Source organism: Ruegeria sp. BH8, from assembly GCF_056538065.1.
Window position 1 is genome coordinate 282,461 of sequence record NZ_JBQFSP010000001.1, and the last position, 56,590, is coordinate 339,050.

53 protein-coding genes, 1 tRNA gene and 2 pseudogenes (1 of these 56 only partly in view) are annotated in these 56,590 nt (G+C 57.0%); 36 read left to right on the forward strand and 20 right to left on the reverse strand.

Going from position 1 to position 56,590, the window contains the following annotated elements; translation table 11 throughout:
• Window positions 1-112: 112 nt before the first annotated feature.
• Window positions 113-202: transfer RNA gene (locus tag ACR0AD_RS01405), tRNA-Ser, on the forward strand.
• A 375-nt stretch (window positions 203-577) separates the two neighbouring features.
• Here the strand turns inward: ACR0AD_RS01405 and ACR0AD_RS01410 are convergent.
• From ACR0AD_RS01410 to ACR0AD_RS01420, 3 genes are read right to left on the reverse strand one after another with little or no spacing between them, the layout of a single operon-like run.
• Window positions 578-2,257, reverse strand: coding sequence for a recombinase family protein (locus tag ACR0AD_RS01410; RefSeq protein WP_480486173.1), 1,680 nt, complete (start codon window positions 2,255-2,257; stop codon window positions 578-580).
• Window positions 2,254-2,670, reverse strand: coding sequence for a DUF2924 domain-containing protein (locus ACR0AD_RS01415; RefSeq protein ID WP_480486172.1), 417 nt, complete (start codon window positions 2,668-2,670; stop codon window positions 2,254-2,256). Before ACR0AD_RS01415 ends, ACR0AD_RS01410 begins: the two co-directional genes overlap by 4 nt.
• Complete coding sequence (locus ACR0AD_RS01420; RefSeq protein WP_480556305.1) at window positions 2,667-3,242, reverse strand: DUF3489 domain-containing protein; 576 nt, start codon at window positions 3,240-3,242, stop codon at window positions 2,667-2,669. Before ACR0AD_RS01420 ends, ACR0AD_RS01415 begins: the two co-directional genes overlap by 4 nt.
• A 119-nt stretch (window positions 3,243-3,361) precedes the next feature.
• Between ACR0AD_RS01420 and ACR0AD_RS01425 the strand changes: the two genes are divergently transcribed.
• The 4 genes and pseudogenes from ACR0AD_RS01425 to ACR0AD_RS01440 form a co-directional block, all read left to right on the forward strand.
• Window positions 3,362-4,756 carry a site-specific DNA-methyltransferase gene (locus ACR0AD_RS01425; protein WP_480486171.1) on the forward strand — a complete coding sequence of 465 codons (1,395 nt, stop codon included), beginning with the start codon at window positions 3,362-3,364 and terminating at the stop codon, window positions 4,754-4,756.
• Window positions 4,749-5,180: a DUF5681 domain-containing protein gene (locus ACR0AD_RS01430; protein ID WP_480486170.1), complete on the forward strand. Its 432-nt coding sequence runs from the start codon at window positions 4,749-4,751 to the stop codon at window positions 5,178-5,180. The genes ACR0AD_RS01425 and ACR0AD_RS01430 overlap by 8 nt, the downstream gene beginning before the upstream one ends.
• Window positions 5,167-6,645 carry a phage terminase large subunit gene (gene terL, locus ACR0AD_RS01435; RefSeq protein ID WP_480486168.1) on the forward strand — a complete coding sequence of 493 codons (1,479 nt, stop codon included), beginning with the start codon at window positions 5,167-5,169 and terminating at the stop codon, window positions 6,643-6,645. The genes ACR0AD_RS01430 and terL overlap by 14 nt, the downstream gene beginning before the upstream one ends.
• A gap of 153 nt (window positions 6,646-6,798) precedes the next feature.
• A pseudogene (locus tag ACR0AD_RS01440) lies at window positions 6,799-7,614 on the forward strand (transposase); the annotation flags it as partial.
• Here the strand turns inward: ACR0AD_RS01440 and ACR0AD_RS01445 are convergent.
• From ACR0AD_RS01445 to ACR0AD_RS01455, 3 genes are read right to left on the reverse strand one after another with little or no spacing between them, the layout of a single operon-like run.
• A complete protein-coding gene (locus ACR0AD_RS01445) occupies window positions 7,552-8,205 on the reverse strand; it encodes a dihydrodipicolinate synthase family protein (protein ID WP_480556307.1) in 654 nt (217 codons plus the stop codon). The pseudogene ACR0AD_RS01440 and the gene ACR0AD_RS01445 overlap by 63 nt on opposite strands.
• A gap of 10 nt (window positions 8,206-8,215) precedes the next feature.
• Entirely contained in the window at window positions 8,216-9,466 is a 1,251-nt protein-coding gene (locus tag ACR0AD_RS01450) for an NAD(P)/FAD-dependent oxidoreductase (protein ID WP_480481752.1), read from the reverse strand.
• A gap of 28 nt (window positions 9,467-9,494) precedes the next feature.
• Window positions 9,495-10,202, reverse strand: a complete 708-nt coding sequence (locus tag ACR0AD_RS01455; RefSeq protein WP_480476254.1) for an SDR family oxidoreductase — start codon at window positions 10,200-10,202, stop codon at window positions 9,495-9,497.
• Between the two features lie 122 nt (window positions 10,203-10,324).
• Between ACR0AD_RS01455 and gcvA the strand changes: the two genes are divergently transcribed.
• The gene (gene gcvA / locus ACR0AD_RS01460) at window positions 10,325-11,197 is read left to right on the forward strand and encodes a transcriptional regulator GcvA (protein ID WP_480476256.1); all 873 of its coding nucleotides are present in this window, start codon (window positions 10,325-10,327) and stop codon (window positions 11,195-11,197) included.
• Window positions 11,198-11,861: 664 nt separating this feature from the next.
• On the opposite strand, the gene ureG is transcribed toward gcvA, so the two are convergent.
• Genes ureG through ACR0AD_RS01500 form a run of 8 tightly spaced genes read right to left on the reverse strand, consistent with a single transcriptional unit; the run spans window position 11,862 to window position 17,045 of the window.
• Complete coding sequence (gene ureG / locus ACR0AD_RS01465) at window positions 11,862-12,512, reverse strand: urease accessory protein UreG (protein ID WP_480481751.1); 651 nt, start codon at window positions 12,510-12,512, stop codon at window positions 11,862-11,864.
• Entirely contained in the window at window positions 12,509-13,180 is a 672-nt protein-coding gene (locus ACR0AD_RS01470; protein WP_245220424.1) for an urease accessory protein UreF, read from the reverse strand. Before ACR0AD_RS01470 ends, ureG begins: the two co-directional genes overlap by 4 nt.
• On the reverse strand, window positions 13,146-13,598 hold the full coding sequence (gene ureE / locus ACR0AD_RS01475) for an urease accessory protein UreE (protein WP_209504410.1): 453 nt from the start codon (window positions 13,596-13,598) through the stop codon (window positions 13,146-13,148). Before ureE ends, ACR0AD_RS01470 begins: the two co-directional genes overlap by 35 nt.
• An 18-nt stretch (window positions 13,599-13,616) precedes the next feature.
• On the reverse strand, window positions 13,617-15,326 hold the full coding sequence (gene ureC, locus ACR0AD_RS01480; protein ID WP_209504409.1) for an urease subunit alpha: 1,710 nt from the start codon (window positions 15,324-15,326) through the stop codon (window positions 13,617-13,619).
• Entirely contained in the window at window positions 15,326-15,631 is a 306-nt protein-coding gene (locus ACR0AD_RS01485) for an urease subunit beta (protein ID WP_209597619.1), read from the reverse strand. The genes ureC and ACR0AD_RS01485 overlap by 1 nt, the downstream gene beginning before the upstream one ends.
• On the reverse strand, window positions 15,628-15,789 hold the full coding sequence (locus ACR0AD_RS01490) for a peptidase M23 (protein ID WP_209504407.1): 162 nt from the start codon (window positions 15,787-15,789) through the stop codon (window positions 15,628-15,630). The genes ACR0AD_RS01485 and ACR0AD_RS01490 overlap by 4 nt, the downstream gene beginning before the upstream one ends.
• A gap of 16 nt (window positions 15,790-15,805) precedes the next feature.
• Complete coding sequence (locus ACR0AD_RS01495; protein ID WP_209504406.1) at window positions 15,806-16,108, reverse strand: urease subunit gamma; 303 nt, start codon at window positions 16,106-16,108, stop codon at window positions 15,806-15,808.
• 1 nt (window position 16,109) lies between these two features.
• Entirely contained in the window at window positions 16,110-17,045 is a 936-nt protein-coding gene (locus tag ACR0AD_RS01500; RefSeq protein ID WP_480486166.1) for an urease accessory protein UreD, read from the reverse strand.
• A 281-nt stretch (window positions 17,046-17,326) separates the two neighbouring features.
• On the opposite strand from ACR0AD_RS01500, the gene urtA reads away from it, so the two are divergent.
• The 5 genes from urtA to urtE are packed head-to-tail and all read left to right on the forward strand — an operon-like array spanning window position 17,327 to window position 23,289.
• Complete coding sequence (gene urtA, locus ACR0AD_RS01505; RefSeq protein WP_209504405.1) at window positions 17,327-18,607, forward strand: urea ABC transporter substrate-binding protein; 1,281 nt, start codon at window positions 17,327-17,329, stop codon at window positions 18,605-18,607.
• A gap of 60 nt (window positions 18,608-18,667) precedes the next feature.
• Window positions 18,668-20,620: an urea ABC transporter permease subunit UrtB gene (urtB, locus tag ACR0AD_RS01510; protein ID WP_480486164.1), complete on the forward strand. Its 1,953-nt coding sequence runs from the start codon at window positions 18,668-18,670 to the stop codon at window positions 20,618-20,620.
• A 3-nt stretch (window positions 20,621-20,623) separates the two neighbouring features.
• Complete coding sequence (gene urtC / locus ACR0AD_RS01515) at window positions 20,624-21,853, forward strand: urea ABC transporter permease subunit UrtC (RefSeq protein ID WP_480486163.1); 1,230 nt, start codon at window positions 20,624-20,626, stop codon at window positions 21,851-21,853.
• Window positions 21,850-22,590 carry an urea ABC transporter ATP-binding protein UrtD gene (urtD, locus tag ACR0AD_RS01520; protein WP_209504402.1) on the forward strand — a complete coding sequence of 247 codons (741 nt, stop codon included), beginning with the start codon at window positions 21,850-21,852 and terminating at the stop codon, window positions 22,588-22,590. Before urtC ends, urtD begins: the two co-directional genes overlap by 4 nt.
• A 3-nt stretch (window positions 22,591-22,593) precedes the next feature.
• Window positions 22,594-23,289 (forward strand): urea ABC transporter ATP-binding subunit UrtE, encoded by a 696-nt coding sequence (urtE, locus tag ACR0AD_RS01525; protein WP_480481745.1) that lies wholly within the window; start codon window positions 22,594-22,596, stop codon window positions 23,287-23,289.
• A 129-nt stretch (window positions 23,290-23,418) separates the two neighbouring features.
• Here urtE and ACR0AD_RS01530 read toward each other — a convergent pair.
• A pseudogene (locus tag ACR0AD_RS01530) lies at window positions 23,419-24,354 on the reverse strand (IS5 family transposase).
• 219 nt (window positions 24,355-24,573) lie between these two features.
• Between ACR0AD_RS01530 and ACR0AD_RS01535 the strand changes: the two are divergent.
• From ACR0AD_RS01535 to ACR0AD_RS01615, 17 genes are all read left to right on the forward strand, one after another.
• On the forward strand, window positions 24,574-25,893 hold the full coding sequence (locus ACR0AD_RS01535; protein WP_209504400.1) for an ABC transporter substrate-binding protein: 1,320 nt from the start codon (window positions 24,574-24,576) through the stop codon (window positions 25,891-25,893).
• Window positions 25,894-25,972: 79 nt separating this feature from the next.
• Window positions 25,973-26,920: a carbohydrate ABC transporter permease gene (locus ACR0AD_RS01540; RefSeq protein WP_170332156.1), complete on the forward strand. Its 948-nt coding sequence runs from the start codon at window positions 25,973-25,975 to the stop codon at window positions 26,918-26,920.
• Entirely contained in the window at window positions 26,917-27,855 is a 939-nt protein-coding gene (locus ACR0AD_RS01545; protein ID WP_010442361.1) for a carbohydrate ABC transporter permease, read from the forward strand. The genes ACR0AD_RS01540 and ACR0AD_RS01545 overlap by 4 nt, the downstream gene beginning before the upstream one ends.
• Window positions 27,852-28,040, forward strand: a complete 189-nt coding sequence (locus ACR0AD_RS01550; protein ID WP_209504399.1) for a hypothetical protein — start codon at window positions 27,852-27,854, stop codon at window positions 28,038-28,040. The genes ACR0AD_RS01545 and ACR0AD_RS01550 overlap by 4 nt, the downstream gene beginning before the upstream one ends.
• 2 nt (window positions 28,041-28,042) lie before the next feature.
• Window positions 28,043-29,140 carry an ABC transporter ATP-binding protein gene (locus tag ACR0AD_RS01555; RefSeq protein ID WP_209597607.1) on the forward strand — a complete coding sequence of 366 codons (1,098 nt, stop codon included), beginning with the start codon at window positions 28,043-28,045 and terminating at the stop codon, window positions 29,138-29,140.
• Complete coding sequence (locus ACR0AD_RS01560; RefSeq protein ID WP_480486161.1) at window positions 29,133-30,125, forward strand: ABC transporter ATP-binding protein; 993 nt, start codon at window positions 29,133-29,135, stop codon at window positions 30,123-30,125. Before ACR0AD_RS01555 ends, ACR0AD_RS01560 begins: the two co-directional genes overlap by 8 nt.
• An 11-nt stretch (window positions 30,126-30,136) precedes the next feature.
• The gene (locus tag ACR0AD_RS01565; RefSeq protein ID WP_480486159.1) at window positions 30,137-31,759 is read left to right on the forward strand and encodes a dihydroxyacetone kinase subunit DhaK; all 1,623 of its coding nucleotides are present in this window, start codon (window positions 30,137-30,139) and stop codon (window positions 31,757-31,759) included.
• 7 nt (window positions 31,760-31,766) lie between these two features.
• Window positions 31,767-32,825, forward strand: coding sequence for a LacI family DNA-binding transcriptional regulator (locus ACR0AD_RS01570; protein ID WP_480486158.1), 1,059 nt, complete (start codon window positions 31,767-31,769; stop codon window positions 32,823-32,825).
• A 27-nt stretch (window positions 32,826-32,852) separates the two neighbouring features.
• On the forward strand, window positions 32,853-33,908 hold the full coding sequence (locus tag ACR0AD_RS01575; protein ID WP_480481740.1) for a sugar phosphate isomerase/epimerase family protein: 1,056 nt from the start codon (window positions 32,853-32,855) through the stop codon (window positions 33,906-33,908).
• Entirely contained in the window at window positions 33,908-35,062 is a 1,155-nt protein-coding gene (locus ACR0AD_RS01580; RefSeq protein WP_209504393.1) for a Gfo/Idh/MocA family protein, read from the forward strand. The genes ACR0AD_RS01575 and ACR0AD_RS01580 overlap by 1 nt, the downstream gene beginning before the upstream one ends.
• Window positions 35,063-35,469: 407 nt before the next feature.
• Complete coding sequence (locus tag ACR0AD_RS01585) at window positions 35,470-36,177, forward strand: IS6 family transposase (protein ID WP_480486156.1); 708 nt, start codon at window positions 35,470-35,472, stop codon at window positions 36,175-36,177.
• 296 nt (window positions 36,178-36,473) lie between these two features.
• Window positions 36,474-36,944, forward strand: coding sequence for an Rrf2 family transcriptional regulator (locus tag ACR0AD_RS01590; RefSeq protein ID WP_480486154.1), 471 nt, complete (start codon window positions 36,474-36,476; stop codon window positions 36,942-36,944).
• Entirely contained in the window at window positions 36,941-37,606 is a 666-nt protein-coding gene (locus tag ACR0AD_RS01595; protein WP_480486152.1) for a Crp/Fnr family transcriptional regulator, read from the forward strand. Before ACR0AD_RS01590 ends, ACR0AD_RS01595 begins: the two co-directional genes overlap by 4 nt.
• A gap of 150 nt (window positions 37,607-37,756) precedes the next feature.
• Window positions 37,757-38,377 (forward strand): hypothetical protein, encoded by a 621-nt coding sequence (locus ACR0AD_RS01600; RefSeq protein ID WP_480486151.1) that lies wholly within the window; start codon window positions 37,757-37,759, stop codon window positions 38,375-38,377.
• A gap of 92 nt (window positions 38,378-38,469) precedes the next feature.
• Window positions 38,470-39,354, forward strand: a complete 885-nt coding sequence (locus ACR0AD_RS01605; RefSeq protein ID WP_480486479.1) for an MBL fold metallo-hydrolase — start codon at window positions 38,470-38,472, stop codon at window positions 39,352-39,354.
• 15 nt (window positions 39,355-39,369) lie between these two features.
• On the forward strand, window positions 39,370-41,052 hold the full coding sequence (locus ACR0AD_RS01610) for a bifunctional protein tyrosine phosphatase family protein/NAD(P)/FAD-dependent oxidoreductase (RefSeq protein ID WP_480486149.1): 1,683 nt from the start codon (window positions 39,370-39,372) through the stop codon (window positions 41,050-41,052).
• A 99-nt stretch (window positions 41,053-41,151) separates the two neighbouring features.
• Entirely contained in the window at window positions 41,152-42,888 is a 1,737-nt protein-coding gene (locus tag ACR0AD_RS01615) for a SulP family inorganic anion transporter (protein ID WP_480486148.1), read from the forward strand.
• A 61-nt stretch (window positions 42,889-42,949) separates the two neighbouring features.
• Here ACR0AD_RS01615 and ACR0AD_RS01620 read toward each other — a convergent pair whose 3' ends face one another.
• Genes ACR0AD_RS01620 through ACR0AD_RS01640 form a run of 5 tightly spaced genes read right to left on the reverse strand, consistent with a single transcriptional unit; the run spans window position 42,950 to window position 47,749 of the window.
• Window positions 42,950-44,428: an aldehyde dehydrogenase gene (locus ACR0AD_RS01620; protein ID WP_480486146.1), complete on the reverse strand. Its 1,479-nt coding sequence runs from the start codon at window positions 44,426-44,428 to the stop codon at window positions 42,950-42,952.
• A 9-nt stretch (window positions 44,429-44,437) separates the two neighbouring features.
• A complete protein-coding gene (locus ACR0AD_RS01625) occupies window positions 44,438-45,472 on the reverse strand; it encodes an LLM class flavin-dependent oxidoreductase (RefSeq protein WP_480486144.1) in 1,035 nt (344 codons plus the stop codon).
• 3 nt (window positions 45,473-45,475) lie between these two features.
• On the reverse strand, window positions 45,476-46,393 hold the full coding sequence (locus ACR0AD_RS01630) for a flavin reductase family protein (RefSeq protein ID WP_480486142.1): 918 nt from the start codon (window positions 46,391-46,393) through the stop codon (window positions 45,476-45,478).
• Window positions 46,390-47,178, reverse strand: coding sequence for an alpha/beta fold hydrolase (locus ACR0AD_RS01635; protein ID WP_480481718.1), 789 nt, complete (start codon window positions 47,176-47,178; stop codon window positions 46,390-46,392). Before ACR0AD_RS01635 ends, ACR0AD_RS01630 begins: the two co-directional genes overlap by 4 nt.
• Complete coding sequence (locus tag ACR0AD_RS01640) at window positions 47,150-47,749, reverse strand: amino acid synthesis family protein (RefSeq protein WP_480481716.1); 600 nt, start codon at window positions 47,747-47,749, stop codon at window positions 47,150-47,152. Before ACR0AD_RS01640 ends, ACR0AD_RS01635 begins: the two co-directional genes overlap by 29 nt.
• A gap of 107 nt (window positions 47,750-47,856) precedes the next feature.
• On the opposite strand from ACR0AD_RS01640, the gene ACR0AD_RS01645 reads away from it, so the two are divergent.
• The 8 genes from ACR0AD_RS01645 to ACR0AD_RS01680 form a co-directional block, all read left to right on the forward strand.
• Complete coding sequence (locus ACR0AD_RS01645) at window positions 47,857-48,729, forward strand: LysR family transcriptional regulator (protein WP_480486141.1); 873 nt, start codon at window positions 47,857-47,859, stop codon at window positions 48,727-48,729.
• 69 nt (window positions 48,730-48,798) lie between these two features.
• Window positions 48,799-49,842, forward strand: coding sequence for a pyridoxal-phosphate dependent enzyme (locus ACR0AD_RS01650; RefSeq protein WP_480486139.1), 1,044 nt, complete (start codon window positions 48,799-48,801; stop codon window positions 49,840-49,842).
• Window positions 49,839-50,984 (forward strand): M24 family metallopeptidase, encoded by a 1,146-nt coding sequence (locus ACR0AD_RS01655; RefSeq protein ID WP_480486138.1) that lies wholly within the window; start codon window positions 49,839-49,841, stop codon window positions 50,982-50,984. The genes ACR0AD_RS01650 and ACR0AD_RS01655 overlap by 4 nt, the downstream gene beginning before the upstream one ends.
• On the forward strand, window positions 50,981-51,691 hold the full coding sequence (locus tag ACR0AD_RS01660; RefSeq protein WP_480486136.1) for a maleate cis-trans isomerase family protein: 711 nt from the start codon (window positions 50,981-50,983) through the stop codon (window positions 51,689-51,691). Before ACR0AD_RS01655 ends, ACR0AD_RS01660 begins: the two co-directional genes overlap by 4 nt.
• A gap of 136 nt (window positions 51,692-51,827) precedes the next feature.
• Window positions 51,828-52,928, forward strand: a complete 1,101-nt coding sequence (locus ACR0AD_RS01665; protein ID WP_480486135.1) for an ABC transporter ATP-binding protein — start codon at window positions 51,828-51,830, stop codon at window positions 52,926-52,928.
• 103 nt (window positions 52,929-53,031) lie between these two features.
• Window positions 53,032-54,123 (forward strand): extracellular solute-binding protein, encoded by a 1,092-nt coding sequence (locus ACR0AD_RS01670; protein ID WP_480481704.1) that lies wholly within the window; start codon window positions 53,032-53,034, stop codon window positions 54,121-54,123.
• 70 nt (window positions 54,124-54,193) lie between these two features.
• Window positions 54,194-55,468 (forward strand): ABC transporter permease, encoded by a 1,275-nt coding sequence (locus ACR0AD_RS01675; protein WP_209504364.1) that lies wholly within the window; start codon window positions 54,194-54,196, stop codon window positions 55,466-55,468.
• A gap of 5 nt (window positions 55,469-55,473) precedes the next feature.
• On the forward strand, window positions 55,474-56,590 hold the 5' portion of the coding sequence (locus ACR0AD_RS01680) for an ABC transporter permease (protein WP_480486133.1). It continues 95 nt past the right edge of the window; 1,117 of the gene's 1,212 nt are visible here — the first part of the coding sequence; it begins with the start codon at window positions 55,474-55,476; its stop codon lies beyond the right edge, outside the window.

A 56,590-nucleotide genomic window follows, 5' to 3' on the forward strand; every position in this document is an offset into this window, starting at 1 on the left:
GGGATCATAACGCGGCTGAAGAGTCATGGAAAGACCGCTGCGCGGGCTTCGGCAAGAAATCCCGATTTCGACTTGCCTCTGGCCGAACTTGCGCTTAGACCCTGCCTTCGACGGGGAGGTGGCAGAGTGGTCGAATGCGGCGGTCTTGAAAACCGTTGGGCGTGAGAGCGTCCCCAGGGTTCGAATCCCTGTCTCCCCGCCACCCATACCCGTCTCACTTCAGTTGTGTTTTCTGACCCGGAATTGTGCCGCAATTTCCGCGAGTTGGCGCGTGCGCTTTCAATCAGAGACGGAGCAGACTGTACATTCAGAGCGCAATTCCGGCCGCAGTCTCAGTGCCGCATTTTGGCGGGGTCGCTTTGGGCTGGATTTCCCTGATACCCGGCAATTTACAGGGAATTTTCGTGAAACGGGTCTGAGTTCGGTCATTTCTCCTGTCAGAACTGCATGTTTTTCAGAGGTTTATGTTGCAAATTCCCTAAAAAGCGGAACAGGGAATTTTCTCGCGGGAACAGGGAATTGTTCCAGCGGATCAGGGAGGGCGAACCCTGTATCAGGGACGCAGGATCTGAAGCTATCAAAAGCCGAACTGGCGTTCCTGTTCGGACCAATTAAGTGGGTGGGTCACGCTGACCAGACGCTTGAGTGTGAGTTCGGGCGGTTGGGTCCCGTCTAGAATCGCGGCCTGAATCTTCGGGGAGAGAAACGCGAGCTGGGCGCGGGTGCGGATGAATGCGCCGGGAACGCTTTCACGGCGTGCAATTTCCATCAGTTGAATCCCGGCATTCAGATCGCGCGCCCAGCCATGGGCGCGGAGCAGCATGGACTGGAGGTGAGGATCGGGTTGGGGTGAAATGTCTCCAGCGATGATCTTGGCCTCGACACCGCGGCGGCGCAGATCGAAAGATGCGGTGACGTGGGTGAGATCCGGGTGCAGATGATCGGCCGCGATGCCAAGTGCGCTTGCCAGAGTTTTGGGGTTAAATTCGAGGTCGATCTGTCCTCGTGCAATTTTGCCTTTGGCCATAAGAGCAGCGCCGACCTGACCGCCTTGGCCTTGAAGCCGGGTTACTAAATCTGCAACTGTAGTCTGCACTGCATCGGCTGACCCGGCCTCCGGTTGCGCCAGTACTTGGTGCGCCGCGGCTGCGTCTTGCAGATGTCTGACGATGACATCAATGACTGCGTGTTCCAGCGCCGGGCCGGGCAGTCGCCAGCCGGAGAAATCCTTGCCACCCGAGATCAGTCGATTGGAGACGTAATAGCGCAACCGTCGGCCTTTGCGTGTGGTGTGGGTCGGCGTCAACCGATCACCTGTTTCGTCCTGTAGCAGACCGGTGAGCCAGGCGCCGGGGTCATTGGAGTGTTGGCGCGTATCAGAGCCGCCGCGTGCACGGGAGCGATTGGAGGCCTGTCGCATTTTTTCCTGTACCCGGTCCCAAACACGTTGGTCGATGATCGCCGTATGTTGTCCGTCCCAGTTCTTATTCTTGTGGCGAATTTTTCCGAGATAAACCGGGTTGCGCAGCAGGTAATAGATCTGACCGCGTGACAGCGGACAATCCCCTTTCATGCTTCCATCCGCCCGAACAACCCGTTTCGACCGCAGGTCTTCTGCCGTTGCCCGTTCTTCTACTTTGCGCAGGCAACCCAGCTCGTCATAAAGCCCAAAGAGATGCCGGACCGTTTTCGCTTCCTCTTCATTCACGACCAGCGTTCTTGCCTTCGGATCGGGGTGGCGGTCATAGCCGAGGGGCAGGTTGCCACCCATCCAAAGCCCCTTTTTCTTGGACGCCGCGATTTTGTCGCGAATACGTTCGGCGGTGACTTCCCGTTCAAACTGAGCAAAGGACAACAGCACATTCAGGGTCAACCGACCCATGGATGAGGAGGTGTTGAATGCTTGTGTGACGGACACAAAGGAACAGTTTGCCTGTTCCAGCCGTTCGATCAGCTTCGAGAAATCGGCAAGCGAGCGGGTCAGCCGGTCAATCTTGTAAACCACCACCATGTCAATACGCCCGGCATCGATCTCTTCAAGAAGGCGTTGAATGGCAGGGCGTTCGAGTGTACCGCCGGACAGGCCGCCGTCATCGTAGCGCCCGGGTAGTAGGGTCCAGCCTTCGTGTCGCTGGCTGGCGACATAGGCTGCGCAGGCCTCATATTGCGCATCCAGCGAATTAAAGTCCTGATCCAATCCATCTTCTGAGGACTTGCGCGTGTAGATGGCGCATCGGATTTTACGGCGCGGGCTCATTTGGCCGCCTTGCCGGTGAGCCCGAAGAAACGCGGCCCTGACCAATGCGCACCGGTAATCTCTCGGGCGATGGCCGAGAGCGAGTGATGGGACCGACTGTTCCAGACAAAGCCGTCCTCTGTAACGTCCACTACATGGGTCACGCCATTCCACTCGCGCAGCAGGCGCCCGCCGGGTTTAAGAGCAGGGCAGGCTGGCCGGGGTTTTTTCTCGGAACCCTTTTCCAGCGTGGCTTTGACCTGGCGGGGTAGCCCGCCATGACGGCGGGACTGCATCTCAAAGGCGATAAAACGGCGCAGGAAGGGTTGGCTGAGCATGGCGGGGGCTGGTTGATCAAACAGTTTCTGCCAGAGCGTGACCAGATCCGATCGACCCATGGCGGCGAGATCGGCGACATCGCTCGTCTTGGTCATGACGTTTCTCCAGTTCCCGCCGCCAGATGATATGTGGATGCTCCATTTGGTTTGTCGGAGGTCCGCCGTTCAATCGTCGCGCCTTTCTTCCGAAACCCACTCAATGCCGCTCGGACCGAATGAGGCTGCCACCCCGTTGCTTTGCAGAGCGCCTCAAGGCTGGCACCGTTCGGGCGATGCAACAAAGCTTGCACCTTGTCAATTTTGGTTTGTTTGGATTTGGACATGTATCGTCTCCTCTGATCTGGGGCTGGCGGAATGCCGAACCCCGGTACCGAGGAGCGCCCGAATGGCTCGGGCGTGGGTTCAGTGATGCGTGGTTCACAGCAACAGTCCAGCTCTTTCTGGGGCGATCTCTGGAGGGGTGTGTATTGCAGGGCGTTGCTGCCGTACCCCCGATTATTCGTCAACAATCTTAATTGGTTACTTTTTTGTTTGGGGGTTGCAATTGCAAAAGCCCGTGCATAGATTCTAGCCAGCCCTGCAAGGGACAAGGTCCCACGGGGAGGTGAATACATCTCCCAGGCAGCATTCGGCGCCGCATTTCTTGAAGCGGATAAGACCGAGAGCATTCGAAGGGGCAACGAACCGGATCGATTGGTCCGGAGAGTTGCTACTCGTGCTCTCTCCGAATTCCCAACACGATCCTTTCTTGTCGACGCTAACAAGCGTCAAACGAAAGGAGGCGGCTATGTCTGCCAAAAAACCACAGAGCGACGCCAAGGCGTCCAACACGCCGATCTGGATGGCGGACAAAGTCGTCCAATCTCAGATCAGCCAAATCAAGCCCTACGCCAACAACAACCGCGTGCACGCGGCCAAGAATATCGACAAGCTGAAAGCGTCGGTGGGCAAGTTTGGCTTTGTCACTCCGATCCTGTTGGATGGTTCGGGCACAATCATCGCGGGCCATGGCCGCTATGAAGCCGCTAAGGCTCTGTGGTTGATGTCCGTGCCGACTGTTGTCGCGGATCACTTGTCAGACGCGGAAGTGCGCGCTCTGCGCATTGCGGATAACAAGCTGGCGGAATTGTCCGACTGGAACGAAGCGGCGCTCCAAATTGAGTTTGCCGAGCTGATGGATCTCAGCCTAGATGGCGAGCTGGACTTTGATCTGGACATCACCGGTTTTGAGACACCGGAGATCGACATCATCATCGATGGCGCGGATGAGGCCACGGAGACTGGAGCGGAAACTGTTGAGACTCCGGACCCTGCGGCACCTGTAGTCACGCAGCCGGGCGACCTCTGGATTCTTGGAGATCACCGCATCTTCTGCGGAGATGCCCTGCAAGCGCAAAGCCACCTCACCTTGCTGGAAGGCGAGAGTCCGCAGATGGTGTTCACCGATCCTCCTTATAACGTACCGGTCAATGGGCATGTCCGTTGCGGCATCGGCGGCGATCATCGCGATTTTGCCATGGCGTCGGGAGAAATGTCGGACAGCGAGTTCCGCAGCTTTCTCTCGGACGTGAACAACCGGCTGTTTGACTGTCTGCCGGATGGGGGCATCGCAATGATCTGCATGGACTGGCGTCACATCGAAGAACTGATTGCAACGGGCAAGGCAGGAGGCTTTGATCTCATCAACCTCTGCGCGTGGAACAAGACAAACGGAGGCATGGGCAGCCTTTACCGGTCCAAGCACGAGCTGGTTTGCATCTTCAAGAAGCCCGGTGCACCGCATATCAACAATGTCGAGTTGGGCAAACACGGGCGCAACCGGACCAATGTTTGGGATTATGCGGGCGTGAACAGCTTTGGGGTAGGGCGCGAAGCGGACCTTGCGGATCATCCCACGGTTAAGCCGACAGCTTTGGTGGCAGATGCCATCATGGATGTGAGTCATCGCGGCGATGTTGTGCTGGACGCCTTTGGCGGTTCTGGCGCGACCTTGCTGGCAGCGGAGAAAACAGGACGCCGGGCGCGGCTGATTGAGCTCGACCCGGCCTATGTCGATGTCGCCATCCGCCGCTGGCAGGAGATGACCGGTGAGAGTGCCGTGCACGCGGTAAAAGGCCAGACGTTCGATGCGCGTTCTGCGGCAACCGATGCCCCCCTAGAGCAAGAGGTGGGCCATGTCTGACGATACGAAAGACTACGAGGTTGGTTACGGCAAACCGCCCAAAGCGACCCAATTCAAGAAAGGCCGATCTGGCAATCCGAAAGGTCGGCCGAAAGGTGCCAAAGGGGTGAATGCCAGCTTGAAACGCGAACTGGAAACCAAGATCACAGTCCGCGAAGGCAACCACGAAATCCGGATTTCCAAGGCGGAGGCAGTTGCCAAGCGGCTCACGGCAGGCGCGTTGAAGGGCGACACGAAATTGTTGATGGCGCTGCTGAAGCTGGACACAGATCTGTTCAACACAAGTGAATTGGGCGCGCAAGAAAGCGTCCGTGCGTTTGAGCCGGACGCTGTCGACTACGACATCCTCCGGGATTTCTTTTCCAGTCACCCGGATGGTGACGGCGGTCCGGAAGATGAGGAGGCCAATGATGACGGCTCCTGATCCAAAAATGGTCCTGCAAGCCGCGCGCGAGGTTTGCCGGGATAATTTCTTTCCCTTTGTGTGGCGTGTGTTTGACACGCTGCATCAAGGGACTGACCGCAGCTTTGATCCAGCCTGGCATGTGCGCGCCATGTGCCATGAGTTGGACAACGTTCGCGTCGGCGAGAACAAACGATTGATCATCAACATTCCGCCGCGGTGCCTGAAATCCGTAACAGTGGCCGTTGCGTATGTTGCCTATCTTCTCGGGCATAACCCCAGCGCCAAAATCATTGTTGCCAGCTACGGGCTGGATCTGGCACGCAAACATTCCGAGGATTGTCGTCGGATCATGTCTGCGCGCTGGTACCGGGGAATGTTCCCTGAAACGGTCTTGGCTAAAAAGGGCAACACCTCAGAAGAAATCCGCACCACAAAGGGAGGCAGCCGTAAGGCTGTCTCCATCGGAAGTTCTGTGACTGGACATGGCGCTGACTACATCATCATCGATGACCTGCTGAAAGCCGGCGATGCGGGCTCCGAAGCTGAACTGGTCAAGGCACAGGAGTTCATTGAGGGGACCTTGCTGTCGCGCTTTGACAACCCGTCCGAAGGGCGTGTGGTTATGGTTGCACAGCGGTTGCACGAGATGGATCCGCCGGGTTATCTGCTGGACCGCGGTACCTATCGGCACCTGAACCTGCCTGCCATCGCCGAAGACCATGAGACAGTGCCTCTTGGGCGTGGAAGGGTCATGTGCCGCAAACCGGGTGATCTCCTTTGCCCGTCCCGTTTGGATCAGGACACGCTGGATACCAAGCGTCGTGAAATGGGCGCAGCCGTGTTCAATTGCCAGTATCAGCAGAACCCCATTGCTCCCGACGGGTCACCCCTGCGCTGGGAGTGGTTTGGTACCTACAAGACTATCCAAGATCGCCGCTGGTATCAGCTTGTCGTTCAAAGCTGGGATACGGGGATGTCTGCGGATCCCAGGTCCGACTTCTCGGTCTGTACAACCTGGGGGTTCCGCGAAAACGCGTGGTACCTTCTTGACGTCTGGCGTGGGCAGGTGGACTACCCAGGCCTGAAAGCCAAGGCACTGCAGCTTGTCCGCGATTGGGATCCGGATCGAGTTCTGATCGAAGATGCCGCTTCTGGCAAACCGCTTCTGGACGAATTGTTTCGTGATGACCGCCGGCGCTATGAACGCATTAGACCTGACAAGGACAAGGAAACCCGGTTCCAGTCCGCGTGCGGTCCTGTCGAAGAGGGCAAGGTGTACCTGCCTGCAGACGCGCCCTGGCTGGCGACGTTCAAACGCGAATTGCAGTCCTTTCCACGCGGTCGCAATGACGATCAGGTCGACAGCTTTGCCCACTTTGTGAACTGGTCCAAGGGACCGGGCTTCTACCGGGCGCTAGGCCATGATCATCAGATAAACATCGAACGTCGCGAGCGCCGTCGCGAGCGGATCAGACGGCGGTAGAACAGGAATCAAAGTTCGAGGCCGGTAGTCGGCCTTGAACCGCCCAGCGAAACCTTGGCCATTGGGCCCGAAAGGGCGTATTTTGTTGAAAAACTCGGGCTTGATCGGTTGGTAAGTTGCTGATTCAATTCTTCCTAAAGGGAGGGATCAGCCATGATGGGACCGAGACAGGAAGCGCAAGCGTCGCTGTTTTACGAGTTCTCGCTGGAGGATCATGTCCCGCAAGACCACCTTTTGCGCTCGATTGATAGGTTCGTCGATCTGGGCAGCATTCGCGCGCACCTTACGGATTTCTAAAGCCACACGGGCCGGCCCTCCGTCGATCCCGAACTGCTGATCCGCATGCTGTTGGTTGGCTATTGCTTCGGTATTCGATCCGAGCGACGGCTCTGCGAAGAGGTGCATTTGAACCTGGCATACCGCTGGTTCTGCCGTCTCGACTTGAACGACCGGGTGCCAGACCATTCCACGTTTTCCAAGAACCGGCACGGCCGTTTCCGGGAAAGCGAACTGTTGCGTCGTCTGTTTGAGACAACTGTGGCACGCTGCATTGAGGAAGGTCTCGTCAGCGGCCAGCGCATGGCGATTGATGCCAGCCTGATCGAAGCCGATGCTAACAAACGGAACTCAACACCGAAGGAAGACTGGGACGCGGCAAGCATTGACCCGGCAGATGCGTCCCGCGCGGTCCGCGAGTATCTCGACACGCTGGACGAGGCGGCATTCGGCGCGGCCAGCGAGGTACAGCCCAAGTTCACCTCACATTCTGACCCCGCCAGCCAATGGACTGCAGCCCGCAAAGGCCCTGCATTCTTCAGCTATTCCGACAATTATCTGATTGATACGGATCACGGTGTAATCGTCGATGTCGAAGCCACCAGATCAATCCGACAGGCAGAAGTCGGTTCAACAAAGACGATGTTGAACCGGGTCAAAGACAAGTTCGACCTGCACCCAGAACATAAAGTCCAAAGCGATGTCGTCCGAGCCTGAGATCAGTTGGATCTTGCCTTCATACCGAGTGGCAATATCGATTGCGCGCTGCAACACACCCGAGCTCTCCTTGATTCCGATGACACGCGGGTTGTCTGCGAAGTGATCCATCAGCTCGAAACTGATATCGCTGCCGTCCTTGGCCGGGTAACTGTAAAGCACCAGATTCACATCAACCTCGGCCAGCACAGTTTCATAGTGCCTGATCAGTTCGTCCTGCGTCGGACGGGTGTAGAAAGGCGGCGCCAACAGCACGTTGTCATAGCCGATCTCCTTGGCCATGGCGGTCTGTTCGATCACTTGCCGTGTAGCGGGCGCGTTGGTGCCGGCGATCAGAATCTCGTCATCGTTGGCGAACTCCTTGACGAATTGCAGAACCTGCTGCCGTTCCTCGGTCGACTGGCTGAAATATTCGCCGGTCGAGCCATTTGGCACCCAGCCCGTCACGCCCGCATCCCGGAAATGGGTCAGGAGGGTTTCGAAGGCGTCAAAGTCGATCTTGTTCGCCGCATCAAACGGTGTGACCAAGGCGGGCATGACACCCGAGAGTTTCACATTGTAGCTCATCTCAACTTCCTCAGATTACGGCGCGTTCGATGACGCGTTCGCCTTTGGCAAAGCGCTCATAGAGAAACGGTGACAGGTCCATCGAACGAAATTCGCCATAGATGATTTGCTCGGCGACACCCCGACCTACTGCGGGGCCTTGTTGCGATCCATGCCCTGATGATCCGTTGGTAAAATGGAAATTCGACACCTCGTCATGCGGACCTATCACCACGTTGAAATCGAACGTGTTGAAATCGTAGTGCCCAATCCAATAGTCGATGACTTCAACATCCTTGAACTGTGGAATACGGTTGCGGATGATCGGGTGAACCTTGTCTTCCCAGATGGTTTCCTCTGCCGAAAAGTCGTCTGGGTCGACGGTTGCATCCTCGCCCAGAGGCGGACAGCCAACCAGGTAATCATCGCCGAATTGTCGGAAATGCACGCCTGTCGGGTCGATGGTCAGGGGCAGGTCGCGATCCAGCGGTTTTTTGGCGCGGAAAATGAACGTATAGCGCCGCTTGGCTTGAATATCGAGTTTGACACCGGCCATACCGGCGATCGTTCCGACACGGGTTCCTGCGGCATTGACGATGGCGCCCGCCGCAATGACTTCGCCTGTGGCGAGGGTCACGCCGGTTACCTTGTTGCGGTCGCGCGTGATCGCGGTGACTGTGTTCTGAACATAGTCGACACCGCCTTCGACCGACTTTTTGATAAGCCATTCGATCATCAGAGGGGCGTTGTAATAGCCTTCGTCGACGGTGTTCAGGCTGCCCGCTTCGATGTCATCGAGGTTGTAGAACGGATACGCTGCCGCAATCTCTTCGGGCGCCACCATTTTGGTGCCTGCACCACATTCCTCCTGAACGCTTTGGTCCCGTTGCAGAACCTTGGTCAAATCCGGGGAGTCAGAGAGATAGAGATAACCGAAGTTGCGGATGCTGAGTTCGGGCACCTTCGGGTCACCGCCCAGGTTTTTGCGAAAATCGCGCACGAACTCTGCCGCGTACTGCCCAATCTTCACGTTGATTGGGTTGGCAAACTGCTGGCGCATGCAGTTGTTCGAGGCCCCGGTCTGGGCCTTTGAGAAGGTCGGGTCGGGCTCAACCACAAGAACCTTGCCCTTGAAGTCAGGATTCGAGGCCAGAAACCACGCAGTGCAGGCCCCCATCGTGGCACCGCCGATAATCACGACGTCATAGGCATCATGCTTCGGGGTTGCTGAAAACACAGGGAGATCCATCTCCCAAGAGGAGTCTTTCGAAGTCGGTTTCATGATTTTGTCTTTCGCGCTGGAACTCGGATCAGACCGAGCGTGTAATGCCGCCATCCACGCGGATGTTCTGGCCAGTTATATAGGCGCCGCCTTCCGAGGCCAGGAAAGCCACGGTCGCGGCAACTTCGTCATACGATTTGCCGTACCGCTCCATTGGGATCTTCGCCAGGAAATCCGGGTTTTCCGGCAGGCTGTCGATGAAGCCCGGCAAGACGTTGTTCATACGAACGTTGTCGGCGGCGTATTTGTCCGCAAACAGCTTGGTATAGGCCGCAAGCCCCGCTCGCATCACGCCCGAGGTCGGGAAAACCGCATCGGGTTCAAACGCGGCAAAGGTCGAGATGTTGATGATCGTGCCCGACTTCTGTTCAAGCATAATCGGCGCTACAATCCGCGTGGCACGTACAGAGTTCAGGAAGTAAACCTCCATGCCCTCATGCCAGTCGCCGTCGCTGATTTCCAGCACCGGCGCCCGCGGACCGTGACCGGCCGAGTTGACCAGCACATCGACGCGACCCCATTTCTCCATGGCCGCATCGACGAGCTTCTGCATGTCCGCGCTGGATTTGTTGGTGCCGGTCACGCCGATACCGCCCAATTCCTGTGCCAGAGCCTCGCCCTTGCCCGACGAAGACAGAATGGCGACATTGAAGCCGTCAGCCGCAAGCCGACGGGCGCTGTCTGCTCCCATGCCGCTGCCGCCGCCCATAATGATCGCTACTTTCTTGTCAGCCATTTTCCGTCTCCGTGAACCTCGTTGTATCCGTCTGGGTCCAACATCGGGCCTATCACAGCATTTGACCAATCAGTAATTCTGTCTTAACGCTGTAGAAATTCTACTCCCTTGGAGCAAGTACCATGCGCAAGCTACCACCATTGAACTCTTTGAAGGCTTTCGAGGCTTCGGGGCGTCATCTAAATTTCCGGCTTGCCGCGGAAGAGCTTGGTGTCACCCAGGGTGCCGTTGCGCAACAGGTGCGCGCGCTTGAAGAGTTGTTGAAAATCAAACTGTTTGAACGACAAGCCCGCGGATTGTCATTGACGGATGAAGGCCGGAAATACCTTCCCCCGATCCGCCGCGCCTTCGAGATGATGGCCGAAGCAACAGCCAATCTGTCGCCTCAGGACACCGTGGTGACAATCAGCTCAACCCCCTCTTTTGCAACAAAGTGGCTGGTGCCAAAACTGGGGACACTTGCCCTGGATCACCCCGAGATTCGCGTTCGCATGGACGCATCGAACGCGCTTGCGAATTTCCAGACAGATGGAGTCGACATTGCGATCCGTCAGGGCAAGCCCCCCTTCGGGCCGGGCCTTCTGGCGGAGCCGCTGTTCAATGCAGAGCTGATTGCGGTCTGCCATCCGGACCTTGCCGATGGCTCTAACTCGATCCGTTCCCCACAAGACCTGTTGACCCAGGTACTGCTGGAAGACACTCATGGCCAATGGCCCCTGTTTCTCGAAGCCGCACTTGGCGATCAGCCTGTTTCGGCTCTCAAGACAATGGCGTTCAGCCAAACGTCGCTCGCGATTGATGCTGCAATTGCCCGACAAGGCGTGGCGCTGACGAACCGGGAATTTGTCGAAGCTGATCTTCAATCTGGCCGGCTTTGCCAGCCGTTCGATATCTCGGTGACGACGGAAGAGGGATATTACGTGGTGGCCCCTCGAGCCCCCAGGAAACCTGAAGTTGTGGCAACAGTCAGGAATTGGTTGAAGGAACAAGCGTAGCTCGCAGGGCGGAAGAGCGCTCAAGTCCGCCGCCTCGTTCCAAAGCAATTGTGGCGCGTGATGATTCCCCGACTTTCTCACCTTTTTTGCAATCGACAGCATTGTCCGCTCTTCTGAACTCCGCCTGTATTCGAGCTTTGCTCGCGCAGCGAATGTCTCCTCTGATGAGCCGCACCGCAGCGATGGTGATCAAGGTCGAACGACGGCTATGGGCCGATTTCGCCCACAAGTTCGGACGTTCTGAGGACTCGGGTACTCAGACTTAGCTGCTTCAAATGACTAGGTTCCTTGGCCGCCCAAACACGTCGCCTAGTGTCTAAAGTCCAATGCTCAGGCGGGTTCTATACTTTGGCCATATCCCATAAACTGATCAACATGGTCAGGTTACGCCAACAAATTTTGAAGTGGAAAACTGAGGCAAGGCGAAGACTGGTTGCAAGTACTGGTGGACCCTTCGAGCAACGAGACAAACGAGCTCTTTCGGAGACTTGCCGAAGATAACCCATTGATGACGATTGCGTTCATCCTCGGGGGGTGTCGGCACGACACCTTGCGGTGGAGCACTGTATCGGCGATCGGGCCGGTTCGCCGCGCCCAAGAACGAAATTGTGAGCGGACTACGAGCTACATGGTTCGGTCGTCATTCCGCCGTCAAAGGCACACGTCAACCGCCAGAAGCCTCTGCAACACATCCATCTGCAATTTTCAGACCCCCAATCTGCGCTAACAAACTGACGATCGCGTCAACGCCCGTTCGGTGGCGTAGGGCCGAAAACACGAAAGGTCGGCCCTTTCGAATTTGCGTGGCGTCGCGCTCCATCACTTCGAGCGACGCGCCGACATTGGGGGCGAGATCTGTTTTGTTGATGATCAGAATGTCCGATTTCGTTATCGCAGGACCGCCCTTGCGCGGAATTTCCTCACCCGCTGCAACGTCGATCACGTAGAGTGTCAGGTCCGCCAGTTCCGGGCTGAATGTGGCCGACAAATTGTCGCCGCCGCTTTCGATCAGAACTATATCCAAGCCGGGGTGACGGGCCTGCATCTCTGCCACGGCGGCCAGATTGATCGAGGCATCCTCGCGGATCGCGGTATGCGGGCAACCGCCGGTTTCGACACCGATAATCCGGTCCCGGGGCAGAATCTGCATCCGCATCAACGCTTCGGCATCCTCTTGCGTATAAATGTCGTTGGTGATGACACCAATCGAAAAGGCCTCGCCCAGGGCCTCTGCCAAAGCGGCAGTCAGGGTCGTTTTACCAGCGCCAACCGGGCCGCCGATACCAACGCGCAGGGGGCCGTTCATACTGCTCATGTTCGGAATATCCTTGAATATTGAGTTTCATGTTTCATCGACAAGATATCGGACAGGAATGCGGTTGAACCCAGTTCATCAAGGCCCGTGTGTTGTGCTGTTTCCGCAATCGAAGTGCAGAGCGGGGTCAGATCACGAATCAGCCGCTGAGCATCGGTCTGTCCCAAAGGGACAAGGCGGGTTGCGCAGGCCACAAGATTGCTCATGAAGGCCTGAAGGAACATCTGCGACACCAGCGGGCGCGGCAGATTCTGCATCCGCGCGGCACGGCCCACCGCGACCGGGTAGGTGAGGCGCCGCAGGTCGAGCCCCCAGATATCTCCGGTCACGGATCCGAAAGCCTGACCCAGAAGGTCGGATTCCATCAGCCGTTCCGACCCGGCGCAAAAGGCGCGGGCGGAGGCATCGATTCGGGCCAACGCGGCCCTGTCATCGGCGTTATACGCGGCCACAAGAAATAGCGCGTCATTCCAGCCCGAGCCATGTTGCAGTATCGTGGCGACCCAGTCGCCTGTCTGGTTTGCGCTGGCGACCCGGCCCAGTTCAATCGCTGCCTCCAGCCCGTGGGAATAGGCGAAGCCCCCAACCGGATAGGCGGGGGACAACCATTGGGTCAGTGTCAGGATGTCAGAGCTAGTGGGCGTGACCATGGGTCCTGCCGTGGCCATAGGCCCCGCCTTCGGGGGTGAAGGGTTCGACGACTTCGCGAATATCGGCCCCCAGTTTCATCAGCATGTCGCGAATGACGTGATCGCGCTGGATCAGCAGCCTGTCAGATTCGATTTGGCAGGGTGTGTGTCGGTTGCCGATATGCCAGGCAAGGCGCAGCAGGTGGTCACCCTTTACCTCCAGCAGCTCTTCGGGGGCCGCGACGATTTCAATCTCACGACCGTCTTCCAATACCAGAACCCCGCCATGATCCAGCGATTTGGTGTTGGAGAGATCAACCAGAAACGCCTCGCCATCATCCGTGGCCAGCATCTTGCGGCGCAGGAAGCGGCCATCATAGTCCAGCGAGACCTGCGCATGAGCGGGTGCATGCGCATGGTCGTGGTAGATACGAGCGGTTTTGATCGCGGTGGTCATCTTGGTGCTCCTTGTATCTCAGAACATAAAGTATCGCTGCGCCATCGGCAGCACCTCGGCAGGTTGGCAGGTCAGCAATTCACCATCGGCGCGGACCTCGTAGGTTTCCGGGTCTACTTCGACATGGGGCGTCGCATCGTTTAGCGGCAAATTGCGTTTGCCAATCTCGCGTGTGTTCCGCACGGCGACTGTTTTCTTGGCCAGGCCTAGAGTTTCACCGATCCCGTCCGCCTGCGCTGCTGCCGAGACAAAGGTAATCGCCGAGTGCTCCACCGACCGCCCATAAGCCCCGAACATCGGACGGCTGTAAACAGGTTGCGGTGTCGGGATCGAGGCATTTGGGTCGCCCATCTGCGCGCAGGCAATTGTACCGCCCAGCAGAACCATCTCGGGTTTCACGCCGAAAAAGGCCGGGTTCCACAGGACAAGATCGGCGCGCTTGCCTACCTCGATGCTGCCGATTTCATGGCTCAGACCGTGGGCAATCGCCGGGTTGATGGTGTACTTGGCGATGTAACGGCGGACCCGCAGGTTGTCGTTTTCACCGGTTTCCTCGGTCAGACGCCCTCGCTGTTTCTTCATCTTGTCGGCGGTTTGCCATGTGCGGATCAGCACCTCTCCGACCCGGCCCATGGCCTGGCTGTCAGACGCGATGATCGAGAACGCACCCATGTCGTGCAGGATATCCTCGGCCGCGATGGTCTCGCACCGGATGCGGCTTTCGGCAAAGGCTACGTCCTCGGGGATGGACTTGTCGAGGTGATGGCAGACCATCAGCATATCCAGATGTTCCTCGACCGTGTTTACAGTGAAAGGTCGCGTCGGGTTGGTCGAGGAGGGAAGAACGTGATTCTCGCCACAAATCTTGATGATGTCAGGGGCATGGCCGCCACCTGCGCCTTCGGTGTGGAAGGCGTGGATGGTGCGTCCTTTCATGGCGGCGACAGTGTTTTCGACGAAACCGGATTCGTTCAGAGTATCGGTGTGGATCATCACCTGTACATCCATCGAATCGGCCACCGACAGGCAGCAGTCGATGGCGGCAGGGGTCGTGCCCCAATCCTCATGCAGTTTCAGAGCGCAGGCCCCGGCATTGACCTGTTCCTCGAGCGCAGCTGGCAATGAGGCGTTGCCCTTGCCCGCAAAGGCGAGGTTCATCGGGAAGGCATCCGCCGCCTGCAACATCCGTCCGATATGCCAGGGGCCGGGGGTGCAGGTGGTGGCCAGCGTGCCATGGGCCGGACCCGTGCCGCCGCCTAACATGGTGGTCAGGCCGGAATGCAGCGCGTCTTCGATCTGCTGAGGGCAAATGAAGTGGATATGGCTGTCGAACCCGCCTGCGGTCAGGATGCGCCCCTCGCCCGCGATGGCTTCGGTGCCGGGGCCGATGATAATGTCGACACCTGGCTGCGTGTCGGGGTTCCCCGCCTTGCCGATCCTGGCGATACGCCCGTCTTTCAGACCGACATCCGCCTTGTAGACACCCGAATGATCCACGATCAGCGCATTGGTGATGACTGTATCCACCGCCCCCTTGTCCCGTGTGACCTGAGACTGCCCCATCCCGTCGCGGATCACTTTCCCGCCGCCGAACTTGACCTCTTCGCCATAGATGGTCAGATCGCGTTCGACCTCGATGATCAGGTCGGTATCGGCCAGCCGCATTTTATCGCCGGTGGTGGGGCCGAACATGGCGGCATAGTCGGAGCGTTTGATTTTTGCTGGCATCACAACGCCCCCATGACCTTTTGATTGAACCCATAGACCTTGCGTGCGCCGCCGATCGGGATCAGCGAAACCTCGCGTTCCTGTCCCGGTTCGAACCGCACGGCGGTGCCGGGGGCGATGTCCAGACGCAGGCCATGGGCGGCAGCGCGGTCGAATTCCAGCGCCGGGTTGGTCTCGGCAAAATGATAGTGCGAGCCGACCTGAATCGGGCGGTCGCCAGTATTGGCGACCATCAGCGTCAACGGCTCGGCGCCCAGGTTGAACGTGATTTCGCCTTCAGCGGGGAAATGCTCGCCGGGGATCATTTGTTTAGCTTCACCATCAAGGCAACAGCAGCCAACGCGACAATCGCGAGGCCCACGGCCAGAGCGGCATAGTCCGTGCCATGCGCGTGGATATGCGTGCCGTTATGCGCGGCGGCGGGGCCAGCTAGGATCAGAACAGGGAAAAGCATGCGGGTCATATCAGTGTTCCTTTTTTTAGCGAATAGGGTTGTGAACGGTCACCAGCTTGGTGCCGTCGGGAAAGGTGGCCTCAACTTGAACCTCGTGAATCATCTCGGGGACGCCTTCCATGCATTGCGCGCGGGTGATCACCTCGGCCCCGGCTTGCATCATATCGGCGACCGACCGCCCGTCGCGTGCGCCTTCAACCACGGCGCTGGTGATAAGGGCAATCGCCTCGGGATGGTTCAGTTTGACACCACGGGCCAGTCGTTTACGGGCAACTTCAGCGGCCATGGCGACCAGCAGTTTGTCTTTTTCACGGGGAGTCAGGTTCATGTCAGATTGTCCAGCATCTTGGAAGCGAGTCGTTGTTCAGTCGCCGAAGCACGGGCATCAGACTTCGGCGCAGGGCATACCCGTTCTTGGCCAGCAGTCGGACGACCAGCAGGTCAGGTTGAAACAGGCTGGCCCCGGCGGTATCGGGCAGCATCTGGCGGATTGCCTTCAGATGCCCTTCGGCCCTGATCGAGGCAAATGCGACTAAGGCCATCGCGCCCGCGCCATCTGCAATGTGCTGACGGGCCAGATGCGCGCTAAGGTCGCCGGTGAACCGGGTGGCGTCCAGAAACACCATCCTTTCGTTGCGCCGAATCTCGATCCGATCGCTGAGGCGGATATCCGTCAGAGTTTCACCCATCGCGGTACGACCAAAGATCAAAGGTTCAACCATAAGGGCCGAGGCATCCTCGGCCAAATCAATACGCAAGCGCCGGTTTAATGCGCTGCCACTGTACAGGATCGTCTCTTGCGGAAGCCAGTTCAGCCTTGCCTGCGGACCGGCGGTTAAAGTGTTGACGATGCGTGCGGCCTGACCGGGTTGTGCTTTGTATGCCCGCTCACAAGCCTGCGTGGTCACTGTCAGTTCGGTGCCCCGGCCTGCGCGGCCTGAAAACCGGAAATCATCACCGCCAGTAACACCACCAGCCGTGTTCAAAAGCACGGCGTCCAATTGGCTGCCGTGTCCGCGTGGGAAGAGACATTTGAACGAACCCGCCGGCCGCAAGCGATCAATCACACTGCGCCCGTGGAACAGTTTGGCCGACAGCGTAACCCGGCCTTCAGCGCGTGGCGGTCTCGCATGTGACGCCGACGATATGGGCGTGAATTGAGTGATGGCAGCGGCTTTCGCGTCATGAACGTTTGGCGCTTTTTCACCTTTGGGATGTCGAAACTCTATCGACAGGTGCAGATTTTCGACCAAGTCCCGTACCATAAGTGCAATTTTTAATCACGCATGCAGCATGTAGATCAAAAATCGGGCATATCAGTCCACTTTGCCAGAATGCTATTGGGCCAGATTTGCCTATTTCGCTGCAATGCAGAATCGATGTGGGGCCTGCCGGGCTAACGACCGCCGGGGGTGTGTGACGGCTGCGCGAATTGGACCTCGGACACAACCGCCACACGTAACGCAACATACAGTTGCGGGGATCAGGTAGTAGAAGACAGCGTGTCAACGCAAGGCTTCTGTGCCCGCCCCGCCAGGAGAATTACATGACATCTCTCAAATCCACGCTCTTCGGATCGGTTGTCTTTGCCGCCATGGCAACGGCCGCTCTGTCTGCTGAAGACACGATCAAAGTCGGCGTACTGCACTCGTTGTCAGGCACTATGGCGATTTCGGAAACCACGCTGAAAGACACGATGTTGATGCTGATCGACCAGCAGAACGCCAAAGGCGGCCTGCTGGGCAAGCAGCTTGAGGCAGTTGTGGTTGATCCTGCATCCGACTGGCCGCTGTTTGCGGAAAAAGCGCGTGAGCTACTGACCGTGCATGAGGTGGATGTGATCTTTGGCAATTGGACGTCCGTCAGCCGCAAATCGGTGCTGCCGGTGATTGAGGAACTGAACGGCCTTCTGTTTTATCCGGTGCAGTATGAGGGTGAAGAAAGCTCGAAAAACGTCTTCTATACCGGTGCCGCGCCGAACCAACAAGCGATCCCGGCGACCGACTATTTCCTCGACGAGCTTGGCGTTGAGAAATTCGCGCTGCTTGGCACAGACTATGTCTATCCCCGCACCACCAACAATATCCTCGAAAGCTATCTGAAGCAAAAGGGCATCGCGGACGGTGATATCTTCGTCAACTACACGCCCTTTGGCCATTCCGACTGGTCCAAGATCGTGGCGGATGTGGTTGCGCTGGGTGCGGATGGTAAGAAGGTCGGAGTGATCTCAACCATCAATGGCGACGCCAACATCGGCTTCTACAAGGAACTGGCTGCGGCTGGCGTCTCGGCGGATGACATTCCGGTCGTTGCGTTCTCGGTCGGAGAGGAAGAACTGTCGGGCCTGGATACAACCAACCTTGTGGGCCATCTGGCTGCTTGGAATTACTTTCAGTCGGCGGATACCGACGCCAACACTGAATTTGTTGAAACATGGAAAGCTACCATGGGCGAAGACCGGGTGACCAACGACCCGATGGAGGCACATTACATCGGTTTCAACATGTGGGTTAACGCCGCGACCGAGGCCGGTTCGACCGACGTAGATGCCGTGCGCGCCGCGATGTACGGGCAGGAATTCCCGAACCTGACCGGTGGAACCGCTGTCATGCTGCCGAACCACCATTTGGCCAAGCCGGTTCTGATCGGTGAGATTCAGGAAGACGGCCAGTTCGACATCATCAGCGAAACCGACGTTGTGCCGGGCGACGCCTGGACCGACTTCCTACCGGAATCGGCGGTGCTGGTATCGGATTGGAAAGAGCTGGGCTGCGGTATGTACAACACCGAGACCGAGACCTGCGTTCAGACCCTGTCGAACTACTAACCGACACGCAAGGTGGGTGTGATGCCCGCCTTGCCCCCAAAGACACTCGGGTTTCACCACATGTTACGACTTTTCCTTGCGGGCCTCGCAATTCTATGCGCCCACCTGACCGCCAACGCGCAAGAGGCCGGTCTGCAACCGATCCTGCAAGAGCATCAGGAGATCATCGCCAAAAGCTCACGCAAGACAATCGGGCCCGTGATTGATGCGATTGCCAGCAGCGGGTTGCCGCAAGCGCAGGTGATGCTTGAGACATGGGCCGCCAAGGACGTGTGGATGCGCAAGTCGGACGGCCTGTTCTTTGCAGGCAAAAAGGTCGAAGGCCGGTCGTATGAGCTTACCGATTTCGATACTGGCGAGGTCGTTGGTATTTTCGAGAAATCCAACCTGAAGCAGTTGAAGCCCAATAGCGGCATCCGCGCGATGATTGGCACGGCTCTGGTGCAGTACCAGCTAACAGATCCGGACCGCGCTCGGCGGCTGGCCGCTTTGCAATCCATCCAACGTGACCCCGAACGTGCTTTGCTGGAGCCCCTACGCGCGTCGATTGCCGATGAAGCTGATGCTGATCTGAAAGCTCACAAACAACGGCTCGAACGGTTGCTGACGATTGGATATGACGAAGATACCGCGGCGCGCGTGGCTGCGATTGAGCAGATGTCCGACGATCTGGGCGTGGACGTCCGTGGCGCATTAAATCCACTGATCGCGACGACGCGACAAGCAGCACCGGAACTTCCGTCTAATGTGAATATCGCCGCCGTTTTAGAACCGGGTTCGAGTGATTTGACGCGCGATGAGGCCTATGACTTGCTGGTCACTGGCAATCTGGCGCCCCCACGCTTGTCACGGGATGATATCCGGACAGCTCTTGCGGCCAATATTGACGGGGGTCGTGTTGGTGACATTCCGCTTGCGCAACTGAATACAGATGAAACGCGCGCTCGGGCATATGTAGCCTTGGCAGAGGCAAGGGTCGTTCCCGCCTTGGTAACCGAGGCCGACATAAACACGGCGCTGGCTGAACATGTGTTCATTGATACCTACACGGAACCCTCGCCCGAAGTGACCGCAGCTGCAGTGCAGGCACTTGAACAGATCGAGCTGAAGGTCGGCCTGAACCAGACGCTCGACCTGACAATGGACGCGATCTCATTGGCGTCGATCTATTTCTTGGCAGCCATCGGTCTGGCGATCACCTTCGGCGTGATGGGTGTGATCAACATGGCTCATGGTGAGTTCATCATGATGGGCGCCTATACCGGATACGTGGTGCAGCAGTTCATCCCCGACCACACGCTGTCGATAATCGTCGCCATCCCGATGGCCTTTGCCGTCACCTTCGCGATGGGCGTCGCGATGGAGCGGCTAGTTATCCGCTGGCTCTATGCCCGTCCGCTTGAGACGCTGCTGGCGACCTTTGGCATCTCAATCGCACTGCAACAGCTGGCCAAGAACATTTTTGGCACGCAGGCCCGCCCGCTGACCGCGCCCGGCTGGCTGGATGGGGCGTGGGTGCTGAACGATGTGGTTTCGATCAGTTATATCCGCATCGCGATCTTTGTGCTGGCGACGATCTTTTTGGGACTGTTCCTCTACATTATGAAGCGCACGCGGCTTGGGCTTGAGATGCGCGCGGTGACACAGAACCCACGCATGGCCGGGTCGATGGGTATCAATCCGGGGCGGGTGAATATGCTGACCTTCGGCTTGGGCTCGGGCATCGCCGGGATTGCCGGGGTTGCGATTGGTCTGTTCGCAAAGGTCACGTCCGATCTGGGCAGCGACTATATCGTGCAAAGCTTCATGACCGTGGTTGTTGGCGGCGTCGGAAACATCTGGGGCGCGCTGGCAGGTGCGGGCATGATCGGCTTCCTGCAAAAGGGGATCGAGTGGATGAACCCCTCGAACACCCTCGCCGCGCAAACATACATGATCATCTTCATCATCATTTTCATCCAGTTCCGGCCAAGGGGCATCATTGCCCTCAAAGGTCGTGCGGCGGGGGATTGAGCCATGGAACGCAGCTTTGTCGCCAAAAACCAATCGGTACTGGTCTTTCTGGCCATCCTCTCCCTGTTCACGTTGGGCGTCACCGTCCTGTCCGAAGGGTTCGGGATTGGCGTGATCTCGACCAGCTTTGTCAAAACGCTGGGCAAGACCCTGTGCCTTTGCCTGATCGCTGTGGCCATGGATTTGGTCTGGGGATTTACGGGCATCCTGTCCCTCGGCCATTTCGCGTTCTTCGGGCTGGGCGGCTACATGATCGGCATGTGGCTGATGTATGAACGTACCCGCCTGATCGTGGTGGAGTCGCTCTCCCAAGCCGACATTCCGCCAACATCGGCCGAGGTCGTGGATGCCATCGGCACGCAAATCTTCGGCGTCGTCGGATCGTCCGAATTCCCGCTGATCTGGGCCTTTTCGGACAGCCTGTTCCTGCAACTGGCGCTGGTCGTGCTGGTGCCGGGCCTTCTGGCACTGATCTTTGGTTGGCTGGCGTTCCGCAGCCGGGTCACGGGTGTCTACCTGTCGATCCTGACCCAAGCCATGACATTGGCACTGGCGCTGTACCTGTTCCAGAACGACAGCGGTATGCGTGGCAACAACGGCCTGTCGGGCCTGCAGAACCTGCCGGGCGTCACGGCCTCGCAGGACTTGGTGTCAATCTGGTTCCTCTGGGCCTCAGCGCTGGCCCTGGGGCTGGGCTACATGCTGGCGGCATGGATCGTGGCGGGCAAGTTCGGCTCGGTTATCCGCGGCATCCGCGATAATGAGGCGCGAGTGCGGTTCCTTGGCTATTCGGTCGAGAATTACAAGCTGGCTGTCTTCACATTGACCGCCTGCATCGCCGCCATCGCGGGCGCGCTGTATTATCCGCAGGCGGGGATCATCAACCCCGAGGAGATGGCCCCCATTGCCTCGATATATCTTGCCGTCTGGGTCGCCATCGGCGGGCGTGGTCGCCTGTATGGAGCGGTCATCGGCGCGGCGTTTGTCAGCCTGCTCAGCACATGGTTCACAGGTGGACAAGCGCCGGACATCCCACTTGGGTTCTACACGATCAAATGGGTCGACTGGTGGCAGGTGCTGCTGGGCGTCTCATTCGTGCTGGTAACCCTGTTCGCACCAAAGGGTATTGGAGGGCTATTCGACCTCTGGACCAACCACCGCGCGCCGCAACGCTACGGTGCCCCGCTTGGACCCGATGAAAGCGCATTGCGCGAAATGGAGGCCTTGGAATGAGCACTCTGCTGGAGGTCAGCGGCGTTTCAGTCACCTTCGACGGGTTCCGCGCCATCAACAACCTGTCCTTCCAGATTGGCAAGGCCGAGCTTCGCGCGGTTATCGGGCCGAACGGGGCAGGTAAAACGACCTTCATGGATATTGTCACCGGCAAGACCCGGCCTGACGAGGGCCGGGTAACCTGGGGTGAGAAATCCGTTTCCCTGCTGCGAATGAGCGAGGCCAAGATCGCGCAAGCCGGCATCGGGCGTAAGTTCCAGAAACCCACCGTGTTCGAGGACCAGACCGTGCAGGAAAACCTGCTGATGGCGTTGAAGAATAAACGGGGCTGGCTGGGTGTGCTGTTCTATCGCCCTTCGACGGATCATCTGGAGAAGGTCGAGGAACTGGCCGCTGAGATTGGCCTGTATGGCGAACTGCTCCGCAAATCCGGCGAACTAAGCCACGGACAAAAGCAATGGTTGGAAATCGGGATGCTACTGGCGCAGGAACCACGTCTGTTGCTAGTGGACGAACCCGCCGCCGGGATGACCTCGCAAGAACGCGAACACACAACCGACCTGCTGGTACAGGCCGCCAAGACCCGCGCCGTGGTGGTTGTGGAACATGACATGGAGTTCGTCCGCCGCCTGAATTGTCGGGTCACGGTTCTGCACGAAGGCTCGGTTCTGGCCGAAGGTTCGCTGGATCATGTCACATCAAATCAGGATGTCATCGACGTTTATCTGGGGCGCTAAACAATGCTGAAACTGACCGATCTGACCCTGCATTACGGGCACTCGCAAATCCTCAACTGTATCTCGTTGGAGGCCGCGCGAGGAGAGGTGACTTGCGTGATGGGCACCAATGGTGTGGGCAAGACCAGCCTGATCAAGGCGATCTCGGGCACGCATCCGCGCTCGGGCGGCGATCTGATGCTGAATGACGAGGCCCTGCCGCCTCTGCCAGCCCATCGCATGGCGTGGAAAGGCGTGGCCTATGTGCCGCAGGGGCGCGAGATTTTCCCGTTGCTGACTGTGCGCGAAAATCTGGAAACCGGTTTTGCCTGCCTGTCAGCAAGCGAACATTTCGTTCCGGACGAGATCTTCGATATGTTCCCGGTGCTGAAGAAAATGCAGAACCGGCGCGGGGGTGATCTGTCGGGTGGCCAGCAACAGCAACTTGCCATCGCCCGGGCGCTGATCGCCAAGCCTCAACTTTTGCTGCTGGACGAACCAACCGAAGGCATTCAGCCCAACATCATCCAGCAGATCGGCGAAGTAATTCGTCACCTCCGAACCAAAGGAGAGATGGCCATCGTTCTGGTCGAGCAGTATTTCGATTTCGCCTATGATCTTGCCGACAAGTTCATCGTCCTGCGGCGCGGCGCGGTCCTGATGCAAGGCACGCGGGACGAGCTATCGCGGGAACAGGTTCTGCAAGGCGTAACGGTTTGACATTCATAAAGGAACCAGCCTATTGAGCGGCGAGAAGCTTCAGGGTTTAAGGGGCGCAATTTAGCACTCCAGCTAGGCTTTGTTGCGCGAAGAGCCTGAAGCCCGGACTTCCCTTTTCCCCGGACGTACTTATCCTGTGGGCTCTGTGACCGGTATGCCGAGCGCGGTGTAGCTGTTCAGGACGGCTGCACGGATTGGGAGTTCGGCGACTGGACGCTCGAAGTCGCGCGCCATGAGGCTCTGCCCCAACAGCTTCACGCAGTGCATCTTCGTTTCGGCGCGACTGCGGCGGTGGTATCCGCTCCAATTTCGCCGGATGGCACGGCCAAGGTATTTCGAGGCGCACAGCGCCTCGTTACGGGCGATAGCGCCTGCTGTCGATGGCTTTCGCGGTTTTGCGTTCTTGCGCGGCGGGATAACGGCGTGGGCACCCCGGTTTGCGATGGCATCGTGGCATTTGCGCGTGTCATACGCCCCGTCTGCGGTGACCGAGGCGATCTCGACATCGACCGGGATCTGGCTGAGTAGTTCAGGCAGCATGGGCGCATCACCGATGTTGTTACCGGTGATTTCGATGGCGCGGATCTCCAGCGTCTGTTCGTCAACGCCGATGTGGATCTTGCGCCAGAGACGGCGTTTCGCGCGGCCATGCTTGCGGGCATGCCATTCGCCTTGGCCCTCCGCCTTGAAGCCGGCGCTGTCGATCAGAAGGTTCAGGGAACCTTGCTAGCCGCGATAGGGTATGGAAACCGCCAGGGTCTTCTGGCGCCTGCTCAGCGTGCTGAAATCCGGCACCGACCAGTCGAGGCCGACCAGGCGCAGCAGGCTCTCCACGAAGTCCGTGGTCTGCCTGAGGGCCATGCCGAAGAGGACCTTCATCGTCGTCAGGCATGTCTGAATCGCAGCGCCGCTATACTGCGGCTACCGGCCTTGCTTACCGGTCGGCGGTGGTACCCAAACCATGTCCGGATCAAATCAGATCGCCAGGGAGCCACGTTGCTTGAGGGCTTCATTGTAGGCTGGCCAGTTCTTGGTCTTGTAGCTCGGCGGGATAGGTCTGCTCATGCAGTCCTGCTACCACGCTGGATTCACAAGATGAATCCCTCACCCAACCTTTGCGCAACAAAGCCAATCAACAGCTAAAAGAATATCTGACGGCCTCTTCTGACAGTTTGAGGTACGAACCTCAATAAAATCTGGACATGAGGTGCGTACCTCAAATAGCCTTGGAAGTATGCCGCGATTCGCACATCCTCGATTGACGGCGCAAAAAGGGAGGAATGGATGACTTACACAAAACTGGCCTCGGCCAGCGCAATAGTCCTTGCCGCTACTACTCTTTCTACCAAGGCAAATGCTGAAGATCTGACGCTATGTTGGGCTGCATGGGACCCGGCCAACGCGCTTGTCGAACTATCAAAAGAATTCGAAGCAGAATCCGGCCACACGATGAACTTCGAATTTGTTCCCTGGCCAAATTTTGCGGACCGGATGCTGAATGAGCTGAATTCCGGTGGTAAGCTCTGCGATCTGCTTATTGGTGACAGCCAATGGATCGGCGGTGGCGCTGAAAATGGCCACTATGTCAAACTGAACGACTTCTTCGATGCTGAAGGCATCAGCATGGACGATTTCGCGCCGGCCACTGTCTACGCCTATTCAACTTGGCCCAAGGGCACACCCAATTACTATGCCCTGCCTGCGATGGGCGATGCGAATGGCTGGTTCTATCGCAAGGACTGGTTCGAAAATCCTGAAATCCAAGCCGCATACAAAGAAGCAACTGGTCAGGATTTACGTGAGCCTGAATCTCAGAAAGAACTATTACAGATCGCCCAGTTCTTTCAGGGTCGTGAGATCGACGGCAAGACAGTCTACGGCGCAGCTATCTTTACCGAGCGCGGCTCGGAAGGGATCACCATGGGTGTGACCGGAGCACTGTATCCTTGGGGCTTTAAATACGAAAACACCCCGGGCTCATATGACATGGAAGGCGCCGTAAACTCACCCGAAGCGGTAGAGGCGCTGGAATTCTATAAGGAATTCTACGAAACGGCGACGCCTCCGGGATATACCAACTCTTACATGGGTGAGAGCTTGGACGCCTTCAAGTCCGGTCAGGTCGCCATGGCCATGAACTGGTTTGCGTTCTTCCCAGGTCTCTATGCTGACCCCAATACCGGCGGTGACAAGATCGACTTCTTTGTGAACCCACCGCAAAATCAGGCAGGTTCGACGCTGGGCGGACAAGGTATCTCTGTTGTCAGCTACTCTGACAAACAGGACGCTGCACTTGAGTACATCAAGTGGTTCGCACAGCCTGAAGTGCAGGCCAAGTGGTGGGAGCTAGGCGGCTACTCGGCGCATAACTCAGTGCTGGAAGATCCTGGTTTCGTGGACAGCCAACCGTTTGCCGGTGACTTCCTGGAAGCAATGGCTGGGGTTCAGGATTTCTGGCAAGAGCCTGCCTATGCAGAACTCCTGCTGGCCATGCAGAAACGCATCCACGACTACGTCGTTGCTGATCAAGGTACAGCTCAAGAAGCTCTTAATCTTTTGATCGAAGATTGGACTGAAGTCTTCGAAGACGAAGGCAAGCTGTAGTCCGGACACAGGCAGGAGCGGGCGCAATCCCGCTCCACCTTCACCCGTGAGTCCTAAACCAACAAGAACTGGCAAAGAGATGTCTGACCGGACCGTAGATCGCGTTGCCCAGGCAACGCCCGAGCGAGTTGCGCGAAAAATCCGAGGGTTATCCGACCGCGCGATCGCCTGGATATTCATCTCCCCGACGATTTTTCTATTGCTGGCGATCAACATCTTTCCGTTGATCTGGACCATCCAACTGAGCTTTACCAACTACAAGGCCAACCGGATCGGGCGCGAAGTCAAAGATGTCGGGCTCAGGAATTACGAGCGTATTCTGACAGACTCGGACACCTGGCTAAATATGCAGGCGACGGCGCACTTCCTGTTCTGGACGATCTTTTTCCAGGTCTTGATCGGGTTTACTTTGGCCTGGTTGATCAACAAGAAATTCAAGGGCAACGATCTTTGGACCACGATCATCGTGCTGCCGATGATGCTGTCTCCTGCAGTCGTCGGGAACTTCTGGAAGTTCCTGTATCAACCTCAAATCGGGCTGTTTAACTACATCGTGTCATGGTTCACAGGCAAAGATCCATCGAGCTTTGAAATGCTGGGATCCGTTACTTTGGCCCCTTGGGCGATCGTTATTGTCGACACCTGGATGTGGACCCCCTTCGTGATGCTAATCTGTCTGGCCGGGCTGCGCAGCATTCCCGATTACATCTACGAGGCGGCTGAGATCGACAGGGCCAGCAAGCTGCGGCAGTTCTTTACGATCACCATCCCGATGGTCCTGCCGTTCCTGATGCTTGCCGTGCTGTTTCGAGGGATCGAGAACTTCAAGATGTTCGACCTGGTGGTTCAGCTAACCGGCGGAGGGCCCGGTTCTGTAACGGAACTCACCTCAATCAATCTCAAGCGGGAGGCGTTTGAGAAGTGGCGTACGGGCTACGCCTCGGCCTATGCGATCATCCTTTTCGTCACCGTGTTCGGCCTTGCGTCGATCTACGTCAAAGCCTTGAACAAGGTGAAACAGAGATGAGCAGTTTTTCCGTAACCGAACCTTCGAACCGTTCCAAGTGGATCGCCGGTTTTCTGGTCATCACTTATGCGCTGATCACAATGATCCCGCTGGTTTGGATTTTACTGACAGGTTTCAAGTCTCCAGCCGATGCGATCAGCTACCCACCCAAAGTGGTCTTTGACCCAACGCTTGAAGGGTATGTAAATCTCTTCACCACGCGCACGCGGCAGACGCAGGAGTTTTTGGAAGCGAACCCGCCGCAGAACTGGGCCGATGAGATCGTCCGCCAATACGACATGGTGATTGTCGGGCCATCAAAGTTTGGCGAGCGCTTTATGAATTCGGTTATCATCGGATTTGGCTCGACGTTCTTGAGTATCTTCCTTGGTACGCTGGCCGCCTATGCGTTCAGCAGGTTCAAGGTCCCGCTCAAGGACGACCTTTTGTTCTTTATCCTGAGTACAAGGATGATGCCACCGGTCGCTGTCGCCATCCCAATCTTCCTGATGTTCAGAAACCTTGGATTAAGCGACACGCATCTGGGGATGATCCTGCTGTATACGGGCGTGAATATTTCCTTGGCGGTCTGGTTGCTAAAAGGCTTCATCGACGAAATCCCAAGAGAGTACGAAGAAGCCGCGCTCATAGATGGCTACACGAGGTTTCAGGCGTTTTACAAAGTGGTGCTGCCGCAAGCCGCGACCGGCATAGCCTCAACAGCTATCTTTTGCCTGATCTTCGCCTGGAATGAGTACGCGTTTGCCGTGCTGCTGACATCCGCGAACGCGCAGACTGCACCACCGTTCATCCCAACCATTATCGGTATTGGCGGCCTGGACTGGCCTGCAGTGGCGGCAGGTGCCACGATCTTCCTGATCCCTGTCATGATTTTCACCATCCTGATGCGCAAACACCTGCTGCGTGGGATCACATTCGGAGCCGTGCGCAAATGAGCGAGTTTCTTACCGGATTGATGCGTTTTCGCCGGGGCCCATGGGAGATGATCGCGACCATCCTCATCGCTCTGGGTGTCTTCATGCTTATGCAGCCCTTTGTCCTTTGGGCCTTCACATATTCTTTCATCGTCACGCTGATCGGAACCGTCATGTTCATCATCGTCAGCCATTTCCCGGAGTAGAAATGGCCCAGATCGTAGTTAAAAACGTAAAGAAGATGTTCGGCGATTTCACGGCTGTCCGCGAAAGCTCGTTCACGATTGAGGACGGTGAGTTCTTCATGTTGCTAGGGCCATCCGGCTGCGGAAAGACGACGACGCTGCGGATGATCGCAGGCTTGGAACTTCCGACGTCGGGTGAAATCTACCTGGACGGCGAGGAGATCAGCCAGCGCCCCCCATCGGAGCGAGACATTGCCTTCGTGTTCCAGATGTTTGCGCTGTATCCGCACATGAACGTGCGAAAAAATATCAGCTACCCCCTGATATCGCAGGGCATGCCGCGTGCTGCTGTCAAAGCCAAAGTAGAAGAAGTCGCGGGAATTCTGGGGATCAAGGACATCCTCGATAGCCCGGTAGGTGGGTTGTCAGGCGGCGATAGGCAGCGCGTGGCGCTTGGACGCGCGATTGTTCGCGAACCCAAGGCGTTCATGATGGACGAACCTCTTGGTGCCCTGGATGCCGAATTTCGTGAGCACATGGCCGAAGAACTGCGCGCGCTTCATGATCGCATGGGGGCGACCACTGTTTACGTCACACATGATCAGCTGGAAGCCATGCAAATGGGGGACAAGATCGTGGTGATGAACAACGCTGTGATCGAGCAATTCGGCACACCTCAGGAAATCTACGACAAACCAGCTACGATGTTCGTTGCAGATTTTATCGGGTCTCCTTCGATGAACTTCCTGCCGTTTCAGGGAAAGGTCGCGCCTGGCTCGGAAACGGTGCGACTGAATGGTCACGACGAAGCCGTACCCACACTGTTGGAAGGGGCGGAAGGTGACTTGGTTTTCGGTGTTCGCCCTGAGCATGTTTTTCTGTCGGATGCCAGCGCCTACCGAGCCAAGGTCCTGGCCGCAGAATATCTTGGAACCACCCAGATCGTGACGCTGCAAAGCCCGAACGGAGAGCTGAAAGCCCGCATTGATGCGCGCGAAACCGTTAACCCCGGCGAGACGGTTGGCTTGAAGTTCCGCTCATCCGCAGTGACCCTTTTCGAAAATTCTACCGGACGCGCGTTGAGGTCCGCTCTGAACGACGAGGTACTAAGCAATGGCTGAAGTCGTTCTGGAAAACATTTCGAAGTCATTCGGCGAAATCAAAGCGGTGGATGATATCTCAATGACGATCCCCAACGGTGCCTTTGTGGTGTTGTTGGGTCCGACGGGCGCGGGGAAAACAACAACGCTGAGATTGATATCCGGGCTTGAGAAACTGGATTCAGGCACTGTTCGCATTGCCGGGCGCGACGTCGGGATGGATACACCCGCCCAGCGCGATGTGGCGATGGTCTTCCAGCAATATTCGCTGTACCCGCATATGACAGTGCGTGAAAACCTGTCTTTCCCTCTGCGATCGCCGATCCTGAAAACGTCAGAGGATGAGATCGCCAGGAAGGTCAACGAAGTCTCGGAGATCCTGCAGATCCCGCACAAGCTGGACAACAAAGCCACCGAATTGTCCGGCGGCGAAATGCAGCGTGTGTCAATCGGACGGGCGCTGGTGCGCGATCCCCAGATCTTCCTGATGGACGAACCGCTCAGCTCTTTGGACGCCAAGCTTCGGGCGGATTTGCGGGTCGAGCTGAAAAGGATTCAGGCCGATCTGGGATCAACCTTGCTTTACGTGACCCACGATCAGGTCGAAGCCATGACAATGGCTACGCATATCGGCGTTTTAGAGAACGGCCGGTTGGTTCAATACGGTACCCCTCGCGATATCTACGAAAACCCGGGCAGTGTTTACGTTGCCAGCAGGTTGGGTCTGCCGCGAATCAACATCCTGCCGTCCGAGTTGTTCGGAGGCGATCACAAAGGACCACAGATTGGTCTTCGCCCGGAAAACATCATTGAAGGCGAGGGCAGTGAAGCGCGTGTCATACGTGCCGAACATCTGGGCGACCAAACACGGCTGCACCTGGACCTGAATGGCCACCCGGTTGTCACCCTGATTGATGTTCATCAGGATTACCCCTCTGGAAAAATTATAAAAATTCGCCCCCATAACCCGTTGTATTTTGACGCGTCTGGCGCGCGCGTGAATTAAGGAGCAAAAGCATGGCCCAGTTCCTCAACACAAAAGAAACCCTGGTAACCGAGGCGATAGATGGCCTTTTGGCTTCCTCAGGCGGGCAGCTTACACGGCTGGACGGATACCCGCATATCAAGGTTGTCTACCGGTCGGATTGGGACAAGTCGAAAGTCGCCTTGGTTTCTGGCGGAGGGTCTGGTCACGAGCCCGCCCATGCAGGTTTCGTTGGCGCCGGTATGTTGACAGCCGCGGTCTGCGGCGAAGTTTTCGCCTCACCCTCGGTCGAGGCAGTTCTGGCGGGCATTCTTGCGGTCACGGGTGAGGCCGGGTGCCTGCTTATCGTCAAAAATTACACCGGTGATCGATTGAATTTTGGACTGGCGGCTGAACGCGCCCGTGCATTGGGCCGCAAAGTAGAGATGGTCGTAGTTGATGATGACATCGCCTTGCCCGACCTTCCGCAACCACGTGGCGTGGCAGGTACGTTATTGGTGCACAAAATTGCCGGAGCGCTTGCTGAAGGGGGTGCCGATCTGGACACCGTTACCAAAGCAGCAAGAAGTACCATAGCAAAGGTTGTCAGCATCGGAATGAGCTTGGACACCTGCACTGTTCCGGGCTCTCCAAAAGAAGACCGGATTGCCCCTGGCAAAGCGGAACTCGGCTTGGGCATCCACGGCGAGCCCGGTGTACAACAAGTCGAATTTTCAAATGCTGTATCGGCCATGTCCACAGTGGTGGCGAAACTAAAGCAAAGGGTGAGTTCAGGGGATTGTGTGGCGCTGGTCAACAACCTCGGCTCTACAACTCCGCTAGAAATGGCTGTCCTCACGCATGCGTTGTCTGAAACTGGTATTGCCCAGCATATCATTGGCCCGGCCCCCATGATGACTTCGCTGGATATGCACGGGTTTTCGGTTTCCATTCTGCCTGTGGATCAGGACGAATTGTCAGCTCTTGAAGCACCCGTTGATCTGGCCGCATGGCCCGGCGTCAATTCCATTGACCCGATCAAAGTAGCCCCGTTGCCTGATGGCCTGACTCCAATCGATCCAATCCCTTCGAACAATCCCACCACAAGGGAAACGATCACCCGGTTGTCTGAACTGCTCATTAACGCAGAGAAGAACCTGAACGAGCTGGACGCGAAATCCGGAGATGGCGATACAGGAAGCACATTGGCCACTGCCGCAAGAGCATTGCAAGGTAGCCTTGACCACATGCCGCTTGCTGATCTGACACAATTGTTCCCGGCATTGGGCAATGAATTGAGCCAGACTATGGGTGGTTCTTCCGGGGTGATACTCGCAATCTTCTTCAACGCAGCCGGAGATGCTTGTGCGAGCGGCGCGTCTGTCCCGAAATCCTTGATCGAAGGTCTGAATAGGGTCAGCCAGGTTGGGGGGGCCAAGGTCGGCGACAGAACGATGATTGACGCTCTGGCACCCGCACTTGCCGCTCTCCCGTTTGGCCTAACCGATGCGGCCAAGGCTGCTCGCGAAGGCGCGGACAACACGGCAAAAATTCGTCGTGCGAAGGCGGGTCGTGCAGCTTATGTTCCCGAAGAAAATCTAGTTGGACATAACGATCCGGGGGCTGAGGCCGTTGCCTTGTTATTTGAAGGCTTGGCGCGGGAGATTGAGGACTGAAGAACACGTGGAAAACCAAAAACAAAAACTAGAATTGGTGAAAAAGCCAACCGTCAACGACATCGCGCGCGTTGCGGGTGTCAGTCTGGCGACTGTTGACCGGGTCTTGAACAGGCGCCCCGGCGTGCGGGCAGTGACCGTGCAGAAAGTCCAAAAGGCGATTGATGAGCTGGGATATGTGCGCGATACGGCCGCGGCCAACCTAGCGCGAAACCGAGTTTACAACTTCCTCTTTGTTTTACCCGACACGGACAACGAGTTTGTTGAGGCAATCAGCAGTCGGATCGCAGAACAATCCCGTGACCAATTTATCGAGCGGACCCGCATTGCGATAAAGAAGGTCGCTCCGTTCGAGCCGCAAGAAATCGTCTACATTCTGGATGCTGTCGCCAGTTCGGATGTTGATGGCGTTGCCGTTTTCGGGCCTGAAACGCCTTCTGTCCGCGACGCCGTAAAAAGGCTCAGGGACAAAGGCGTTCCGGTGGTTGCGTTGGTGTCTGACTTGCCGAGTTCTGAGCGAGACCACTTTGTAGGAATTGATAACGTTTCGGCAGGGCGAACCGCAGCTCAGCTGATGGGACGATTTGTGCATCGTGACGGCAAGGTTTTGGTACTTACAGGATCCCGTTTGGCACGTGACCACCTAGAGCGCCGTCAAGGCTTTGATCTAGTTGTAGCTGAGGAATTTCCACACCTCGAAGTCGTAGCGTCTGTCGAGGGCCGGGATGACCCGGATCTGATTTACAAGATGATGCCCGAGATCTTTGAAACCTACCCGGATCTGGTTGGAATTTATTCCTCCGCAGCAGGCAATGCAGGACTGATTCAATTTCTTTCAGAAAACAAGCTCAGCAAAGATCTGGTGATCATAGCTCATGAGCTTACTCCGCTTAGTCGTGAGGCGCTTACGCTCGGTACATTTGACGCTCTTATCTCGCAAGACACTGGGCACATTGTTCGTTCAGCCGTCCGTCTGCTGCGTGCAACTTCAGACAAAGTGCCATTCAACAAAGCCCAGGAACGTATCCGTATCGACATCTATCTGAAGGAAAATTTACCGCCATAGAGACTCAGGTTTTGGGGAGGAAATTCAATGAAGACAATCAAAGGTCCAGCTTTGTTTCTTGCACAATTTGCCGGGGACGAAGCGCCGTTCAATTCGTGGGGCGCGATCACTAAATGGGCGGCTGACTGTGGATACAATGGCGTTCAGGTTCCCAGTTGGGATGGCCGGTTGTTCGACCTCGAACAGGCCGCATCCAGCGTCGGATACTGCGATGAGTTCAAAGGCAAGGCCCAAGAAAATGGCGTCGAAGTCACCGAGCTTTCAACGCATCTTCAGGGTCAGCTTGTTGCCGTTCACCCAGCCTATGACAGTGCGTTTGATGGCTTTGCAGCGGAAAGCGTCAGAGGAAACCCTAAAGCCCGTCAAGAATGGGCCGTAGACCAGGTCAACAAAGCGCTGTCCGCTTCGAAAAATTTAGGCATTTCGGCACATGCGACATTCTCAGGCGCGTTGGCATGGCCATATGTCTATCCTTGGCCGCAGCGCCCTGCCGGTTTGATTGAAACGGCATTTGATGAGCTTGCGCGCCGTTGGGTGCCCATCCTGAATCACGCCGATGAATGCGGTGTCGATGTCTGCTACGAAATTCACCCCGGAGAGGACCTCCACGATGGTGTGACCTACGAGATGTTTCTGGAAAGGACGGGAAATCACCCACGGGCCTGCATGCTATACGACCCGTCGCACTACGTGCTACAATGCCTCGACTATCTGGACAACATCGACATCTACAAAGATCGAATTCGGATGTTCCATGTCAAAGATGCCGAGTTCAACCCGACCGGGCGGCAAGGTGTTTATTCCGGGTATCAAAGCTGGGTCAATCGGGCAGGGCGGTTCCGCTCACTGGGCGATGGTCAGGTGGATTTCGGTGCAGTTTTCTCAAAAATGGCCGCGAATGACTTTGATGGCTGGGCTGTGGTCGAATGGGAATGCTGCCTCAAACACCCCGAGGATGGAGCGCGTGAAGGTGCTCAATTTGTGTCAGATCACATCATCCGTGTGACCGAGAAAGCCTTTGATGATTTCGCCGACGGTGGCGCTGACGAAGCCGCCAATCGTAAAATGCTGGGGATTGAGTGATGGTCACAGGACGCAGTGAAGAAACCTCAGGACGCATTCGGCTTGGCATGGTTGGCGGCGGAAACGACGCCTTCATAGGGGGTGTTCATCGCATCGCCGCGCGATTGGACGACAAGTTCGAGCTGGTTGCCGGTGCTTTGTCTTCGACGCCAGAGAAATCTCTTGAAAGTGGTCAGGCATTGGGGCTCGAACGGGTCTATGAAGACTTCAAACAAATGGCGATTAGGGAAGCCCGACTGAAATCTGGGATCGAGGCAGTCTCAATTGTCACGCCAAATCACGTTCATTATGCAGCCGCACGTGAGTTCCTGAAACGCGGTATTCATGTAATTTGTGACAAGCCACTCACCTCGACCCTTGCCGATGCGAAAAAGCTGGTCAAAGCAACAGAAAGTGCGAATGCCCTATTCATTTTGACCCACAATTACACAGGCTATCCAATGGTTCGGCAGGCGCGTGAAATGGTTGCCAACGGCGACATTGGCAAGATCCGCGTGGTTCAGGTTGAATACCCACAGGATTGGCTGACCGAGCAGCAGGATTTCAAACAGGCGGAATGGCGAACCGATCCCGAACGCTCGGGCGCGGGTGGATCAACCGGTGACATCGGAACTCATGCATACAACCTTGCCTGCTTCGTGACCGGGCTAAAAGCGGAAAGCCTTGCGGCAGACTTGCAGGCCTTTGTGCTGGGGCGCAAAGTCGATGACAACGCCCACGTCTTGCTTCGCTTCAAAGGCGGAGCGCGCGGTATGCTGTGGTCTTCTCAGGTGGCTCCCGGCAACGAAAACGCACTTCGTTTGCGCGTCTATGGCGAAAAAGGTGGGTTGGAGTGGGCTCAGGAAGATCCCAATTACCTGTGGTTCACGCCATACAACGAACCAAAGCGTCTAATCACACGAAATGGAGCTAGTGCTGCTGATGCAGCCAACCGGTTGAGTAGAGTTCCTCCGGGACATCCCGAGGGATATCTTGAGGGGTTCGCGAATATCTATGGAGAGGCTGCTGAAGCGATCCAAGCTTTCCGAAATGGTATTTCACCTGACGCTTCGGTTGTTTATCCAACAGTCTATGACGGGCTCAATGGCGTTAAATTTGTGGCCGCGTGCGTGCAAAGCTCTTCAAGGAATGCGGCTTGGATCGACTTAGCTTAGAATCTGGTTGTGGGCATAGGGCAGACGGGGGTTGTCACGTTAACTTGCCGTTTGATGAAAGTGTCGCAAACTCTTGGAACGACCAAAGGAAAATACGAGCGAAAAACTCTAACTACAAACGGCAGGAAAATCGGGTTTCAGAGCAGGCCCAAAACCGAAGTTTTTTATCCCGGCCATGCAAAAGTCTGCGAAAACCTCATCAGCGCATCGAGAGCCGGCGAGTATTTTCGGCCAGGGACTGTAAAGGCCGCGATAGTTCTTGAAACTTCTGGCTCCACAAGCGGGCGCTGCAACAAGCCCGGCAGAGTAACCGAATACTCAGGCATGAAAGCAAAACCAATGCCTGCAGCGGTCTTGTCAGAAGAACTTTGCTTGAGCGGAGCAGGGCGGTTGCGTAGCTTTTTCCCATGACCAGACCTGCCTCATTCAAATACTTCAAAACCAGCCCCGAGATCATCCGCCTTGCGGTGATGCTGTATATTCGGTTTCCACTCTCGCTTCGAAATGTCGAAGATCTGCTGCACGAGCGAGGCATCGACGTGAGTCACGAAACTGTCCGGTATTGGTGGAATAGGTTTGGGCCGGTGTTTGCCGCTGAGATCCGAAGAAAGCGTGTTCAGCAACTCAGAGCCTTTTCAAAATCGAAGTGGCACGTGGACGAGGTTTTCGTGAAGGTGAATGGCAAGCGGCACTATCTTTGGCGGGCTGTGGATCATGAAGGCGAGGTGCTGGAAGCCGTTGTCACCAAACGCCGAAACAAAGCTGCAGCGCTGAAATTCCTCAAGAAATTGATGAAGCCACATGGTTGCGCCGAAGAGATCGTCACAGATCGCTTCGCTTCCTACATGGCTGCGCTCAGAGAAATGGGCGCGCTCGAAAAACAACAGACGGGAAGGTGGCTCAACAACCGCGTCGAGAATTCGCACCTGCCGTTTCGACGACGCGAACGCGCGATGCAGCGTTTCAGGCGAATGCGAAGTTTGCAGAAATTCGCCTCCGTCCATTCCTCTGTCTACAATCACTTCAACCAGGAAAGATCGCTAGCCAGTCGAGACACCTTCAAGCTGACCCGCACCGCCGCTCTCGCCGAGTGGCGTCAACTTTGTTCCGGATAGGTTCGCGGTTTCCGCGGCAAACTGAGACTGGTTCGAATTCGTCTGACAGCACCGCCACTCATACCGTCTTTGTTCAGCGGTTTTTGCAGAGAATTGAACTGCCGTTCCGGTCAGATGCCGACAGCTTCCCGAGCAAAGATGACGCGATGCACGCGGGGTCCCAGTCATTCACTCAGTCCACGTGAAGTTCGGGTATGTTGGCCTGACTTCACCCTCTGCAAAACACATGGTCCGTGAAAACACACAGAAATTGCAAATAAGTTATATTGCGCCTACAGCTTTTGCCGGAGGCACGCATGAAACTGACATCCTATTCCAACTATGCGCTGCGGTCTTTGCAGCTGGCCGCGCTCAAGGCCCCAGATCGCATTCGCGTTGACGATGTCGTGCGGGTGCATGGCCTTGCCCGGCCGCATATCGTAAAAATCGTGCACGAGATGGGTCGGGCCGGGTATCTGGAAACAGCACGCGGCAGAGGCGGCGGTTTCCGGTTGGCGAAACCGGCGGAACAGATCAAAATCGGCGATGTAATTCGCCTGACTGAAGGGCCCCTGGATGTGGTCGAATGCTTTAACCCTGAAAAAAACACCTGCCCTTTGATCGGGATATGTAAACTGTCTCAAGCGATCCAAAAGGCAACACGGGCATTCATGGCTGTGCTTGATGATCTGACGCTGGCTGACATCGCCTCAAACAGAAACGAGTTGTTGAACCGTATCGCGCCGATTGAGGAGGGCATCGTGGCACCCATGCGCAACGCAAGATGACAATTTTGGACTGGACTGAGCGATTTCACGGGACATGTCGCCTTCCGAAAGCTGTGCGGGATAGGTTGCGTACGGCGGCCCGTATCGTGCGGTGTCCTAAAGGTGGCCAGGTTTTCGGACCAGACAACGTCCCCGACAGCCTGTTGTTCTTGTATGACGGACGGATTCGCGTTTCTCAAAGTTCGGATTCGGGCCGTGAGATCGTGCTCTATCGGGTCGAGGCGGGGGAAGGCTGTGTACTGACGACGGCCTGTATGCTGGCAGAAGAAGCATATAACGCTGAAGGAATTGCCGAAACCGACGTAACGGCGGTGACCTTGCCGAAACATGCCTTCGATCGTCTGGTCTCGGAGGAAGACGCATTTCGCGAGTTTGTATTCGAGGCCTACTCGCGTCGGCTGATTGATCTGTTGCGGGTGGTCGATGACGTGGCATTCGGGCACCTGGATATTCGCCTGGCTGAACGTCTTCTGGTTCTGGCCGGGGGACGGGAAGACATTCAGGCAACGCATCAGCAACTTGCCAGCGAACTGGGCACCGCGCGTGAAGTTGTCTCGCGGATTTTGCAGGACTTTCAAAAGCGCGAGATGATTACCCAATCGCGGGGGCGCATTACGATAACCGACAAGGCGGCATTGGAACGCTTGGCGCAAAGCACCTGACCATTTCAGGAAATTTTCCGGTTTCGTGACTTTGTCACTGAAGTCAGGATTTCAAAGTTATATTTACTCCTCAACTTTTCATGCCGCCAAGGTGATTGCAGGTCTGACGTGAAGGCCGGATATGGGCTGGCAGAAACGGAGGAGACGAAGATGAATGAGCGCAAACCCGCCCGGACGTTCGGCGGCATTGCCATTGCGCTGCTAGTTGCTGCTTTGGTCGGCGCGGCTGGCAGTTACATCTTTCTGATGTCCGGGCCCGGGCATCGCCAGGGCATGGCCGGTGAACGGGCAGAGCATCGTCACGGTGCAGATGGGCAAGGCCACGACGAGGTCAACATGCCGGGGCTGCGGGGCGAGAACGCGACGCCCGATGAAAGCGCCGAGCTGGCTGTGATGTTCCGCAATTTCGATACGATCACACGCGAGGTTGAAAACCTTCCTAACGGTATTCGCACTGTCACACGATCTTCCGACCCGGATGTCATGGATGCTCTGATCTCCCATGTTGCCGGGATGATCGATCGGGTGGGCCGCAAGGATGATCCAATGATCATTATTCAGAGTCCGACCCTCGACATATTTTTTGACCATGGCGACAAGATCACCTCAGACATCGAAGTGACATCCGAAGGAATCGTAGTGGTGCAAACATCCGACGATCCGGAAATAGCCAAAGCCATGCATATCCATGCGGCCGAAGTGAGCGCGATGGCGGATCGCGGCATGGACGCCGTCCACGAAATGATGATGACACGCGGCGGAAACGGGTAACGGATCCGCGCCAGTTAGGAGGCAAGATCATGAATGATCAGAAGTCTATCGAGAGACACAACCAAAAGATGGCCGACGCGATAGCGACGCCGATTGACAGCTACCCGGTGGATCTGAGCGTGAAGCCCGATGTCCAGGGTTTTTACGACGAGGCGACCGCGACAATCAGTTATATCGTTGCAGATCCGACCTCGAATGCCTGTGCGATTATCGACAGTGTCATGGACATCGATTATGCCGCTGGCCGCATTACGTTTGGCCATGCCGACATGCTGATTGCCGAGGTTGAAAAGAGGGGGCTCAAGCTGGAATGGATCATTGAGACCCACGCCCATGCCGACCACCTGTCAGCCGCGCCTTACATTCAGCAAAAGCTGGGCGGTAAGATCGGCATCGGTGAAAACATCAAGATCGTGCAAGACGTGTTTGGCAAAATCTTCAATGAAGGCACCGAATTTCAGCGGGATGGCAGCCAGTTTGATGCCCTGTTCGTCGATGGCATGACCTATAAGATCGGCAACATGACCGCCTTTACCATGCATACACCGGGCCACACACCCGCCTGCATGGTACATGTTGTCGGGGATGCAGCCTTTGTGGGCGACACGTTGTTCATGCCTGACGGTGGCTCCGCGCGGGCCGATTTCCCCGGTGGCGACGCGGGGACATTATTTGACTCGATCCACAAGGTGCTCAGCCTGCCGGACGAAACCCGGCTGTTCATGTGTCACGATTATGGTCCCAACGGGCGAGACATCCAGTGGGAAACCACGGTGGCCGAGGAGAAGGCCCACAACATTCACGTGGGCGGTGGCAAGACTAGGGACGAGTTCATCAAGATGCGGTCCGAGCGCGACGCGACGCTGGCGATGCCGACGCTGATCGTACCCTCTATTCAGGTCAACATCCGGGCGGGCGGCATTCCAACGGACCAGGATGGGAACCAGATGCTCAAAGTCCCAGTCAACAAGCTCTGAACGCAAGAGGCACCCATGGACATCAGAAAGATATCAGGCGCAGTTTCGGTGTCGCCGCAGGTTACGCCAGGTGACATAGAGGCCATAAAAGGCGCGGGCTTTCGTGCCATCATTTGCAACCGCCCCGATGGCGAAGGTGCCGATCAGCCGACATTCGAGGAGATCGAGGTAGCAGCAGAGAAACTGGGTCTCGAGGTACGCTATGTTCCAGTGCAAACCGGGATCGTCAGGGACGAAGACGCCGATGCCTTTGGCCGCGCGCTGACCGAGTTGCCGGGTCCGGTTCTGGCCTATTGCCGGACCGGCACGCGCTCGGCCACTTTGTGGTCGCTGAACGAGGCGGCGCACAAGCGTCCGGTGTCCGAGATTCTGTCAGCCACAAAGGTAGCCGGTTATGACATGAGCGGCGTTGCCCGCCGCATTGCCAATGGTGGGAAAACGCCGACCGACACGGGCGACGCATCCTTCGACGTGGTTATCGTGGGCGGTGGGGCAGGCGGTATCGCCACTGCGGCCAGCCTGCACGCGCGCAAATCCGACCTGTCCATTGCCATAATTGATCCGTCTGACGTACATTATTATCAGCCCGGCTGGACTTTGGTGGGCGGGGGTGTCTTCTCAGCAGAACAGACCGCCAAGACGATGGGGTCGCTGATCCCGCGCGGGGTGAAGTGGATCAAGGCGGCAGTTGCGGCCTTCGAGCCGCAGAACAATGCCGTAATTCTGGATGGCTGTCGCGTGGTGAAATACGACCGTCTTGTCGTATCTCCGGGGCTCAAGCTGGACTGGGGCGCGGTCGAAGGGCTGGAAGAAACCTTGGGCCGCAACGGGGTGACTTCGAACTACCGTTATGATCTGGCGCCCTACACATGGCAGCTTGTCGAAGGGCTTAAGGAAGGCCGGGCGCTGTTCACACAGCCGCCAATGCCGATCAAATGCGCGGGTGCGCCACAAAAAGCGTTGTACCTGTCGGGCGATGCGTGGTTCCGGCGAGGCGTTCTGAAGGATATCGACATCCAGTTCATGAACGCGGGCGGCGTGCTGTTCGGGGTCAAGGACTATGTCCCGGCGCTAATGGAATATGTCACAAAATACGACGCCTCGTTGAATTTCTTTCACAATCTGGTGTCGGTAGATGGGACGGCAAAAAAAGCGACCTTTAAGGTCGCAGTGCCCGACACCGAGCCCAAGTTGGTCACAGTCGAGTTTGACATGATGCATGTCTGCCCACCACAGGTCGCGCCGGACTTTATTCGCGTGTCGCCGCTGGCGGATGCTGCGGGCTGGGTCGATGTTGATCAGGCGACACTGCGCCACAAGAGTTTCGACAATATCTGGTCGCTGGGTGACGTGATGAACGCGCCCAACGCCAAAACCGCTGCGGCGGCGCGTAAACAGGCACCGACCGTGGCCGATAATATCGTGGCAGACATTCAGGGCCGCGGCCCAGTTGCCGCCTATGACGGCTACGGTTCGTGCCCGTTGACGGTCGAGCGCGGCAAGATCGTTCTGGCCGAGTTTGCCTATGGTGGGGTGATGACACCCAGCTTCCCGAAACTCCTGATCGACGGAACCCAACCCAGCCGGTTGGCGTGGCTGTTGAAAGAGAAGCTGCTGCCACCGATTTACTGGTCCGCGATGCTGAAGGGCAAAGAGTGGTTGGCCAAGCCCGAACCACTGAAGGTGGCGACCGATTAACTCCTTTCGAAACTGACACCGGAAGAACCGGTGTCAGTTCTGGCCTGTCCCGCCTCCGCCAAATGTGCAACGGGCCGCCGCTTTTCAGGACGTGAACCTATGCAGAGCCTTTTACGTTTCCTTCCAATTCTGGACTGGGGTCGCCAGTATAGCCGTGCGTCGCTGTCGAATGATCTGATCGCGGCAGTAATCGTCACGATCATGCTGATCCCACAGTCCTTGGCCTATGCCCTGCTGGCAGGGCTGCCGCCCGAGGCCGGGATCTATGCTTCGATATTGCCGATCATCCTTTATGCTGTTTTTGGCACCAGTCGGGCGTTGGCGGTGGGGCCTGTCGCGGTAGTGTCACTGCTGACAGCCAGCGCTGTGGGGCAGGTGGCCGAGCAGGGCACGGCCGGATACATGGTGGCGGCACTGACGCTGGCTTTCCTGTCGGGTGGGTTTCTGGTGCTGCTGGGCGTTTTTCGACTGGGCTTTCTGGCCAATTTCCTCAGCCATCCTGTCATCGCAGGTTTCATTACCGCATCGGGCATCCTGATCGCGACCAGCCAGTTAAAGCACATTCTGGGTGTCAGCGCCCATGGGCATACCCTGCCAGGGATGCTGGACTCAATCTTCGAAAACTTCGGGCAAACCAATTGGCTGACGGTAATCATCGGCGTGCTGGCCACTGCGTTCCTGTTCTGGGTGCGCAAGAACCTCAAGCCAGCGTTGCGGCGCATGGGGGTACCCCCCCTGTTGGCTGACGTGCTGACCAAGGCCGGACCAGTTGCCGCCGTGGTGGTGACCACGGTTGTCGTCTGGGGCTTCGGGCTGGATGCGCAGGGCGTCAAGATCGTCGGCGAAGTGCCTCAGAACCTGCCGCCGCTGACTTTGCCGGGGCTGTCCCCGGACCTCATCGGTGCATTGCTGGTGCCAGCGATTCTGATCTCGATCATCGGTTTCGTCGAAAGCATCTCGGTTGCGCAGACGCTGGCTGCCAAGAAACGCCAGCGCGTGGACCCCGATCAGGAGTTGATCGGTCTGGGCGCAGCCAACCTGGGCGCGGCATTTACCGGCGGCTTTCCGGTCACCGGCGGGTTCTCACGCTCGGTCGTGAACTTCGATGCGGGGGCGGAAACCCCGGCGGCAGGCATCTATACCGCTGGTGGTCTGGCGATCGCCGCACTGTTCCTGACACCGCTGGTGTACTTTTTGCCCAAGGCCACGCTGGCCGCGACGATCATTGTTGCGGTGCTGAGCCTTGTGGACCTGTCAATCCTGAAAAAGACCTGGGGATATTCGCGCGCCGATTTTACAGCGGTGGCCGCCACCATCGTCCTGACTTTGTTGGCCGGGGTCGAAACCGGCGTGGCCAGCGGCGTGGCAATTTCGATCCTTCTGCATCTCTACAAAACCTCGCGCCCACATGTGGCCGAGGTCGGGCTTGTGCCGGGTACGCAACACTTCCGCAACATCAATCGCCACAAGGTCGACACCGAGCCGTCACTGGTGACGCTGCGGGTGGATGAAAGCCTGTATTTCGTGAACGCCCGTTTCCTCGAAGACCTGATTCAGGCGCGTGTGACCGAGGGCTGCGAAATCCGCAACGTGGTTTTGATGTTCTCAGCGGTGAACGAAGTCGACTTTTCGGCCCTCGAAAGCCTTGAGGCCATCAACCACCGCCTGCGTGACATGGGCGTTGGTCTGCACCTGTCCGAAGTCAAAGGCCCCGTCATGGACCGCTTGAAACAATCGCATTTCCTCGACGACCTCAACGGGCAGATCTTTCTGGCCCAGTACGACGCTTGGCAGCGGTTGACCGCGCCGGAGAGGGTGAGAACGGCGGCAGAGTAACAGGAGCCGCCGCATTCAGATAAGCGCCCCTTGGGTTATGCTGATCGTGGTGCAGATCACCTCAGCGCATAACAAAGGGGTTCGACATCGGTTTGTCCGATGTATTCAGCCAAACGGTCTTGGTCCGCGTGTAATCGTGAATGGCCTCTATTCCCGCTTCCCTGCCATAACCGGATTGATTGAAGCCGCCAAAGGGCGCGATGGGTGAGACCGCGCGGTAGGTGTTGATCCAGCAGATGCCCGATTTCAGGCGGGATGAAACACGGTGAGCACGGGCGACATTTTCGGTGAAGATACCCGAGCCAAGCCCGAACGGTGTGTCATTGGCCAGTGTGATTGCCTCTTCCTCGGTGTCGAAGGGCAGCAATGACATGACGGGGCCGAACATTTCCACTTTCAGAGTCTCTGTCTCGGCACTGGCGCATTCCACCAGCGTTGGGGCCATGAAATGACCTGACCGATCCAGTGGCGCGCCCCCGAAACGAATACGGGCACCCTGTTCCCTGGCCTTGGCCAGTGTCGCCTGAATTCTGACAATCTGGGCATTGGTGCACAGCGGGCCAATATGGGTTTCAGGTTCCAATGGATCGCCGATGACTATACCCGTCATCTTTTCTTCGATTTTGGCGATAAGAGATTCCATAAGAGGACGATGGATCAGCCCGCGCGATCCTGCGACGCAGCTTTGACCTGAGGCGCCGAAATTGCCCGCGATCAGTCCGTTGGCCGCACCATCCAGATTGGCATCATCGAATACTATGATCGGGGATTTTCCACCCAATTCCAACGTGGTTACGGCAAAGTTCTCAGCCGAGTTGCGCACCACATGGCGCGCCGTTTCCGGGCCGCCAGTGAACGCGATCCGGTCCACGTCAGGATGCCGGGTTAGAGGGATCGCACAGTTTTCTGCGTCCCCGGTAATGACGGAAACGACGCCGGGTGGGAATCCCGCTTTGTCGATCAAGCGGGCGAACTCCAGCATTGGGGCGGGCGCAATCTCTGATGCCTTCAGCACAACCGAGCACCCCGCGGCCAGAGCTGGCCCAAGCTTGGTAGCCGTCAGAAACATCTGCGCGTTCCAGGGGACAATTGCGACCACCACGCCAATGGGCTCGCGCCGCGTAAAGACATGCATGTCCGGTTTGTCGATCGGCAGGACCGCGCCTTCGATTTTGTCCGCCAACCCCGCATAGTAGCGGTAGTAATCGCCGACATATGCCGTTTGGGTCGCGGTTTCCGCCAGTAGCTTACCACTGTCCTTCGTCTCGATCTCGCCAAGGCGTCCTGCGTTCTGTTCGATCAGTTCTGCAAGCCGGAACAACAGTTTGCCACGTGCAGTTTGCGTCATGTCCCGCCACGCCGGATCATCAAGTGACCGGCGCGCTGCAGAAACGGCGCGCTCTACGTCTTCGGCTGCGGCACAGGCGAAACTGGCCCATTCCTCGCCCGTTGCCGGATTCAACGAGGCCATCACTTGCCCACGTGCCCCTTCGGTCCAAGCGCCGTCGATAAATAGCTGGTAATGTGGCTTCTGGTGCATTGCGGCCCCTCACTGAAACTTTGGCATTACATCGTCGATGAAACGGGCAAGCGAAGCGCGTTTGCGTTCGAAGCTCATGCCGCTGTCGATCCAAAACGAGTATTCATCATATCCAAGGTCTTCATAGCGTTTCAGACGTTCTGTTACCCCGTCCGCCGTGCCGATTGTCAGATCGCGCGCCAGATTTTCGGGTGCCATCATTGCGTTGGCTGCCATTTCTTCTTCGGTTAGCGCCTGAATCAATCCCTGTCGGACTGGTCGCTTGTTTTGGAACCACGCGCCGAAATAGTTGTAAAACCGGGACAAATCCCGCGATGCCTGATCCAGTTCAGCGTCATCGCTCCCGACATAGGTGTGGTGAAGCAGCATGATCTTGGGGCGCGCTCCATCGTGATTGGCGCAGGCGGTCTCAAAACGGGTCATCAGTGTTTCGATTTCTTCGATGCCTTGCCAGAGCGGGGTGACCTGAATGTTGAATCCGTTCTGAACGCCGAACTCGTGGCTGTTCGGATCCCGCGCGGCAATCCAGATGGGCGGGCCGCCAGGTTGAACCGGCTTTGGGGCCGAACTGGTGGCGGGAAACTGAAAGAACTCTCCGTTATGCGCGCAGTCGCCTTCCCACAATTTGGGCAGCAGAGGAGCGATCTCTCGCATTCGCTGACCAGCGGTCCATGCGTCCAGACCGGGCATAAGCCGCTCGTATTCATAAGAGTAGGCACCGCGCGCTATGCCCAGCTCGATCCGGCCGCCGGTCATGAGATCCGCTGCGGCTGTCTCGCCCGCCAGTTTGATCGGGTGCCAGAACGGCGCGATCACAGTGCCGGTGCCAAGGCGCACGTTTTTGGTATGATGCGCGATGTCCACCAGCGACATCAGCGGGTTGGGTGCGATAGTGAAATCCATCCCGTGATGTTCACCAGTCCAGACCGCACGCATCCCTGCCTGATCAGCCATCTTGCACAGCTCGATGAACTCTTCATACAATTTCTCATGCGGCTCTTCGGGGCCCAGCCGTTCCATATGGGCAAAAAGGGAAAACTCCATTCTTCAGGTCCTTTCCGACAGGCTGTGCACATCGCCCCGCTGGGCGTCACCCAGATAAAGCGAGAAATTGCGGGTTCGGCTTTCCAGCGCAAAACGAGCCATCATTGTGGCGATGGGTGCTGACGCGTATGGCAGGGTCGCCAGTTCTTTGATTGCGATCTCCTGAAGCGTGCCATGCCGGGGCAGGGACGGCGCAGACGCAAGAATGTAAACATGATGCGTGTTGGCATCGTCATAGACGGAATACGCAACCCCAAGGCGTGCATCGACACCTTTAGCCGTCAGGTCTTGCACAAGGCTGTTTCGCAAATCTTGCAGATCTGACAGCGTGACTTGCGGCGGACGGAAACCGGCTTCTGTTCTCTCCAGCAAGACGTGCCCGTCCTGTTCGATGATTGCGCCGCAGACCACGTTTCGCCCGGATGGTTCCAGCGCGCCACGTTCCAGCCCGAGGCTGAAATACTGCCCGTTCGCATAGCCAAGCCCGGGGGCATCGTCCTGAGAATACGTTTCGACCTGACCGATCAAAACGCAATGGTCCCCGGCTTCGACAACCTGATGAGTACGGCAGGAAAACGTTGCGACTGCCCCTCTGATCAAAGGGACGTCGTGCGTATCAAAGCAGTGATCGACTTTGGCAAATCGATCACCTTTGAACCCGGCAAACGTATTGGATACATCTTCCTGCCCCTCGGCCAGAATGTTCACCGCGAAACGGGCGCAGGTTGCGAATTCGTGATAAGAAGACAGGTTTTTTCCCGGACAAACCAAAAGCAGCGGCGGGTCGAGAGAAACCGAAGTGAAGGAATTGGCCGTGAAGCCGAGTGGATTGCCTGTGTCATCGCGCGTCGTCACAACCGTCACACCGGTCATGAACCGTCCAAAAGCACGACGAAGGTCACGAGGATCAAGCGCGGTCATTGGCGCAGCTCACTCAGAAAGCTGGAAATGGCGGCGTTGACCTGAGGTGCATGCGTCATTGGCATCATATGTGCAGCGCCTTCAATGATTTGCGCGCGTCCGTTCATTGCGGTGTCCGCCATGGCGCGTGACATCTCCGGGGTCGAATTGGGTTCAAGACTGCCGGTTAGAAAAAGCGCCGGGCAGCTTAGTTTCTCCAACGCGTCGCGCTGAGGGCTCTGACTGTGGGCGAAGACGGAATAGGCCGTTTTATACGCAGCCGGGTCCATCGCCGTCAGCCAACTACGGCAGGCATCGCGCTCGGCCGAGGCGACGTCTCCGAACCATCGATGCAATGTGCTGGTGGGATCAGCGATCGTCTTGCCATCCAGCTGCGCCGCACGGTCGCGCACGGTCTGTGCCGCATTCGCGTCTCTCTCAAAAACCGCGTTCAATGCGACGATCCCACATACCCGGTCTGACGCTTTGGCGGCAAGATCCAGCGCGATCATGGTCCCCATCGAGTGGCCCACCAAAACGACCGGACCACTCAGGCAGTCCAGAACACCCCGTGCCGCTTCGGTGTACGCCGACAACCCCAACCTCATGTCAGCCAAAGGGCTGTTTCCATGTCCGGGCATGTCCGGAGCGGTCATGCAACCTTCAGAAGCCAGCCCGTCCAATTGCGCGCCCCAGGCTTCAGCCCGCAAGCCAACACCATGCAACAGAAGGATATTCTGACCCGAACCGGTCTGGATGGCCGCCAGCCCGCCGATCTCAGACCGCGGCCGGGTTGTCCAGGTCATGGCCCAAATCCTTAAGATCCTGATAGCGGTCACCGATACGGTGGTGCGGTCTGCCCGAGGTTGCTGCGCCTAATACGACCACAACTTCGTCATCGCGCGGTGCGTCAGAAATCGAGAACTGAATTGTCAGGTAGTGCGACCTCCGCCCAGCATCGTTTTTATCCATCAACGGCACCATGATCGGTGCGTTTGCCGGGCCACGTGTGTTGGTGAACGCCAGATAGGATTTCGCGCCGACGGCCTCTCGGTAGTGATTACCAAATCGCAAGGTGTGAATAAGGCCCGAAGCGTGCTCGACCTCACCATTCAGCCCGACCACAGCGGCTTTGCCATAGGCTTCGATTGCCTCTCCACTCCCGGCCAGTTTGATCATGCGTTTCGTCATCATCTCACCCAGAACAGGGCCATAGGCTTGTATCTCGGGTTTAAGGTCTTCCACAAACCGTCCTGCCCAGGGGTTGTGAACCACTGCGGCCACGGCAAACATGCGCCATGGGGTTTTGGCGGCTTGGAAGCCCTCGACAAGGACCTCCTCATCGTAGGTGACAATCTTACGTATTTCCGGTTGCATCAAAGCTCTCCTGTCGCGCTCGCAAACGTTAAAAACGGACAGGGTTTTTGACAAATGATTGAATTATGTGCTTTGCCATTAAAAAGACTAATGGACAGCTTGACCAAATGGGTAAATCTCTTCCACCACTGACCTGGTTCCGATCCTTCGAGGCGGCTGCACGAACGCTTAGCTTTACGGCGGCTGCCGAAGAGATTGGGTTGACGCAATCGGCGGTCAGTCAGCAGGTAAAATCGCTCGAAATGCGTTTGGGGACAGCTCTTTTTGTGAGGCACCCCAGAAGCTTGGCGCTGACGGATGCGGGGCGTAAACTATTGCCCGAGGTTGGCAGCGCGCTTGAAGCGCTTGCCGCGGCTGCCGGGCGCGTGGACGCCAGTGCCTCCGGAGACATCTTGACTGTCGCCACGTCTGTTAGCATCGCTCATTGGGTTATTGCCCCATACCTGTCAGATTTTACCAGACGCCATCCTGAAGTACGCGTTCGGCTTCTCAGTGCGATCTGGCCCGATGATTTCCACGCGTCTCACGCTGATGTTCAGGTTCGGTTCGGGTCAAAGAAACAGGTAGGGCATGGCGCTGTCCGACTGATACCTGACCGGCTGGTTGCTGTGAAATCCCCGGCAGTCTCAGGAGACGTGTTTGACCTGCCGCTGATCGAGGCTGTCGGGACATCAAGTGGGTGGGGCACATGGTTTGAAAAACAGGGCTTGCGCCGCCAACCCGGTGTTTTTGTCGATACATTTGGGATGGCCCTGCAACTGGCCGTTCATGGTAGCGGTGTCGCCTTGGTCAGCGAATTACTGACGACCCATGCGATTGCCGCGGGTCTGGTCGTACGCGTGCATGAATGTTCGGTGGACAGCAACGAAGGGTACTACCTTTCGTCCAACGCTGCCAATCCGGCTGCCCGGTTGTTTCACGACTGGCTGTTGGCGTTGGTTGCAGAACAGGCCTCGAATACCGTCAACGTCCCTGATTGACGTCAGACGTTGGTTGACAGTGTTCCACCGATGGGATCACGTCAACGGGCCTAAACTCAGGGGAGAAGTATGCAGGTCATCACCAATCCACATCGGGCGGGCCAAAAGCTTGCACCGTCTGCGCCGTATCCTTCTACAAATGCTGCCCGTGTTGAAGATTTGCTTTCTCAGTGCCCTGTCGCGAAAGAAACGCCATTGGTGGATGTTGGGAAACTGGCCCCTGTAGCCCAGCTTTGGGTGAAGGATGAGCGGGCGCGGATGAACCTTGGTTCGTTCAAAGCTTTAGGGGCGGCCTATGTAATTGCGCGTCATGCGGCCGAGAGGACAGGTGAGCCGGGTGAACAAACTCTGGCAGGCGCAACCTATGTGACCGCCAGCGCCGGGAACCACGGCATGAGTGTTGCGGCGGGTGCCGGAATTTTCGGTGCGAAAGCTGTTGTTTACATTGCTGAAACTGTGCCCGAAACCTTTGCGGAACGTCTCAAAGGCCGAAAAGCCGAAGTTGTTCGAAGTGGTGCTGACTATGCCGCCAGCATGGAGGCCGCGAGAATGGCTGCCGACGAAAACGGTTGGATATTGCTGTCGGACAGTTCGTGGGAAGGATATTATGACCTGCCATGGACGCTTATGGAAGGCTATCTGCAAATGGCGGCAGAGGCTGTCAGGCAGTGTCCCGAGGTTCCGACGCATATTCTGTTGCAGGCAGGCGTGGGCGGGCTGGCCGGTGCCGTTGCTGCCTATGCACGAAACATCTGGGGCGACGCACCGAAGATCGTTGTGGTTGAACCCGAAGCGGCACCCGCGTTGCAGGCCAGCTTAGCCGCCGGAAAATGTGTTTTCGCGGATGGCCCTGACAGCATTATGGGGCGTCTGGACTGCAAGGAACCATCGTTGATCGCGTTAAACGGATTGGCTCGCGACGCAGACCTGTTCCTGACCCTGTCAGACGACGATGTGGCGGCAAAGCTTGACGCAATGGCAAAGGCCGGGCTGGCCACCACGGCGTCCGGCGGGGCAGGCCTTGCGGCAGTGATGAACGAAACCGCGCGGAAAGCCATAGGGATCGACGAACACTCACGCGTTTTGTGCTTTCTGTCGGAGATCGCGGAATGAGGGGGTTCGATCAGGCAGAATTCGAGGCGCGTACCAAACGCGCGCAGGAGTTGATGCGAGTCGCGGATTTATCGGCGCTGCTGCTGACGACAGAAACTGATGTGCGCTACTTTACCGGCTATCTCACCCGATTTTGGGAAAGCCCAACCCGGCCATGGTTTCTGGTCGTGCCTGCCGCGGGCAAACCGGTGGCCGTGATCCCTTCGATCGGGGCCGCGCTCATGGGGCAGACCTGGATCGATGACATCCGAACCTGGAGTGCGCCCGACTTGCAGGACGACGGTATCTCGCTTCTGGCCGACGTCCTGGCCGAACTGACGCCCGTTTCGGGCAATATCGGGGTGCCGGATGGTCATGAGACACATGTGCGGATGCCCATGGCGGACATTGAACGCTTGCGCGGCGCTCTCGGTTCGCGTCGCATTACCGGTGATCAGGGTATCCTGCGCCGGTTGCGCATGATCAAATCCGAGGCTGAAATTGCGAAGATCCAAACAGCCTGCGATATCGCTGGACGCGCGTTCGCCCGCGTTCCCGAGGTTGCCCGCGCAGGAGTGCCTTTGGACATGGTTTTTCGCCGGTTCCAGATGCTCTGCCTTGAGGAAGGGGCCGATTGGGTGCCGTATCTTGCAGGCGGGGCAGAGCAGGGCGGCTACAGTGATGTAATATCACCTGCAACTTCGGCGCCGTTGGAACCTGGCGACGTGCTTATGCTGGATACAGGTCTGGTTTGGGATGGCTACTTCTGTGATTTTGATCGCAATTGGTCCGTCGGCCCAGCCCGGCCCGAGGTGAGATCAGCGCACGCCAGACTGGTAGAAGCCTCGGATGCCGCGCTCGAGATCGCACGGCCCGGTGCTACTGCCTCGGATTTGTTTCATGCCATGAACACGGTTCTGACCAAAGAGGCCGAAGGCACAGATGCGGGGCGGTTGGGTCATGGGTTGGGGATGTCACTGACAGAGTGGCCGTCCCTTATCCCGGCAGACCAGACCGTGCTGGAACCCGGCATGGTTTTGACGTTGGAGCCGGGCATCGCCGTTGGTACAAAAATACTTGTCCATGAAGAAAACATTGTCATCACCGAAGGCACCCCACGTTTTCTAAGCCCACGCATCGGGCCAGAGGTGATCGAGATATGACCCGGATCCATTACGCCCTTGATGAAGACGATCCCAAGTCCACCCCGCTTGGTCTGATCGTGTTGCAGACAGATGAAACGTTGGAGCCTGAGTTCAGTTCGTATTTTTCGGACCGCAAGTATCCAATCTACGTGACGCGAATTCCCAGCGGGATCGAGGTGACGACGGAAAGCCTTGCGGAAATGGAGAAGGCGCTGCCAGCCGCCGCCGCATTGCTACCCAGTGCGCGACCTTATCGCGTTGTCGGGTACGGATGCACGTCTGCAAGCTCGGTTATCGGGTCCGACCGCGTAGCAGAACTTGTCAAACAAACATGCCAGACCGCCGAGGTTACAAACCCTTTGCGTGCGGCAACGGCCTGTGCGCGACACCTGGGCGTTTCGAAATTCGCGCTGCTGTCGCCCTATATTGAAGAGGTAAACCTTCCCCTGCGCCGGGCCTTTGCCCAAGGCGGAGTGGAGATGGATGTTTTTGGGACATTCGGGGAATCAGAAGAGGCCAAAGTTGTTCGGATTTCGGTGCAATCCGTCATTGACGCTGCCACAAAACTGGGCTCGGACCCGTCGGTTGATGCGGTTTTTCTAAGTTGCACAAACCTTCGCACGCAACAGGCTATTCCCGAGATTTGCGCGCGTATCGGCAAACCGGTTCTGTCCAGTAATCAAAGTCTTGCGTGGCATATGCGTGCTCTGAACGAAGCCGGGTGAGCTGTTAAATCCCGATATTGTGTAACAAAATCAGGATTCACTGTTGCAATGTGAACATCGCTTGGTCTTAACTAACGGCTACAGATCAATGAAATCCGCAGAAGACGGATAATCATTTGACGTAACAGGGGGTCTTGTGGCCGATACAATGAACGACGCCGCGTTTGTCGAATTCCAACGCGTACAGAAGTCTTATGACGGCGAGAACCTCGTCGTAAAAGACCTAAACCTTGCAATGCCCAAAGGTGAGTTTCTAACAATGCTTGGGCCGTCAGGCTCGGGCAAGACGACTTGCCTTATGATGCTCGCCGGATTTGAAACCGCCACGCATGGTGAAATCCTCCTGGGCGGCAAGCCCATCAACAATATCCCGCCGCACAAGCGCGGTATTGGCATGGTTTTTCAGAACTACGCTTTGTTCCCGCATATGACGGTGGCCGAAAACCTGTCGTTTCCACTGGAAGTCCGTAAACTGGGCAAGTCGGAGAGGGATGAAAAGGTCAAGCGCGCACTGGATATGGTTCAGATGGGCGCCTTTGGTGGCCGACGTCCTGCTCAGCTGTCGGGCGGGCAACAACAGCGGATTGCTCTGGCTCGTGCCTTGGTATTCGAACCCGAACTGGTCTTGATGGACGAGCCATTGGGGGCATTGGACAAGCAGCTGCGTGAACATATGCAGTTCGAAATCACGCGTCTGGCCCATGAGCTTGGGATCACAACAGTCTACGTGACCCACGACCAGACCGAAGCGCTGACCATGTCAGATCGGGTGGCTGTATTTGATGACGGCCGCATTCAACAGCTGGCGCCGCCTGATCAGCTTTACGAAGAGCCGGAAAACAGTTTTGTCGCGCAATTCATTGGTGAAAACAACACGTTGGAAGGTGTTGTTAAATCAATTGACGGCGACACTTGCGTCGTACGTCTGGATGATGGCTCGGAAATCGACGCGGTTCCGATCAACGTCCACAGCGCAGGCGACCGGACAAAAGTTTCGATCCGCCCTGAACGTGTGGAATTCAACAAAGACCGACTGCATGCTGACGCGCATACTTTGAAAGCAAGGGTCGAAGAGTTCATTTACATGGGCGACGTATTCCGGTTCCGCATGTCCGTTGCCGGAAACAACGAATTCATCGCCAAAACTCGAAATGCGCCTGACGCCGTACGCCTGACCCCAGGTCAAGAGATCGAGATCGGCTGGCTGGCACAGGATTGTCGTGCGCTCGACGCATAGACCAAACCGCGCGGGACAAGCGCGGTTAAGCTGAGGGACCGGCCGGTGAAAACCCGTGCATCGGCTGACCACCACATAAAACGGGATGAACTGGGAGTAACACATGAAACCAACCAAGATCATGCTCACTGCGGCTGCGATTGCGACGGCTGCGGGCACTGTTTCAGCCGAGGAGATGACCATCGTTTCCTGGGGCGGTGCCTATTCAAAGTCGCAGTTGAAGGCGTATCACGAGCCCTATTCGGAAAAGACCGGCATCACCATTCTGAACGATGACAGCTCGGCCGAAGCCGTTGCCAAACTGCGCGCAATGAACGAAGCGGGCAACATCACATGGGATGTGGTAGATGTTGTGGCCGCTGACGCGATCCGTCTTTGCGACGAAGGTCTGGCCCTCGAGATCGATTTCGACAGCCAGTTGGCCGCAGCTCCGGATGGCACGCCCGCCTCTGAGGATTTCGGCGACCTGCTGGTCAGCGACTGCTTTATCCCGCAGATCGTCTATTCGACCACATTCGGCTACCGCACTGATCTGGTCGGTGACACCCCGCCGACCGACATCTGTGCAGTGTTCGATCTGGAAACCTATCCGGGCAAACGTTCGCTGGAGAAGCGTCCGATCAACAACATGGAATGGGCGCTGTTGTGTGATGGTGTCGCCAAGGATGATGTCTATGACGTTCTGGCGACTTCGGAAGGTCAGGATCAGGCCTTGGCCAAGCTGGGCACCATCAAAGACAGCGTTGTCTGGTGGTCTGCCGGTGCGGACACGCCACAACTGCTGGCTGACGGCGAAGTCATCATGGGTTCGACCTATAACGGCCGTCTGTTCAGCGTGATTGAAGAGCAGAAACAGCCGGTTGCAATGCTGTGGGACGCGCAGGTGTTCGATCTGGATGGCTGGATCATTCCTGCCGGTCTGAGTGATGAGCGCAAGCAGCGCGCGCTGGACTATATCATGTTCGCAACCGACACTCAGCGTCTGGCGGATCAGGCCAAGTACATCTCGTACGGTCCGGCCCGCGCCTCGTCGGCTCCGCTGGTTGGTCAGCACGCCGATCTGGGGATCGACATGGCCCCGCATATGCCGACCGATCCGGAAAACGCCAAGAACACGTTCTTGTATAACTACGAGTTCTGGGCGGATTACCGTGATGACATCGACGCCAAATTCCAGGCGTGGCTGGCGCAATGAGCGTCTGATTTCATGACACAGTCGGGGGCGGTGCGCCGCCCCTGAACCAAGACAGATCCAAGGGGCTCCAATGACTGACGCAAGCCAAAATGCCGGACCCATGCTGGCAGCGGATGGAACACCGCTCAAGCTATCGCTGGCACGCTCGTTGCGGCGGCAAAAGCTGCGTGCCTTGCTGTTGATCGCTCCTTTGCTTCTGTTCGTTCTGTTTTCCTTTATTGTTCCAATAGCTGCGATGCTATTCCGTTCAGTAGAAAACAACATCGTCTCTGACACTCTGCCTCTTACCGTCGAGGCGCTTCAAAACTGGGATGAACAGTCTGGAGAATTGCCGGGCGAGGGCGTGTATGATGCCTTTGTGCGGGACATGATTGTTGCGATTGACAATAAAGAGCACACACGGCTTGGTTCGCGTTTGAACTACGAAGAAACCGGTATGTCTTCGATGTTCCGCAAGTCAGGTCGTCAGATCAAGAAACTGGATCCTGAAACGGATGGTCCGTTTAAAGAGCAACTAATAGATATTCACGACGGATGGGGCGATACACAAACGTGGCGCGTGATCAAAACCCATTCGCCGAAGATCACCAACGGGTATTTTCTGAACGCGGTAGATATGCGCAGAACCCCCGACGGCGCGCAGGCACAACCCGAAGACAAGCAAATCCTTGTTAAGCTGTTCGGTCGAACGCTGTTTATGTCTCTGGTAATAACGGGTGCCTGTATCCTGCTGGCTTATCCGGTCAGCTATTTGCTGGCGACGTTGCCGATGCGTGTCTCAAATCTGCTGATGATCCTTGTGCTTCTGCCGTTCTGGACGTCACTGTTGGTGCGGACGTCGGCGTGGAAGGTGATGCTGCAACAGCAAGGCGTGATCAACGAAACGCTGGTCTGGCTGGGGTTAGTGGCTGACGATGCGCGACTGGTGATCATCAATAACCAGATCGGTACGATCACCGCAATGACGCATATCCTGCTGCCATTCATGATCCTGCCCATGTATTCGGTGATGCAGACCATTCCGGAATCCTACACGCGTGCCGCGAAATCCATGGGTGCGACCAACTGGACGACGTTCTGGCGCATCTACTTCCCTCAATCCATTCCGGGTATCGGCGCGGGTTCAATCCTCGTGTTCATTTTGGCGATTGGCTACTACATCACGCCTGAAATCGTGGGCGGTACCAAAGGTGTCTTCATCTCGAACCGGATCGCCTATCACATCTCGTCCTCACTGAACTGGGGACTGGCGGCGGCGCTGGGAACGATACTTCTGGCGGTCGTTCTGCTGCTCTACTGGGTCTACGACAAGATCGTGGGCATTGATAACGTGAAGCTGGGATAATCGACATGGCCGCACTTACTCCGATATCCCGTAAACCTATGTCGATGGTTCTGCCCAGCGTTGCATTGGCCGGAGCGTTCGCTGGTATCTTTGTCGGCGCCGGAAACGGCTCGGTCCTGCTAGGGATCGTGGGCGGTGCCATCGTGATTGCCGGACTGGCATGGACTTACATCAACATTCTAAAGAATGAGCAGATGGCCCGCTGGATCAATATCCTCGGCTTTGGCATCGCGGGCTTTTTGATGTCCGGCCCAATGGGGGGAGTACTTGGCCTGCTGGGGGGCTGGTTCTTCGCCTGGTTTACTTATTGGTTGTACGAAGGGCGATACCGGCGCAAGCTGTTGCCGTACCTGACCGCGCAGCAGGTGTTTTACCACTACCTGTTCCGGGTGATCTGCGGTGCAATCTTTGTCTTCCTGATCACACCGATCCTTGTGGTCTTGCCGCTGTCGTTCAACGCACAGGACTTTTTTACCTTCACGCCCGAGATGTTGCGGCTTGACCCTGAAGGGTATTCGCTGAAGCACTACCGCGATTTCTTTACCAACAATGAATGGCAACGCAGCTTCAAGAACTCGCTGATCATTGCCCCGATTGCCACAATCATCTCGGTCTCGCTTGGCACCTTGGCGGCCATTGGCCTCAGCCAGAGCCACGTCCCCGGCCGCCGTGCTATCATGGGAATCCTGATTTCGCCGATGATCGTTCCGCTGATCATCTCGGCCACTGGCATGTTCTTTTTCTACAGCGATATCGGTCGGTTCCTTGAAGGGACCCTGGGCATGAACAAGAACTTTGTGGGCTATCTGAAAGTCATCCTGGCGCACGCCGTACTGGGTATCCCGTTCGTGATCATCACTGTGACCGCCACGCTTGTGAGCTTTGATCGTTCACTGACGCGTGCGGCTGCCAACATGGGGGCAGGGCCGGTGCGGACCTTCTTCAAGATCCAGATGCCGCTGATCCTGCCGGGTGTGATTTCGGGTGGTCTGTTCGCCTTCATCACCTCGTTCGACGAAGTTGTGGTGGTTCTGTTCGTGGGCTCGGCCAGTCAGAAGACTCTGCCGTGGCAGATGTTCACGGGCCTGCGGGAACAGATTAGCCCGACCATTCTGGCGGTTG

Bases quoted from the DNA above. Each gene is read 5' to 3' on its own strand.
- ACR0AD_RS01410 (WP_480486173.1), bottom strand. From the start codon at position 2,257: ATGAGCCCGCGCCGTAAAATCCGATGCGCCATCTACACGCGCAAGTCC.
- ACR0AD_RS01415 (WP_480486172.1), bottom strand. From the start codon at position 2,670: ATGACCAAGACGAGCGATGTCGCCGATCTCGCCGCCATGGGTCGATCG.
- ACR0AD_RS01420 (WP_480556305.1), bottom strand. From the start codon at position 3,242: ATGCTCTCGGTCTTATCCGCTTCAAGAAATGCGGCGCCGAATGCTGCC.
- ACR0AD_RS01425 (WP_480486171.1), top strand. From the start codon at position 3,362: ATGTCTGCCAAAAAACCACAGAGCGACGCCAAGGCGTCCAACACGCCG.
- ACR0AD_RS01430 (WP_480486170.1), top strand. From the start codon at position 4,749: ATGTCTGACGATACGAAAGACTACGAGGTTGGTTACGGCAAACCGCCC.
- terL (WP_480486168.1), top strand. From the start codon at position 5,167: ATGACGGCTCCTGATCCAAAAATGGTCCTGCAAGCCGCGCGCGAGGTT.
- ACR0AD_RS01445 (WP_480556307.1), bottom strand. From the start codon at position 8,205: ATGAGCTACAATGTGAAACTCTCGGGTGTCATGCCCGCCTTGGTCACA.
- ACR0AD_RS01450 (WP_480481752.1), bottom strand. From the start codon at position 9,466: ATGAAACCGACTTCGAAAGACTCCTCTTGGGAGATGGATCTCCCTGTG.
- ACR0AD_RS01455 (WP_480476254.1), bottom strand. From the start codon at position 10,202: ATGGCTGACAAGAAAGTAGCGATCATTATGGGCGGCGGCAGCGGCATG.
- gcvA (WP_480476256.1), top strand. From the start codon at position 10,325: ATGCGCAAGCTACCACCATTGAACTCTTTGAAGGCTTTCGAGGCTTCG.
- ureG (WP_480481751.1), bottom strand. From the start codon at position 12,512: ATGAGCAGTATGAACGGCCCCCTGCGCGTTGGTATCGGCGGCCCGGTT.
- ACR0AD_RS01470 (WP_245220424.1), bottom strand. From the start codon at position 13,180: ATGGCCACGGCAGGACCCATGGTCACGCCCACTAGCTCTGACATCCTG.
- ureE (WP_209504410.1), bottom strand. From the start codon at position 13,598: ATGACCACCGCGATCAAAACCGCTCGTATCTACCACGACCATGCGCAT.
- ureC (WP_209504409.1), bottom strand. From the start codon at position 15,326: ATGCCAGCAAAAATCAAACGCTCCGACTATGCCGCCATGTTCGGCCCC.
- ACR0AD_RS01485 (WP_209597619.1), bottom strand. From the start codon at position 15,631: ATGATCCCCGGCGAGCATTTCCCCGCTGAAGGCGAAATCACGTTCAAC.
- ACR0AD_RS01490 (WP_209504407.1), bottom strand. From the start codon at position 15,789: ATGACCCGCATGCTTTTCCCTGTTCTGATCCTAGCTGGCCCCGCCGCC.
- ACR0AD_RS01495 (WP_209504406.1), bottom strand. From the start codon at position 16,108: ATGAACCTGACTCCCCGTGAAAAAGACAAACTGCTGGTCGCCATGGCC.
- ACR0AD_RS01500 (WP_480486166.1), bottom strand. From the start codon at position 17,045: ATGGTACGGGACTTGGTCGAAAATCTGCACCTGTCGATAGAGTTTCGA.
- urtA (WP_209504405.1), top strand. From the start codon at position 17,327: ATGACATCTCTCAAATCCACGCTCTTCGGATCGGTTGTCTTTGCCGCC.
- urtB (WP_480486164.1), top strand. From the start codon at position 18,668: ATGTTACGACTTTTCCTTGCGGGCCTCGCAATTCTATGCGCCCACCTG.
- urtC (WP_480486163.1), top strand. From the start codon at position 20,624: ATGGAACGCAGCTTTGTCGCCAAAAACCAATCGGTACTGGTCTTTCTG.
- urtD (WP_209504402.1), top strand. From the start codon at position 21,850: ATGAGCACTCTGCTGGAGGTCAGCGGCGTTTCAGTCACCTTCGACGGG.
- urtE (WP_480481745.1), top strand. From the start codon at position 22,594: ATGCTGAAACTGACCGATCTGACCCTGCATTACGGGCACTCGCAAATC.
- ACR0AD_RS01535 (WP_209504400.1), top strand. From the start codon at position 24,574: ATGACTTACACAAAACTGGCCTCGGCCAGCGCAATAGTCCTTGCCGCT.
- ACR0AD_RS01540 (WP_170332156.1), top strand. From the start codon at position 25,973: ATGTCTGACCGGACCGTAGATCGCGTTGCCCAGGCAACGCCCGAGCGA.
- ACR0AD_RS01545 (WP_010442361.1), top strand. From the start codon at position 26,917: ATGAGCAGTTTTTCCGTAACCGAACCTTCGAACCGTTCCAAGTGGATC.
- ACR0AD_RS01550 (WP_209504399.1), top strand. From the start codon at position 27,852: ATGAGCGAGTTTCTTACCGGATTGATGCGTTTTCGCCGGGGCCCATGG.
- ACR0AD_RS01555 (WP_209597607.1), top strand. From the start codon at position 28,043: ATGGCCCAGATCGTAGTTAAAAACGTAAAGAAGATGTTCGGCGATTTC.
- ACR0AD_RS01560 (WP_480486161.1), top strand. From the start codon at position 29,133: ATGGCTGAAGTCGTTCTGGAAAACATTTCGAAGTCATTCGGCGAAATC.
- ACR0AD_RS01565 (WP_480486159.1), top strand. From the start codon at position 30,137: ATGGCCCAGTTCCTCAACACAAAAGAAACCCTGGTAACCGAGGCGATA.
- ACR0AD_RS01575 (WP_480481740.1), top strand. From the start codon at position 32,853: ATGAAGACAATCAAAGGTCCAGCTTTGTTTCTTGCACAATTTGCCGGG.
- ACR0AD_RS01580 (WP_209504393.1), top strand. From the start codon at position 33,908: ATGGTCACAGGACGCAGTGAAGAAACCTCAGGACGCATTCGGCTTGGC.
- ACR0AD_RS01585 (WP_480486156.1), top strand. From the start codon at position 35,470: ATGACCAGACCTGCCTCATTCAAATACTTCAAAACCAGCCCCGAGATC.
- ACR0AD_RS01590 (WP_480486154.1), top strand. From the start codon at position 36,474: ATGAAACTGACATCCTATTCCAACTATGCGCTGCGGTCTTTGCAGCTG.
- ACR0AD_RS01595 (WP_480486152.1), top strand. From the start codon at position 36,941: ATGACAATTTTGGACTGGACTGAGCGATTTCACGGGACATGTCGCCTT.
- ACR0AD_RS01600 (WP_480486151.1), top strand. From the start codon at position 37,757: ATGAATGAGCGCAAACCCGCCCGGACGTTCGGCGGCATTGCCATTGCG.
- ACR0AD_RS01610 (WP_480486149.1), top strand. From the start codon at position 39,370: ATGGACATCAGAAAGATATCAGGCGCAGTTTCGGTGTCGCCGCAGGTT.
- ACR0AD_RS01615 (WP_480486148.1), top strand. From the start codon at position 41,152: ATGCAGAGCCTTTTACGTTTCCTTCCAATTCTGGACTGGGGTCGCCAG.
- ACR0AD_RS01620 (WP_480486146.1), bottom strand. From the start codon at position 44,428: ATGCACCAGAAGCCACATTACCAGCTATTTATCGACGGCGCTTGGACC.
- ACR0AD_RS01625 (WP_480486144.1), bottom strand. From the start codon at position 45,472: ATGGAGTTTTCCCTTTTTGCCCATATGGAACGGCTGGGCCCCGAAGAG.
- ACR0AD_RS01630 (WP_480486142.1), bottom strand. From the start codon at position 46,393: ATGACCGCGCTTGATCCTCGTGACCTTCGTCGTGCTTTTGGACGGTTC.
- ACR0AD_RS01635 (WP_480481718.1), bottom strand. From the start codon at position 47,178: ATGACCTGGACAACCCGGCCGCGGTCTGAGATCGGCGGGCTGGCGGCC.
- ACR0AD_RS01640 (WP_480481716.1), bottom strand. From the start codon at position 47,749: ATGCAACCGGAAATACGTAAGATTGTCACCTACGATGAGGAGGTCCTT.
- ACR0AD_RS01645 (WP_480486141.1), top strand. From the start codon at position 47,857: ATGGGTAAATCTCTTCCACCACTGACCTGGTTCCGATCCTTCGAGGCG.
- ACR0AD_RS01650 (WP_480486139.1), top strand. From the start codon at position 48,799: ATGCAGGTCATCACCAATCCACATCGGGCGGGCCAAAAGCTTGCACCG.
- ACR0AD_RS01655 (WP_480486138.1), top strand. From the start codon at position 49,839: ATGAGGGGGTTCGATCAGGCAGAATTCGAGGCGCGTACCAAACGCGCG.
- ACR0AD_RS01660 (WP_480486136.1), top strand. From the start codon at position 50,981: ATGACCCGGATCCATTACGCCCTTGATGAAGACGATCCCAAGTCCACC.
- ACR0AD_RS01670 (WP_480481704.1), top strand. From the start codon at position 53,032: ATGAAACCAACCAAGATCATGCTCACTGCGGCTGCGATTGCGACGGCT.
- ACR0AD_RS01675 (WP_209504364.1), top strand. From the start codon at position 54,194: ATGACTGACGCAAGCCAAAATGCCGGACCCATGCTGGCAGCGGATGGA.